Origin of the sequence: Pseudomonas sp. BW16M2 (assembly GCF_014268865.1) — a bacterium.
Lineage (GTDB): Bacteria > Pseudomonadota > Gammaproteobacteria > Pseudomonadales > Pseudomonadaceae > Aquipseudomonas > Aquipseudomonas peradeniyensis.
Genome location: NZ_JABWRI010000015.1, coordinates 56604 through 111420 on the forward strand (window position 1 = coordinate 56604; position 54817 = coordinate 111420).

Annotated in this window: 55 protein-coding genes, 5 tRNA genes and 2 pseudogenes (2 of these 62 only partly in view); 25 read left to right on the top strand and 37 right to left on the bottom strand. The window is 62.1% G+C overall.

The annotated features are described in order from the left end of the window. The 3 genes from HU735_RS15300 to HU735_RS15310 form a co-directional block, all read left to right on the top strand. Window positions 1-143, top strand: partial view of a MarR family transcriptional regulator gene (locus tag HU735_RS15300; protein ID WP_186714186.1) — the final stretch only. It extends 637 nt beyond the left edge of the window; 143 of the gene's 780 nt are visible here — the last part of the coding sequence; the start codon falls outside the window, past its left edge; it ends in the stop codon at window positions 141-143. Continuing rightward, on the top strand, window positions 144-845 hold the full coding sequence (locus HU735_RS15305) for a hypothetical protein (RefSeq protein ID WP_186714187.1): 702 nt from the start codon (window positions 144-146) through the stop codon (window positions 843-845). It begins immediately after the preceding gene. A gap of 258 nt (window positions 846-1103) precedes the next feature. Next, window positions 1104-1700, top strand: coding sequence for a hypothetical protein (locus tag HU735_RS15310; RefSeq protein WP_186714188.1), 597 nt, complete (start codon window positions 1104-1106; stop codon window positions 1698-1700). 128 nt (window positions 1701-1828) lie between these two features. Here the strand turns inward: HU735_RS15310 and HU735_RS15315 are convergent, their stop codons facing one another. From HU735_RS15315 to HU735_RS15330, 4 genes are all read right to left on the bottom strand, one after another. After that, the gene (locus HU735_RS15315) at window positions 1829-2842 is read right to left on the bottom strand and encodes an alpha/beta hydrolase (protein ID WP_186714189.1); all 1014 of its coding nucleotides are present in this window, start codon (window positions 2840-2842) and stop codon (window positions 1829-1831) included. Window positions 2843-2874: 32 nt separating this feature from the next. Then, the gene (locus tag HU735_RS15320) at window positions 2875-3294 is read right to left on the bottom strand and encodes an organic hydroperoxide resistance protein (protein ID WP_186714190.1); all 420 of its coding nucleotides are present in this window, start codon (window positions 3292-3294) and stop codon (window positions 2875-2877) included. Between the two features lie 159 nt (window positions 3295-3453). After that, complete coding sequence (locus HU735_RS15325) at window positions 3454-3837, bottom strand: AraC family transcriptional regulator (protein ID WP_186714191.1); 384 nt, start codon at window positions 3835-3837, stop codon at window positions 3454-3456. A 163-nt stretch (window positions 3838-4000) separates the two neighbouring features. Further along, on the bottom strand, window positions 4001-4684 hold the full coding sequence (locus HU735_RS15330; protein WP_186714192.1) for a hydrolase: 684 nt from the start codon (window positions 4682-4684) through the stop codon (window positions 4001-4003). Between the two features lie 259 nt (window positions 4685-4943). Between HU735_RS15330 and HU735_RS15335 the strand changes: the two genes are divergently transcribed. Next, entirely contained in the window at window positions 4944-5405 is a 462-nt protein-coding gene (locus tag HU735_RS15335; protein WP_062575164.1) for a Rid family hydrolase, read from the top strand. A 19-nt stretch (window positions 5406-5424) separates the two neighbouring features. Here HU735_RS15335 and HU735_RS15340 read toward each other — a convergent pair whose 3' ends face one another. The 3 genes from HU735_RS15340 to HU735_RS15350 all read right to left on the bottom strand — a co-directional run bounded on the left by HU735_RS15340 (window position 5425) and on the right by HU735_RS15350 (window position 8390). Next, window positions 5425-6393 (bottom strand): LysR substrate-binding domain-containing protein, encoded by a 969-nt coding sequence (locus HU735_RS15340; RefSeq protein ID WP_186714193.1) that lies wholly within the window; start codon window positions 6391-6393, stop codon window positions 5425-5427. Window positions 6394-6553: 160 nt separating this feature from the next. Continuing rightward, window positions 6554-6784 (bottom strand): hypothetical protein, encoded by a 231-nt coding sequence (locus tag HU735_RS15345; protein WP_186714194.1) that lies wholly within the window; start codon window positions 6782-6784, stop codon window positions 6554-6556. A 904-nt stretch (window positions 6785-7688) separates the two neighbouring features. Next, window positions 7689-8390: a hypothetical protein gene (locus tag HU735_RS15350; protein WP_186714195.1), complete on the bottom strand. Its 702-nt coding sequence runs from the start codon at window positions 8388-8390 to the stop codon at window positions 7689-7691. 442 nt (window positions 8391-8832) lie between these two features. Here HU735_RS15350 and HU735_RS15355 point away from each other — a divergent pair, with 442 nt between their 5' ends. From HU735_RS15355 to HU735_RS15365, 3 genes are all read left to right on the top strand, one after another. After that, a complete protein-coding gene (locus HU735_RS15355; protein ID WP_238349829.1) occupies window positions 8833-9399 on the top strand; it encodes a hypothetical protein in 567 nt (188 codons plus the stop codon). 198 nt (window positions 9400-9597) lie between these two features. Next, window positions 9598-12822: a hypothetical protein gene (locus HU735_RS15360; protein ID WP_186714197.1), complete on the top strand. Its 3225-nt coding sequence runs from the start codon at window positions 9598-9600 to the stop codon at window positions 12820-12822. Window positions 12823-13020: 198 nt separating this feature from the next. Further along, entirely contained in the window at window positions 13021-14364 is a 1344-nt protein-coding gene (locus HU735_RS15365) for a hypothetical protein (RefSeq protein ID WP_186714198.1), read from the top strand. Between the two features lie 388 nt (window positions 14365-14752). On the opposite strand, the gene HU735_RS15370 is transcribed toward HU735_RS15365, so the two are convergent. The 3 genes from HU735_RS15370 to HU735_RS15380 all read right to left on the bottom strand — a co-directional run bounded on the left by HU735_RS15370 (window position 14753) and on the right by HU735_RS15380 (window position 15576). Continuing rightward, entirely contained in the window at window positions 14753-14902 is a 150-nt protein-coding gene (locus HU735_RS15370) for a hypothetical protein (RefSeq protein ID WP_186714199.1), read from the bottom strand. Between the two features lie 129 nt (window positions 14903-15031). Beyond that, window positions 15032-15107 (bottom strand) — tRNA-Thr (locus tag HU735_RS15375). A 58-nt stretch (window positions 15108-15165) separates the two neighbouring features. Further along, window positions 15166-15576, bottom strand: a complete 411-nt coding sequence (locus HU735_RS15380; RefSeq protein WP_062575174.1) for a pilin — start codon at window positions 15574-15576, stop codon at window positions 15166-15168. Between the two features lie 227 nt (window positions 15577-15803). Here HU735_RS15380 and HU735_RS15385 point away from each other — a divergent pair, with 227 nt between their 5' ends. The 4 genes from HU735_RS15385 to yacG are packed head-to-tail and all read left to right on the top strand — an operon-like array spanning window position 15804 to window position 18701. Continuing rightward, window positions 15804-17012: a type II secretion system F family protein gene (locus HU735_RS15385; protein ID WP_186714200.1), complete on the top strand. Its 1209-nt coding sequence runs from the start codon at window positions 15804-15806 to the stop codon at window positions 17010-17012. Window positions 17013-17014: 2 nt separating this feature from the next. Beyond that, complete coding sequence (locus HU735_RS15390) at window positions 17015-17881, top strand: A24 family peptidase (protein ID WP_186714201.1); 867 nt, start codon at window positions 17015-17017, stop codon at window positions 17879-17881. Then, window positions 17881-18504, top strand: coding sequence for a dephospho-CoA kinase (gene coaE, locus HU735_RS15395; RefSeq protein ID WP_011535704.1), 624 nt, complete (start codon window positions 17881-17883; stop codon window positions 18502-18504). Before HU735_RS15390 ends, coaE begins: the two co-directional genes overlap by 1 nt. Continuing rightward, the gene (gene yacG, locus HU735_RS15400; protein WP_011535705.1) at window positions 18501-18701 is read left to right on the top strand and encodes a DNA gyrase inhibitor YacG; all 201 of its coding nucleotides are present in this window, start codon (window positions 18501-18503) and stop codon (window positions 18699-18701) included. The genes coaE and yacG overlap by 4 nt, the downstream gene beginning before the upstream one ends. Before the next feature lie 109 nt (window positions 18702-18810). On the opposite strand, the gene HU735_RS15405 is transcribed toward yacG, so the two are convergent. Beyond that, window positions 18811-19518, bottom strand: coding sequence for an energy-coupling factor ABC transporter permease (locus HU735_RS15405; protein WP_186714202.1), 708 nt, complete (start codon window positions 19516-19518; stop codon window positions 18811-18813). Between the two features lie 86 nt (window positions 19519-19604). Between HU735_RS15405 and HU735_RS15410 the strand changes: the two genes are divergently transcribed. The 4 genes from HU735_RS15410 to HU735_RS15425 all read left to right on the top strand — a co-directional run bounded on the left by HU735_RS15410 (window position 19605) and on the right by HU735_RS15425 (window position 22407). Then, the gene (locus HU735_RS15410; protein ID WP_186714203.1) at window positions 19605-20036 is read left to right on the top strand and encodes a hypothetical protein; all 432 of its coding nucleotides are present in this window, start codon (window positions 19605-19607) and stop codon (window positions 20034-20036) included. A gap of 55 nt (window positions 20037-20091) precedes the next feature. After that, window positions 20092-20721 (top strand): DUF1780 domain-containing protein, encoded by a 630-nt coding sequence (locus HU735_RS15415; protein ID WP_110739751.1) that lies wholly within the window; start codon window positions 20092-20094, stop codon window positions 20719-20721. Window positions 20722-20853: 132 nt separating this feature from the next. Further along, the gene (locus HU735_RS15420) at window positions 20854-21027 is read left to right on the top strand and encodes a DUF3094 family protein (RefSeq protein ID WP_050703672.1); all 174 of its coding nucleotides are present in this window, start codon (window positions 20854-20856) and stop codon (window positions 21025-21027) included. A gap of 84 nt (window positions 21028-21111) precedes the next feature. Then, entirely contained in the window at window positions 21112-22407 is a 1296-nt protein-coding gene (locus HU735_RS15425; RefSeq protein WP_186714204.1) for an NAD(P)/FAD-dependent oxidoreductase, read from the top strand. Window positions 22408-22525: 118 nt separating this feature from the next. On the opposite strand, the gene HU735_RS15430 is transcribed toward HU735_RS15425, so the two are convergent. The 7 genes from HU735_RS15430 to rluD all read right to left on the bottom strand — a co-directional run bounded on the left by HU735_RS15430 (window position 22526) and on the right by rluD (window position 28290). Beyond that, window positions 22526-23062: a dihydrofolate reductase family protein gene (locus HU735_RS15430; RefSeq protein ID WP_186714205.1), complete on the bottom strand. Its 537-nt coding sequence runs from the start codon at window positions 23060-23062 to the stop codon at window positions 22526-22528. A gap of 101 nt (window positions 23063-23163) precedes the next feature. Beyond that, window positions 23164-23239, bottom strand: a tRNA-Lys gene (locus HU735_RS15435). Window positions 23240-23245: 6 nt separating this feature from the next. After that, window positions 23246-23322, bottom strand: a tRNA-Pro gene (locus HU735_RS15440). A 4-nt stretch (window positions 23323-23326) separates the two neighbouring features. After that, a tRNA-Asn gene (locus HU735_RS15445) sits at window positions 23327-23402 on the bottom strand. Between the two features lie 459 nt (window positions 23403-23861). Then, on the bottom strand, window positions 23862-26426 hold the full coding sequence (gene clpB, locus HU735_RS15450; protein ID WP_186714206.1) for an ATP-dependent chaperone ClpB: 2565 nt from the start codon (window positions 26424-26426) through the stop codon (window positions 23862-23864). 164 nt (window positions 26427-26590) lie between these two features. Beyond that, complete coding sequence (pgeF, locus tag HU735_RS15455; RefSeq protein WP_186714207.1) at window positions 26591-27331, bottom strand: peptidoglycan editing factor PgeF; 741 nt, start codon at window positions 27329-27331, stop codon at window positions 26591-26593. Beyond that, window positions 27328-28290: a 23S rRNA pseudouridine(1911/1915/1917) synthase RluD gene (gene rluD / locus HU735_RS15460; RefSeq protein WP_028689894.1), complete on the bottom strand. Its 963-nt coding sequence runs from the start codon at window positions 28288-28290 to the stop codon at window positions 27328-27330. The genes pgeF and rluD overlap by 4 nt, the downstream gene beginning before the upstream one ends. Before the next feature lie 149 nt (window positions 28291-28439). Here rluD and HU735_RS15465 point away from each other — a divergent pair, with 149 nt between their 5' ends. Further along, window positions 28440-29459, top strand: a complete 1020-nt coding sequence (locus tag HU735_RS15465; RefSeq protein WP_050703667.1) for an outer membrane protein assembly factor BamD — start codon at window positions 28440-28442, stop codon at window positions 29457-29459. Window positions 29460-29553: 94 nt separating this feature from the next. After that, window positions 29554-29784, top strand: coding sequence for a PP0621 family protein (locus HU735_RS15470; RefSeq protein WP_028689896.1), 231 nt, complete (start codon window positions 29554-29556; stop codon window positions 29782-29784). A 149-nt stretch (window positions 29785-29933) separates the two neighbouring features. On the opposite strand, the gene thiO is transcribed toward HU735_RS15470, so the two are convergent. The 5 genes and pseudogenes from thiO to HU735_RS15495 all read right to left on the bottom strand — a co-directional run. Continuing rightward, complete coding sequence (thiO, locus tag HU735_RS15475; RefSeq protein ID WP_186714208.1) at window positions 29934-31031, bottom strand: glycine oxidase ThiO; 1098 nt, start codon at window positions 31029-31031, stop codon at window positions 29934-29936. A 53-nt stretch (window positions 31032-31084) separates the two neighbouring features. Further along, window positions 31085-31477 (bottom strand): type IV pilin protein, encoded by a 393-nt coding sequence (locus HU735_RS15480; RefSeq protein ID WP_186714209.1) that lies wholly within the window; start codon window positions 31475-31477, stop codon window positions 31085-31087. 1 nt (window position 31478) lies between these two features. Continuing rightward, the gene (locus HU735_RS15485; RefSeq protein WP_186714210.1) at window positions 31479-31949 is read right to left on the bottom strand and encodes a hypothetical protein; all 471 of its coding nucleotides are present in this window, start codon (window positions 31947-31949) and stop codon (window positions 31479-31481) included. Continuing rightward, on the bottom strand, window positions 31946-32593 hold the full coding sequence (locus tag HU735_RS15490) for a pilus assembly protein PilW (RefSeq protein ID WP_186714211.1): 648 nt from the start codon (window positions 32591-32593) through the stop codon (window positions 31946-31948). The genes HU735_RS15485 and HU735_RS15490 overlap by 4 nt, the downstream gene beginning before the upstream one ends. Window positions 32594-32811: 218 nt before the next feature. Next, window positions 32812-32949 (bottom strand): annotated as a pseudogene (locus HU735_RS15495) (pilus assembly protein PilV); the annotation flags it as partial. A 137-nt stretch (window positions 32950-33086) separates the two neighbouring features. Here HU735_RS15495 and HU735_RS15500 point away from each other — a divergent pair. Beyond that, window positions 33087-33536 carry a GspH/FimT family protein gene (locus tag HU735_RS15500; protein ID WP_186714212.1) on the top strand — a complete coding sequence of 150 codons (450 nt, stop codon included), beginning with the start codon at window positions 33087-33089 and terminating at the stop codon, window positions 33534-33536. Window position 33537: 1 nt separating this feature from the next. Here the strand turns inward: HU735_RS15500 and ispH are convergent, their stop codons facing one another. From ispH to murJ, 6 genes are all read right to left on the bottom strand, one after another. Continuing rightward, window positions 33538-34482: a 4-hydroxy-3-methylbut-2-enyl diphosphate reductase gene (ispH, locus tag HU735_RS15505; RefSeq protein WP_028689902.1), complete on the bottom strand. Its 945-nt coding sequence runs from the start codon at window positions 34480-34482 to the stop codon at window positions 33538-33540. A gap of 14 nt (window positions 34483-34496) precedes the next feature. Next, the gene (locus tag HU735_RS15510; RefSeq protein WP_023629753.1) at window positions 34497-34934 is read right to left on the bottom strand and encodes a peptidylprolyl isomerase; all 438 of its coding nucleotides are present in this window, start codon (window positions 34932-34934) and stop codon (window positions 34497-34499) included. Next, the gene (lspA, locus tag HU735_RS15515) at window positions 34927-35442 is read right to left on the bottom strand and encodes a signal peptidase II (protein ID WP_186662657.1); all 516 of its coding nucleotides are present in this window, start codon (window positions 35440-35442) and stop codon (window positions 34927-34929) included. Before lspA ends, HU735_RS15510 begins: the two co-directional genes overlap by 8 nt. Further along, window positions 35435-38266 carry an isoleucine--tRNA ligase gene (gene ileS / locus HU735_RS15520; RefSeq protein ID WP_186714213.1) on the bottom strand — a complete coding sequence of 944 codons (2832 nt, stop codon included), beginning with the start codon at window positions 38264-38266 and terminating at the stop codon, window positions 35435-35437. The genes lspA and ileS overlap by 8 nt, the downstream gene beginning before the upstream one ends. After that, on the bottom strand, window positions 38263-39213 hold the full coding sequence (gene ribF, locus HU735_RS15525; RefSeq protein WP_186714214.1) for a bifunctional riboflavin kinase/FAD synthetase: 951 nt from the start codon (window positions 39211-39213) through the stop codon (window positions 38263-38265). The genes ileS and ribF overlap by 4 nt, the downstream gene beginning before the upstream one ends. Window positions 39214-39331: 118 nt before the next feature. Then, complete coding sequence (gene murJ / locus HU735_RS15530; protein ID WP_186714215.1) at window positions 39332-40870, bottom strand: murein biosynthesis integral membrane protein MurJ; 1539 nt, start codon at window positions 40868-40870, stop codon at window positions 39332-39334. A gap of 250 nt (window positions 40871-41120) precedes the next feature. On the opposite strand from murJ, the gene rpsT reads away from it, so the two are divergent. After that, window positions 41121-41399: a 30S ribosomal protein S20 gene (rpsT, locus tag HU735_RS15535; RefSeq protein WP_023533220.1), complete on the top strand. Its 279-nt coding sequence runs from the start codon at window positions 41121-41123 to the stop codon at window positions 41397-41399. A gap of 158 nt (window positions 41400-41557) precedes the next feature. Here rpsT and HU735_RS15540 read toward each other — a convergent pair whose 3' ends face one another. Next, window positions 41558-42718, bottom strand: a complete 1161-nt coding sequence (locus tag HU735_RS15540; RefSeq protein ID WP_186714216.1) for an MFS transporter — start codon at window positions 42716-42718, stop codon at window positions 41558-41560. 125 nt (window positions 42719-42843) lie between these two features. Next, complete coding sequence (locus HU735_RS15545) at window positions 42844-42987, bottom strand: hypothetical protein (RefSeq protein ID WP_186714217.1); 144 nt, start codon at window positions 42985-42987, stop codon at window positions 42844-42846. Between the two features lie 335 nt (window positions 42988-43322). On the opposite strand from HU735_RS15545, the pseudogene HU735_RS27120 reads away from it, so the two are divergent. Next, window positions 43323-43547, top strand: a pseudogene (locus HU735_RS27120) (RHS repeat-associated core domain-containing protein); the annotation flags it as partial. A 548-nt stretch (window positions 43548-44095) separates the two neighbouring features. Here the strand turns inward: HU735_RS27120 and HU735_RS15555 are convergent. Beyond that, window positions 44096-45310 (bottom strand): MFS transporter, encoded by a 1215-nt coding sequence (locus HU735_RS15555; RefSeq protein ID WP_186714219.1) that lies wholly within the window; start codon window positions 45308-45310, stop codon window positions 44096-44098. A gap of 200 nt (window positions 45311-45510) precedes the next feature. On the opposite strand from HU735_RS15555, the gene HU735_RS15560 reads away from it, so the two are divergent. After that, window positions 45511-46434, top strand: coding sequence for a FecR domain-containing protein (locus HU735_RS15560; RefSeq protein ID WP_186714230.1), 924 nt, complete (start codon window positions 45511-45513; stop codon window positions 46432-46434). Between the two features lie 96 nt (window positions 46435-46530). Next, a tRNA-Met gene (locus tag HU735_RS15565) sits at window positions 46531-46607 on the top strand. A gap of 54 nt (window positions 46608-46661) precedes the next feature. On the opposite strand, the gene HU735_RS15570 is transcribed toward HU735_RS15565, so the two are convergent. Next, entirely contained in the window at window positions 46662-47276 is a 615-nt protein-coding gene (locus HU735_RS15570) for a LysE family translocator (protein WP_186714220.1), read from the bottom strand. 218 nt (window positions 47277-47494) lie between these two features. Here HU735_RS15570 and HU735_RS15575 point away from each other — a divergent pair, with 218 nt between their 5' ends. Continuing rightward, entirely contained in the window at window positions 47495-48400 is a 906-nt protein-coding gene (locus HU735_RS15575; protein ID WP_186714221.1) for a LysR substrate-binding domain-containing protein, read from the top strand. On the opposite strand, the gene HU735_RS15580 is transcribed toward HU735_RS15575, so the two are convergent. Next, complete coding sequence (locus HU735_RS15580; protein ID WP_186714222.1) at window positions 48340-48924, bottom strand: D-Ala-D-Ala carboxypeptidase family metallohydrolase; 585 nt, start codon at window positions 48922-48924, stop codon at window positions 48340-48342. The genes HU735_RS15575 and HU735_RS15580 overlap by 61 nt on opposite strands. A 66-nt stretch (window positions 48925-48990) precedes the next feature. Here HU735_RS15580 and HU735_RS15585 point away from each other — a divergent pair, with 66 nt between their 5' ends. Further along, complete coding sequence (locus HU735_RS15585) at window positions 48991-50160, top strand: hypothetical protein (RefSeq protein WP_186714223.1); 1170 nt, start codon at window positions 48991-48993, stop codon at window positions 50158-50160. Between the two features lie 70 nt (window positions 50161-50230). On the opposite strand, the gene HU735_RS15590 is transcribed toward HU735_RS15585, so the two are convergent. Next, window positions 50231-50938: an SDR family oxidoreductase gene (locus HU735_RS15590; RefSeq protein ID WP_050703650.1), complete on the bottom strand. Its 708-nt coding sequence runs from the start codon at window positions 50936-50938 to the stop codon at window positions 50231-50233. A 75-nt stretch (window positions 50939-51013) separates the two neighbouring features. Between HU735_RS15590 and HU735_RS15595 the strand changes: the two genes are divergently transcribed. Beyond that, window positions 51014-51970: an arsenic resistance protein gene (locus HU735_RS15595; RefSeq protein ID WP_186714224.1), complete on the top strand. Its 957-nt coding sequence runs from the start codon at window positions 51014-51016 to the stop codon at window positions 51968-51970. Here the strand turns inward: HU735_RS15595 and HU735_RS15600 are convergent. Both HU735_RS15600 and HU735_RS15605 read right to left on the bottom strand, forming a co-directional pair. Beyond that, entirely contained in the window at window positions 51967-52482 is a 516-nt protein-coding gene (locus HU735_RS15600) for a histidine phosphatase family protein (RefSeq protein ID WP_186714225.1), read from the bottom strand. The genes HU735_RS15595 and HU735_RS15600 overlap by 4 nt on opposite strands. Window positions 52483-52539: 57 nt before the next feature. Continuing rightward, a protein-coding gene (locus HU735_RS15605; RefSeq protein ID WP_186714226.1) for an MlaD family protein crosses the window boundary here: on the bottom strand, window positions 52540-54817 show its 3' portion. Its footprint extends 23 nt past the window's final position; only the last 2278 of its 2301 coding nucleotides appear in the window; the start codon falls outside the window, past its right edge; it ends in the stop codon at window positions 52540-52542.

Genomic DNA, 54817 nt, shown 5'->3' on the forward strand with positions numbered 1-54817 from the left:
TCTACAAGACGGTCCCCCATGCGGTGAAGCAGGACCGTACGCTGTACCACTATCTGGCCCTGGTTGACGCAATACGTGTAGGCGGTCCTCGCGAAACAAGTGTCGCGGTAGGCATTCTCAAAGCCGGATTGGGGCTGAAGTAAATGCCCTTCAGCGCTGACCACAACTACGAGCTCCTTGAGTTGGTCGCTCACGGGCTTGGTGAAGACTTGCTGGATGAGGTCGCATTCGTGGGCGGCTGCACAACAGCCATGTTGGTTACCGATCCGGTAATCATTGATGACATACGTTACACAGAGGACGTCGACCTGGTTATCGAGTTGGCCGGTATCGTTCAATGGACCCGCCTCACGGAACGGCTCGCCGCAAAAAACATAAAAATAACCGGCGAGGATGACGTCAATTGCCGGTTTCGTTTCAACGACGTGATCGTAGATATCATGCCCACAGCCGCAGAAGTCCTGGGCTACACCAACAGATGGTTTGTCGAAGGTTTGGCTCATTCCGCTACACAACCACTTCCAAGTGGCTTGGAGATAAAAATATTCAGGGCCCCGTACTTCCTGGCTACCAAACTGGAAGCGTTCAAAGGCCGAGGGGGAAACGACCCTTATCACAAGGATGTAGAAGACATCCTGATCGTGATCGATGGGCGCCCCGAACTGATGCAGGAACTCAAGGCGGCCGAAGACGAGCTCAGGCAGTACGTTGCCGCCGGGATCACCGAACTGTTGAGACTCGACGGGATTGACTATGCGGTTCAGAGCAGCAACTCCGTAAGGTCCACCCCAGGCCGGGAAAGCCTGATCTTTCAACGCTTGCATGAACTGGCCGCCTTGAAATGAGGTGCACGACGAGGTCGCTCAAGGGAGCGTCGCCTGACAGGCACATGCCGCTATCTGTCGGGGGTGATATCGAACGGCTACCTGAGCGTCGCGTATGAATAGTATTGCTGTAGGCTTGTCACGGCAGGGGCTGGGATCGAATGGCTTACGCCACCACACTGCAATCGTGTGATCGCCCGCTGATTCATCTACGTCTCAAAAGAATGTATAAAGCGTCAGCGCCCTGCGACCCGACGTCCGCACAAGGAACCCCTCTCCATGCTTCGGCTCACCATGCCGGCCCTTCTCCTGGCTGTAGCCGGCTGCGCCACCAAGCCCCCGGCCAACCCCGACAACCTCTGCGAGATCTTCCGCGAGAAACCGAAATGGCACGAGGCGGCGCTGAAGATGCAGGCGCGCTGGGGTGCGCCGGTGCAGGTGCCGATGGCGATGATGTACCAGGAGTCCTCGTTCAAGCACGATGCCCTGCCGCCGCGCTACTACTTCCTCGGCTTCATCCCCTGGGGCCGGGTCAGCACCGCCTACGGCTACGCCCAGGCCAAGGACGAGACCTGGGCCGACTACAAGCGCGATGCCGGCGGCTGGGGCGCCGCCCGCGACGACTTCGCCGACGCGATCGACTTCATGGGCTGGTACATGCAGAAGAGCCAGCAGGTCAACGGTGTGTCCAAGTGGGACGCCTATGGCCAGTACCTGAACTACCACGAAGGCTGGGGCGGCTACCGCAACCGCAGCTACGACGCCAAGCCGTGGCTGAAGAACGTTTCGCAGAAGGTCCAGGCCCGGGCTTCGGTGTTCGGGGCGCAGTATCGGAGTTGCGAGCAGGAACTCGCGCGGGGTGGGTGGTTCTGGTAGACCCGCCTGGCGGCGCGTTGCCCGCCGCTACCGCTAAACCAGACACGAAAAAGCCCGCTGTCTGGCGGGTTTTTCGTGTCCGGCGGTGATTGCCCGTTCATGGCATCCACCTGCGGGCTTGGGTGGGGTCACTTCAAATGCACTTTCAATGCTTCGCCAGCCTGCAGCATTGCCGCGCGTACCGCCGGCACCTGGCTGACCACGTTCAGCAAGCCATAGTCATGGATCATGCCGTTGTAGCGCACCGCCGTGACCGGCACGCCCGCTTGATCCAGCTTGCGAGCATAGGCTTCCCCTTCATCACGCAGCACATCGGCACTGGCGGTCTGCACCAGCGCTGGCGGCAGGCCTTGCAACTGCTCGGTGGTCGCGCGCAGCGGCGAGGCGTAGATCTCGGCACGTTGCTTGGGGTCGGTGGTGTAGTTGTCCCAGAACCACTTCATCATGTTCCGGGTAAGGAAGTGCCCCTCGGCGTACTGGTTGTACGACGCTGTCTCGAAGTTGGCGTCGGTCACCGGCCACAGCAGCACCTGGTACTTGATGGCCGGGGTGCCTTTGTCCTTGGCCATCAGGCTGACCACCGCGGCCATGTTGCCGCCGACGCTGTTGCCCGCGACCGCCAGGCGCTTGCCGTCGACATTGATTGCCTTGCCGTGCTCGGCCACCCATCGGGTTGCCGCGTAGGCCTGGTTGATCGCCGTCGGGTAGTGCGCTTCAGGGGACGGGGTGTAGTTGACGAACACCGCCACCGCCCCGGACCCAACGACCAGGTCGCGCACCAGGCGCTCATGGGTCGGGAAGTCGCCGAGCACCCAGCCGCCGCCGTGGAAGTACATGAACACCGGCAAGGTCCCCTTCACACCCGCCGGGCGCACGATGGTCAAGCGGATGGCCTGGCCATCGACGGTGATGGTCTTCTCGCTGACATCCGCCTTGGGCAGCGTCAGTTTCACCCCGGCCTGAGCGCCGCTCAGCACCGCGCGGGCATCCTTCGGCGAAAGCTGCTCGATGGGTTTGCCACCGCTCGCGTTCAAGGCATCGAGGAATGCCTGGGTGTTGTGTTCAACGCCAGCGTCGGCGAATGCGTTACCGATAGACAAGGCAAGCAGCGAGCCCGCGAGTGTTCTGGTCAAAACGTTCAATTCATTTCCCCTGATTCTGTTGAGGCGGCAAGTCAGACGGTGACGTGCAGACGGACATCGACGTTGCCACGGGTGGCGTTGGAGTACGGGCACACCTGGTGGGCCGCTTCCACCAACGCTTGTGCGTCGGCGTGCTCCAGGCCTGGCAGGTTGATGTGCAGGTCGATATCCAGGCCAAAACCGCCTGGGATCTGGCCAATGCCAACCTGTGCAGTGATCGAGGCGTCGGCTGGAATGCTGCGTTTGCGCTGGCCGGCGACGAACTTCAGCGCACCGATGAAGCAGGCCGAGTAACCCGCGGCGAACAGTTGCTCGGGGTTGGTGGCATCACCACCGGCACCGCCCAATTCCTTCGGCGTGGCCAGTTTCACATCGAGGTGCTTGTCGCTGGAGATGGCTCGGCCATCGCGACCACCGGTTGCGGTGGCGACTGCGGTGTAGAGAACGTTCATGGCTTTCCTCACTTTTAATGTATTCGGGGGCATGCTGTTGGCGACTTCACTGTTTGTACGCCAACAGTTCGCAATCAGTTGTTGCGCAATAATTTAGTGCGCATTGTTTTTGAAAATAATCTGCCGCTGTAACAAACTGGTTTTCAAGGGAGTTACACCTCAGGCAATGGCTTGTTGCTGCCAAGCCTTTGGTGTCATGCCTTCAGCCTTCACGAAAGTGCGGCAGAAGTGAGATTGATCGCAGAAGCCGCATGCCAGTGCGATCTCTACGAGCAACATCGTGGAAGTCTTCAATAGCTCCCTGCTCTTCATCACCCGCTGTTCACGCAACCATTGTTGCGGCGACATCCGGGTACTTTCCTTGAACATGCGTGAGAAGTGACTGCGCGACAAAGCGCACGCTTGGGCGATTTCAGTCACTGACAGGCAGGTATCCAGCCTGTCCAGCATCAGCTGTTTGGCCGTTCTCAACTGCCAGGATTTGAGCTGCCCTGTCGAAGCCAGTGTCAGCGTCGCCAGCACGGTAGAGTTGTCCTTGTTCATACACACCCATCAATCCAGGTAGCAGGATGCGAGCACCTGACGCGAACAGCGCTGGGCGCTGGAAACCCCAGAGGTTCCAGGCCAGGCTCGTTGATTCGGATCAGCCCACTGCGCACCCTTCGCACGTCAGTGAACAGCCCCCAGGGCAGGGGCTGGCAATGGCTCAGACAGCAGCGACAGGCGCCAAGGTGGGGCCATGCTGAACGCGCTCAGGCGCCTTGTGCACCATGGTGTAGGCGTAGTCGACGCCCATGCCATAGGCACCGGAATGCTCCTTCACCAGCGCCATAACGGCGTCATAGGTGTCGCGGTTCTTCCAGTCCCGCTGCCATTCCAGCAGCACCTGCTGCCAGGTCACCGGTACCACGCCGGCCTGGATCATGCGCTGCATGGCGTAATCGTGGGCTTCCTTGGTGGTGCCGCCGGAGGCGTCGGCGACCATGTAGATCTCATAGCCGGCATCGTTCATTGCCGACAGGGCGAAGGTGGCGTTGCAGACCTCGGTCCACAGGCCGGAGACGATGATCTTGTTGCGGCCATTGCGCTTGAGGGCGTCGCGCACCTTCTGGTCATCCCAGGAGTTCATCGAGGTACGCTCCAGCAGCGGGGCGTCGGGGAACACCGCGAGCAGCTCGGGGTAGGTGTGGCCCGAGAAGCTTTGCGTCTCGACCGTGGTGAAGGTGGTGGGGATATTGAAAATCTTCGCGGCCTTGGCCAGGCCAACGGTGTTGTTCTTCAGTGTTTGCCGGTCGATGCTCTGAACGCCGAAGGCCATCTGTGGCTGCTGATCGATGAAGATCAGTTGGCTGTTGAACGGGGTCAGGACTTCAGTCTTAGGATTGCTCATTGTTGTTTCCTTTCAATTTGATGAAGTTCGATCGCACCCGTTTCGGGGCCCACACGTTGCGGGCATCACCGTAGCCACGAGTGCTCGCCTCAGCGTCGTTGCTTGAGGACGAGCAAAAGATAACGAAACAATGCGCCTCTCGGTGGCGCACTTTTGCGCCTCTACCGGCTCATTTTTGCGCCATTGAATACGCAGCCGCGCTGCTAGCATTCGCCGTTCCATTCGGATCAAGCCGGTCCGTCATGTGCAGGAGAATGCAATGGCAGCTTCACAACCGTTCAACAAGCAGACCGCCTACTGGGGCGTTTCCTGGGAGGAGGCGTATGGCTATCCGCAGGCACGGCGGGTAGGCAACGAGATCTACGTATCAGGCCAGTTCAACCATGACGAGGCCGGTAATCTGCTGGCCCCGGCGCCGCTGAATGCCGACGGCAAGCCCAGCGATTTCTCGTCGATGGGCGAACAGATGCAGGTCGCCTACGACAACATCTCAAAGCTGCTCGCCTTGTATGGCGCGACGCTGCAAGACGTTGTCGAGGAAACGCTTTATGTACTGGACATGGACGCCGCGTTCGCGGTGGTCGGCAAAGTGCGCAAGGCGGCCTATGGCACTGAGCGGCCTCAGTGCGCGAGCAATATCATTGGGGTGTCGAGGCTTGCCCAGCGCCCGCAGTTGATCGAGATCGCCTGCAAGGCCGTGATTGGCGCCCGGGAAATCTAAGCTGCACTCCCGGTTGCGATCAGTTGACCGGGAGTACCGACTGCCCCTCGACCAACGGCTTTTGACTGGCCACGGCAGCGGCGCAGAAGGTCATGAATGCTTTGACGCGCCACGACTTGCGAATGTCCTGGTGCGTCAGCAGCCACAACTCGTCCTGAAGCTCTGGCACCACTGGGCCTGCGCGTACCAACCCCGGGGTGATGTCGCCCAGCATGCAGGGCAGGAATCCATACCCCAGGCCCGCCGCGATGGCGACGCTTGCGGCTGCAACAGAGTCGGTGCGGTAGGCAATGCGCTCAGCGGCGACCCGGCTTTCGACATAGCTTGTCGCCCTCAAACCGCAGAGCGCCGCCGAGTAGGACACCCATGCCTGCCCCTCTGCGAACAGGGGCTCGGCAGTCACCTGCTTGGCGCTGCAGTACGGTGCCCAGGCAATGTTCGCCAGTTTACGGCCCACCAGGCTCTCCGCAGGTTTTCTCGTCGCGCGGATGGCGATATCCGATTCATCCCGGGCGAGGCTGAGGGTTTCATTACCCACCAGCACCTCGAGGCTGATCCCCTCGTTCAGGGCCTTGAAGTCCGCGATGATCGGGGTGAAGAAGTACAGCAGCAGCGAGTCGCTGGTGGTAATACGAAGTTTCCCCAGCGGGCCTTGGCCTGAACGTGAAACACGCCGCGTGACGCTGACGATATCCAGCTCCACGCGCTCGGCGAGTGCTCGCAATTCGGCGCCCTCGGCGGTGAGCAGATAGCCTGATTTGCGGTGGTCGAACAACGCGATGCCGAGCGTTCGCTCGACCTGGGCAACCCGGCGCGAAACGGTGGAGACATTGATGCCAAGCTTCTTGGCCGTCGCCGCACGGTTGCCGCAATCACTGAGCGTCTTGATGATGCGCAAGTCGTCCCACGAGAGCTGATTGACAGCCTCGGCGACGTCCCACTTCGGCCCATCAGCGGCAGCTGGCGCTTTTCCAGTTGGCGATTTCACACAGTTCGTTCCAGATGCGAAGGCGCTGATGATACGAGAAGGGGGTGGGTGAAGCAGCCATATTGTTCTGGCGATGGTTGAGAACCGGGCGGTGCAAGTGGCGCCCGATCAGGGCACGCCACGCAGTAGGGCCGCAAGGCGGCCCCGATGATGCGTGGCATCAGTCTCTAGAAATACCTTCTTCTTTCATCGCCTCCAGCTTGCCGAACTGCTCGCTGGCCAACCGGCTGATGATCCGGATCGCCTGGTGGATGCCCGCTGTGTTGCGGAAGCTCAGTTGCGGGTTGTGCTCGCACTCCAGCACCTCGTCGTGCTGAACCAGTGCCTCGCCGAGCAGTTCGAGGGTCCAGACGTAGCTTTGGAGGGTAGATAGGCGTTCGTGGTCAGGCATGGGGCACCTCCCGGTTGGCGCGGGTGGCGAGGGACTGGCTGTCGATCGGGTAGAAGGTTGGGGATGGGGTGGCCGCAGCGGTTGGGCGGCGGAGAGCGGATGCGAGGATCCTGTACAGACGTGTGATGGTCATGCATGAGACTCCAAGTTAGGTTGGAACCACCACGCACTGTCGCCAAACAATGGGTGGCAGCTGTACGCAGGTTGGCGAACCGGGAACTTGGAACCCGGCAGACCCGAAGGTCTCCCGCGCACAGCCGCCATGGCACGAGGCTGCGGACGCAAAAAAACGCCTGCAATCGTGTGGGGCGCTGCTGCGCCAAGTTTATCCGGGTCGCCAAACCCGGTCGCGGAATTTGCCGCGACTGGAGGGGAATTTATTCCTTGGGGGCTTCTAGTGCAAGGTTCTTGGGGCTAGGAAATGGCGATGGAAAACGTAGGAAATGGCTTGCACGGAGGGACTGGGTGGCAACAGTACGTGGGTTGGCCGACCGGGACGAAAGGGACCGGCACACCTGAGGTGTCCCACATACTGTCACCATGATGGAAACGTGCCCGATATAGATAGCCCTACGTGTGGAGAGGGTGGCAGCTGTACGCAGATTGGCGAACCGAGGAAAAGATAACCCGGCAGACCAGATGGTCTCCAGCGTACAGCAGCCATGTCACAGCAGACGTGTGCAGGTTAGCTTAATCTGATCATTGATGAGGCCTGTTGAGATAGCTAGAAACAAAGCGCCCGCACTGCAAGGACTGCGGTGACTTCCTAGGTGCTAGTACGAAGACAGGAATCGAATGATACGTAATTGAGCCAATAAATACGGGATTTCAGCCTAAAACACCCAAACCTGTATCCCTAAAATCGATTTCACATACCCGGTGCTGGAAGGTCTCGACAGCCGGCTTAGAGTGCTCCAGTGCTCAATGACGCATTGAGCGCTTGTCCTATACCGACTATCAGCCTCGACTGCCTGGAATATTCAGCATCTAGCGTTGGCATAGCCCACCGCGCCTCGAAGCGCTCGCCCCCGTACTCAAAAGCGGCGAATTTCAGCCCGGACGGCTTGTGCTCCTCAGTGAGATCCAAGGTGTAAGGAGTGGTGACGATACTCCTGTGCTTTGAGTGATTATTCAGAGCGGATAGGTACTGATAATCTTCATGACCGGTGAGGACAGCCAGCAGTTGACGAACGTGTTCTATCGATACTTTCTTGAGAACGTTCTTCATATCGATTCTGTGCGGTTCAAGCCTCGTTGAGGCATCGAGGTTTAAACCAAGCCCGAAGTAGACCGAATGCGAAAGGATGTCAGCCATCGCGTGCATACTTTGAACGCATGCAGTGACGTGAGCTGCAGCGCGAAATCGGGCCTGACTAAAAGCCACACTCGCGTCATCAGCCCCCAAAATCAGTGCCATTATCTTACCTGGCTCAGCATGAGCGACTGTCGCCTCACTCAACAAGCGCTTAGCTTCCAAATAGTGATACTTGGCAAATGCCCCCCGCTGGACGACTGAGTCTAGGGAGGGAGCCAGTGCTTCTTTTTGGTCACGACCAAACCTCAGCTCAACCAGCTCCCTCAGGTCATTCAATTTCCAAGTATCCATCTTTGGTCGCATACCCTTCACGTGATTGCTGATTCTGGTCAGACCCACACATAGGTGGTGCTGCGCCCGCCACGCTTCGACAGTCGAAGGTCCTCATCAGCTTACCAGAGGCAGGCACTGCGAACATTGCACCTATCTGAGCACTTATGACAGCATCACCCGAGTAGCATCAAGGGGTTCCCCGGCAGCGCCATTGGACGATCGGGCTCGCATAGGCGCGGGCGAAGGCTTGCCAGTGGCCAAGGGTGAGATGAGGTGGTAGCCAAGTAACCGTTAGACAAGGATAGTTTTGGCGATGACGTACATTAATTTGCCTTGTGATCAGCAAACTTCAATTAGCGATGTCGACGAGACGGTGCTTCGAACAGCAGTACGCAAGTGTCTAGATGAAGCACGACCAGAGCCAATTCACGGCCTTGGTCTCAGTAATTGTGGACCCTACGTGGCTAGCAAGCTCCATGCGTTCCAACAAGCGATCGCTGAGTACGGCAATGCCAACCCCCCTACCAAGCGCGAACGTACTTTACAGGGGGCGCTGCGCGCTGGCAGTGACCTCGTTCATGCAGTACAGCAAATGAAGGGCTGGCTCGATGCTGAGCGACAAGATGGGGAGCTGTTCTTCATTGATGATCAGATCAGCCCGCCTTTTCATCTGAGCAAGCGGCTATCGGTGCAAGTGTCGTTCCGCTGGCGAGCGTCGCCGTCTGCGGACTGGAAGCACGGATACCTCACCTTCGTCTACGATTTCTCCCCTCAGCCCAGCTACACCCTGCCGCAGCCCAAGCGCAAACCCAGCGCAGTGCAGACTGCTAGGAATCTTGAAGACAGCCTGTACCGTGAATGGGAGCGCTTGAAGGCTCAGGCGCTGTTTTCAATGAGAGAGTTCTTCCAAGGTGGCGGCGATGGGGATGCTGTGCCAGAGGTCTTCGCGGTGAGGCCTAGTCCCTACGGTGGAGGCCTGAATAATTTCAGCTGTAATTTCTGGCAGCCCGAGAGGTTGGCACCCTAAATTTTGGCAAGCCATTATCTTCGGTCCGGTGCTAGCGCCGGTGGCTGGTATAAACGAACGTCCGCTCACCACGTCTGCGCGAACGTTCCCAAGCATCGCGACCCACACACCACACGATGACGTCGAGCCCTGCGTTGACCTAGGGCCAGAGCGTTGATCGTAGCTGGGCGATACCGTTGATCATTTCAGGAGTGGATGATGGAAAAGGAACAGTCGGCTACCAATATCTCTGATCCTAAGCCGCAAGATTTCCTGCGAGCGAGACGTCCAGAGCAATTCTCGGACTCTGTGAAGCTACAAGAATCGACCATCGACCGCTCCATGCTGGAGTATCACTTCGGGACCCTGAATAATCGAAGCCAAGAGCTTGAATTCGAGATATTCGTACGGAAGCTTTGTGAGCGAGAAATATGTCCCAACTTGGTTGCCCAGACCGGGCCAACAGCAGGTGGCGACGGTAAAACTGACACTGAGACGTATCCTGTCTCCAACCAGATCGCTTTTTTCTGGGGCTTAAACGAGGCTCCAGAATCCGAGCGATGGGCATTCGGTGTCAGCACCCAGAAAGACTGGAAGACAAAATGCACGAAGGATGTCGAGAGTATCATGTCCACCGGGCGTGGTTACGCCAGAATCTTCTGTGTCTCCAGCCAGTTCATCAAGAATAGCCTGAGGGCGCAGCTTCAGGACGACCTTTCGAAAAAGCACGGCGTCAAGGTCACGATAATAGATCGCACCTGGCTGCTTGATAAAACGTTACAACCCAAGAATCAGCACCTTGCCATCGATCATTTAGGCCTTTCAGGCAGCATTGAGAGCAAAATTCAGATCGGTCCATTCGACGCTGACAAGCAGATCCAGCTAGCAGAGATCGAACGCCAGATCGAACAGATTGAAGATCCAGGCCATTTGACGCTTTCCCAGGTCGATCTCTATACCAAACGGGCCATCATCTACAAGGAGCTAGAACGGGATGCTGCTGCCGTGGAGCATCAGTTCAATGTCGCTGTTCGGACAGCGAAAAGATTCGGTACCCCGAGGCAGTATTTCGACGCCCTTTATCAGCTGACATGGGCTGCGTACTGGTGGCTGGAAAATGCCGAGCTCTTCGAGGAAACCTTTGAGAAAGCACTTGCTGTGGCTCAAGAGACCGACAACGTTGAGGTCTGGGAAAAAGTCGTAACGTTGTTCAATCTGGTTGTCACCACTCATAGAGACGGCAAGTGCACCCTAGATGTGGTCTCCATAGAAGCCGCCATTCGAGAGCAGTTGAACTCGATAGCCGACAACGCGGATATGATCAGCAGCGCATTGCAAGCCAAGACTTCATTGGCGCTCTTGGATCTGTTGGCTGCTGAAAATGAGGAGCAGGTCAATAACACCTTCAGATCTTTGAGCGCCATCGCTGATAGTGCACATAAGCTGATTGGTTACCCTATGGCTCGTCTCGTTAACTTGTTGGAAGCTCTCGATGTGGCCTTCGGAGATCTCAAGGTCTACGAGGATCTCATGGATAAGCTCATTGATTATTCCGGCGCGCGAGAGAATAGCCGGATTAAGGCAGATAAGTACCTGAGGCGAGGAGCGCTGAGCAGCGATAAAAAGGACTATTACAGGGCGATCAAATGCTTCGGGCTATCCCTGTATGGGCTATATAGCAGTGAAAGCAAGACGGAAGTCTTCGCTGCCCTTTATATGTTGTCTCATGCATACGACAAGCAGGGCCTGCTATGGGCTGCGCGAGGAGCAGCGCTGATGGCAGCTTATGTGGTCACCGCTGACGCACTGAAGGAACAGCGAACAAGCGCTAAGCAAGCCGCTATTTACCAACGACTCATGTGGATTGAAGGCCAACTAGGTCGCATGGGTCAGTCTTTGACTTGGTATCACTTAGCTCAACTGAGCGCTCAAACTCTGGATGAAAAACCGTGGAAAGACAATCAGAAAGTAAATTATGAGGTTCTGATTGGCAAGCTATTCCTTAATTCCAATTTTTCAGACATTGAAAGAATAGCTTGGTTGCCGGACAAACTGAATCAGTTGGATTTATGGCTAAGTGCAGATGCGTTATTGGTTTGCTTAGGTCATGAAGATAAAGCAGGACCTGAAGGAGAGCCAATTGACTTTAACTTTATGAACATGTGGCGCAGTATTGATATGGGAGCACCGGTGGCCCCGCTCGACCTCTATCTGGATCGGTGGACGACCATAAGTTCCTACATCCTGGGTTGCAGGGTGTCTGTGTCCTTCCCGGTAAAATCTCCATGCATTGAGTTAGCGCAGCAATTGCTGGCCGTACTGGAAAGCTTTTGCGCACCGATGCTGGCAGATCATGCAGCGGCTACAGTGCCCGCTGTGAATATTGACATCTTATTGGAAGATGAGGATGACTTCATACTGCAGCACAGCTTCGACACCGCTGCGCAGATAACCTCTGCAGAGGTCCTCTGCTCGCCGTTCAGCATTGCCAATTTGACCGATGAACAACGAGATACTATCAGGCAATTTTATAGTGAATTCTGCCTTCGCTTTGTGTCCATCATTTGCCCTCAAATTGGCTGGCCGAAACTCGAGGAAATGCTTCGAGACGACAAAGCCCTGGAACGCGCAGTTGTCTTCAACTGCAATATAAGTTTGGACAGCTATTTCTTTGGGCGTGATATACCAGGCATCGGGTCTCATCAGGACCCTACCTGCGAATTTCACAAACCAACTCGGCGCTCAACTTGGTTTGAACACCATAAAATAGAGCCTATGGATTGGCGCCCTATATCTGATGTCCCGGAGAAGCGCCCAAAACATCCGTTTAATTTTTCGGTAATGAAACACAGAGAGCTTAAAGTGGTTTCTCTTATTCAGGCGAGCCTGTGGGATCAAGCCGGCTGGAAGGGCTTAGGCTTTCAAACATGCGAAGGCGAAACTCCTCTACTTATATTTAATTTTGAAAACGCAGCTATTGGAAACAAAATATTTGAGAATATTGCAAAAACCATTGGAAACAAGGACCCCAATAACTCTTTACGCATCGCATTGATACGAGGCATCAACAGGCAGAATCCTGCGCACTATCGCGTAGCAGTCACGAGCAATATTGATCGATCTGAGGACGAGACTTCTAAAGTCCAAACCGCTCTCTCTAGAATTCATACCATGACACCAAGTTCCTCTGTAAACATTGACAGATTCTTGAAAGACTATGAGGTGCATAAGAAGTGCTATGTTGCCACGGTGAACCCCGAAGGTAAGCTAGTCAGTCACGTAATAACTTCCGGGGTTGTTATCATGCATGCTTGGGAAATAGATGAAAACGATCAGGAGATTTCGGCCATTAAGCCAGACGACGATATCCTTATTCCGGCAGGCGTGGAAAATCCTCCAATAAGTCGAGCGCTTAAGAAAATTCGTTCATTTGAAGCCAGATAGGGTTTGCCACCTGTGCCAGGCGTCCCATCAATGACGCCTGAAGTTTGGTGCCTTTGCGATAAACGACGAATTCGGCTGAAATTAGGTTGGTCTGAGTCTTGACCCCAAAGGAGACTGACTTATTTTTCAGTAGAATATTCAAAAATAGACTCGTCCCATTTCCGTCAACTCTTTAAATAATAAATCAGGTCATACGCAATGAAATTTCTCGACGACATACTGCAGTCAATATCTGGAAATACAAAAACAAAGATCGAAGATCCGTTTATCGGCGCATTCTTAGGCTCATGGATAATATGCAACTGGGATAATTTAGCACTACTGATATGGGGTGAAGGAACCCCCGCGCAACGCATCACTACCATTAGCAAATACTATCATGACTTAAAGATATTTGAATTCAATTCGCTCATAGCAGCTCCTCTCACTATGACAGCATTATTCATCTTTGCCTTTCCATGGGTATCTCTCGGCCTAAAATTTTTGCAACAATTTGCAAATGAGCGCCTACACGGACAAGCAGTGTCAATCGAAATTAGTAAAATACAGCAACAAGAAGCACTAAACAAGCAACGACTGTTAGCTGATCCAGAAAAGGAATTTTTAGGACAAAATGTTAAACTAGACATTGAACGAAGAAAAGAGCTAATTGAACAACTTAAACTCAGAACATTGCGATTCAAAGAAAAAACCGAAACAGCGAAGGCCACATCAGAAACTGCTGCCGCAGCAGCCGCAGAAGCGAGAAGTCGTGCGAATCAAGCTGAGTTAGAAGAGGAGAAAAAGAAGGCGAATGCTGATCTTGAGAAGCAAAGATTTGGCGTAGTGAGCGCTCAACTAAAATCAGCACAGGCATCAAATCGATTCCCATCCGCTTATAGCCTGATGCTGAAAATCGAAGAAAGTCTTAAAGACGACGACATTCAGTTGTCTCTAGCTGGACTAGGGGAAATCGTAGCAATGGTATTTGGCTACGAAAATTTCCATTCATTGATACACGACGAGAACTTCAACAACAAAACCTTATCTCTGGTTTCCTATATATACTACGACCGAGAAGAATTTGCGTCAGCACTCGAAACGATTGTGCAAAACGAAACCTCTGAAAACGAGAATCTCGACTCTGACACTCTGTTTTATCACGTAACTTCGACCATTGAGAGCCTTGAGTATAAACTACTACCCCACGATCAAGTCGAAGAAGTTTGCAGAGAAATTTGCGAGAGCATGAAATATGAATTACTCAACAGCGATGAGTTATCAGGCCCTATTGCTGAGTCGGATACCATTTATGATGAAGTTGAAATCAGCGACCTAGATGACATAACATTTGCCAATGGATTAAGCGTCACCTTCTCTGGTTCGGCTAGTGGCAGTCACCGAAAGGAATATGATGTCCCTGGGCGTGATATAGAATTCAGCGTAGAAATCAAAAGCGCTGTAATCGTCGGCACGAAAGGCTTGGAAAAATTTGAGCGTGGTGATTTGTCAGCAAATTTGATTGACTACTACGAGCCTGAAAGCGAAGCAGATGAAACCTAGACAATCCGCATTTTCTTAATGGAGCCGGAGAGAGTACCCAATGAGACCGTACTCCGGTTTGATCTCGTAGCTGCTCGTTAGCCCAGGGGAAGTTCTGAATACACTCAGAAATTAATTCAAATCCGGCCCTGTCATGATTAGTGCAGACTCTAGTTCCGTTTCAAAAAAGGCGTCACAGATATTTCTATAGAAAAGCCAGTGATAAATGGAGTCCAATGTATTTTCTGTCGAGCCAGCTGTAGAAGTATAGAATCGAATGGTTTCAGCCAAAACTCCATTGTGTAATCAGCACACCCAAAAACATGGACTACCCTTGGTTTCTTTCCAAAGAAAATCCCGACTTTTAGCCGGGCTTCGTGTAACGTAATTTTTATCACACGCTCTTTTCTTAGGCTACAACCATGATCTCGTTCTGTCGCTTAGAAGCCTCGACCAGGACGGCTGTGTAAACGCGCTTCTTCTCGTCAACTTTCGCATTGCGAATGAACTCAGCGAAGGGGCTTTTGACCTTCTCAGAACGCGACTTGAACGGATTCATGAATACCTCCTCCCCAAGCATAGCAACCAGCCACTCGCAGGCGAAACGCCTTGCCCGACCTAAAAAGCAAAAAACCGCCCGAAGGCGGTTCATCAGCCCGATAGGGTAACTAAACACTATCGACATTTCTGGTGCCGGAGACAGGAATCGAACCTGCGACCTTCGCGTTACGAGTGCGCTGCTCTACCGACTGAGCTACACCGGCGTGTTGCGCAACGTACCATTGCCGTGCTCGTTACGCAAACCCCTGTTTCACCTCACTTTCACGGCGCCTTGCAGCCATTCGGCGCGAGGTCTTCCTCCACCGTGGTCACGCAGCTCCACCCCGCCTGGGTGCGGGCCAGGGTCACGGTCTTGCCCAGCACATTGGCCGGTGCGTCGGCCAGGGTGCAGGCGATGCTGGCGGTGCCGTCGGCCGCCGTGCCGCTGGCGGTGATCGCACAATGGGCGGTGGCGGGCTGGCCGCCGAGGCTGGCGACGTCGGGCACGTCCTTGCCTTCGTTCAGGCGGATGTCCATCGGCGTTTTCAGCGCGGAGATTTCCAGCAGCGCCGCCGCGGCTTTGGCCCGGGCCTGGTGGTTGGTGTACATGGGGATGGCGATGGTCGCCAGGATGCCGATGATCGCGACGACGATCATCAGTTCGATCAGGGTAATACCTCGTTGCCCTTTCATGAACGGTCTTCCTTCGTAGTACATGGAGGCGCGGTCGGCGCATTTCATCTTGGGTTGCGCCCCGGCCGGCAGGCGCGCAGTAGGCCTGAACCGACACCTTTTGTCACCCCTGCACGGCAGGGCGTCATCTTCGCTGAACTACTCTAGTGAGCGTCATGGAAACGCGCCCGCCCTCGGGCCCGGCAAGCTGTTACGGGGCTTGTCGCCGCACTGCAAAGGACCTTCGCATGCCACCGTCTACCCGCCTCTACGCCTGGGAGGGCATCGATGCCTCCGGCACTCGTCAACACGGCCAGCAACCGGGGCGCAGCCCGGCATTCGTGCAGGCCTGGCTGCAACGCCAGGGCATCCGGGCCACGCGGGTGAGGTTGGCGGGTGGGTTGCAGTGGCGTTGGCCGCAGCGGGCGGGCAAGGCGGATGCGCCGGGGTTCAGCCGGCAGCTGGCGACCTTGCTGACGGCGGGGGTGCCGTTGTTGCAGGCGTTCGAGGTGATGGCGCGCAGCACGGTGGACGGCGGCATGGCGGCGTTGCTGGCGCGGTTGAAGCAGGATGTGGCAGCAGGGCTTGGGCTGGCGGAGGCGTTGCAGCGGCATCCGGCGTGGTTCGATGCGCTGTACTGCAACCTGGTGCGGGTGGGCGAGCAGTCGGGCACGCTGGACCGGCAGCTGGAGCAGATGGCGGGGATGCTGGAGAAGCGCCAGGCGCTGCGGCAGAAGGTGCGCAAGGCGATGCTGTATCCGGCGCTGTTGCTGCTGACTGGGCTCGGGGTGGCGGCGTTGTTGCTGCTGGAGGTGGTGCCGCGGTTCCAGGGGTTGTTCGCCAGTTTCGACAAGGCGCTGCCGGCGTTCACCCAGTGGGTGATCGATTTATCCACAGGGCTGGGCAATCACGTGGGGTGGTTGGTGCTGTTGATAACTGTATTGGGGGTTGGCGGGCGGGAGGTGTATCGGCGGCATCTGCCGGCGCGGCTGTGGATGGTGCGCTGGGGGCTGCGGGTGCCGGTGGTTGGCACCTTGCTCGGGCAGGCGGCGTTGGCGCGGTTTGCGCGCAGCCTGGCGACTTCTTATACAGCGGGCGTGGCGTTGCTGGATGCGCTGGCAACGGTGGCGCCGGTCAGTGGCAACTGCCTGCATGAGCGGGCGATCCTGGCGTTGCGCCAGGGCGTGGCCAATGGGGCAAGCCTGCAACAGGCGATGGAGGCGGACGGGCTGTTCCCGCCACTGCTGCGCCAGCTGGTGGCGGTCGGCGAGGCCAGCGGCACCCTCGACACCATGCTGGACAAGGCCGCGCTACATTACGAAGAGCAGGTGAGCCAGGCGCTGGAGCAGTTGACCACGCTGCTGGAGCCGGCCATCGTGCTGATCCTCGGGCTGCTGGTGGGGGGCCTTGTCGTGGCGATGTACTTGCCGATCTTCCAGTTGGGTAGCCTGATCTGAACATGAATGCCTGGGCCGTCGTCGTCGATCATCCGCCGTTCTTCTACACCCTGGCCGCGGTGCTGGGTCTGCTGGTGGGCAGTTTTCTCAATGTGCTGGCGTACCGGCTGCCGCTGATGCTCGAGCGCCAGTGGCAGCGGGAGGCGCAGGAGGTGCTGGGGCTGCCGCCGGCCGAGCACGAGCGCTTCGACCTGTGCTTGCCGGCGTCGCGTTGTCCGCATTGCCAGCGCCCGATCCGGGCGTGGGAAAACATTCCAGTGTTGAGTTACCTGGCCTTGCGCGGGCGTTGCTCGGGGTGCAAGGCGCGGATCAGTGTGCGTTATCCACTGGTGGAACTGGCCACCGCCCTGCTGTCGCTGCTGGTGGCCTGGCATTTCGGGCCGGGCGTGGAGGCGCTGGCGGTGATGCTGTTGACCTGGGGCCTGATCGGCTTGAGCCTGATCGATGCCGAGCACCAGTTACTGCCGGATGTGCTGGTGCTGCCGCTGTTGTGGCTGGGGCTGGTGGTCAACGCCTTCGGGCTGCTGGTGCCGCTGGCCGACGCGGTGTGGGGCGCGGTGGCGGGTTACCTGAGCCTGTGGACTGTGTACTGGGTGTTCAAGCTGGTGACCGGCAAGGAGGGCATGGGCTTTGGCGACTTCAAGCTGCTGGCCATGCTCGGGGCCTGGGGCGGTTGGCAGATTTTGCCGCTGACCTTGATGCTGGCCTCGCTGGTTGGGGCGCTGATCGGGCTGACGCTGGTGCGTCTGAAGCGCACGCAGATGGGCGCTGCACTGCCTTTCGGGCCTTATCTGGCCATTGCGGGGTGGATCGCATTGCTCTGGGGTGATGAAATAGTCGCTTCTTACCTGCAACTGCTTGGAACCTGATGAGCACAGCGCCTTTCACCCCCTGGATTCTCGGCCTGACCGGCGGCATCGGCAGCGGCAAGAGCGCCGCCGCCGAGCGGTTCGTCGAGCTGGGCGTGCACCTGGTCGACGCCGACCAGGCCGCGCGCTGGGTTGTCGAGCCGGGGCGCCCTGCCCTGGCCCGTATCGTCGAGCGCTTCGGCCCCGGCGTGTTGCTGGAGGACGGCCAGCTCGACCGTGGCGCCCTGCGCCAGCAGATCTTCGCCGACCCTGCGCAACGGCAATGGCTGGAGCAACTGCTGCATCCGCTGATCGGCCAGGAGATCTTCAGCTACCTGGCCAAGGCGGAGACGCCCTATGCGGTGTATGTGTCGCCGCTGTTGATCGAGTCGGGGCAGTTCAGCAAGACCCAGCGCATCCTGGTGATCGATGCGCCGACCGAGTTGCAGGTGCAGCGCACCCTGCAACGCGACAACACCAGCCCCGAGCAGGTGCAGGCGATTCTCAAGGCCCAATTGGCCCGGGAAGAACGCCTGCGCCATGCCGATGACGTGGTGGTCAACGATCGTGACCTGCAATCGCTGCACGACGAGATCGACCGCCTGCACCACTTTTACCTGACTTTGCGAGGAGGCCAGCCATGAGCCAGCCGATGACCGTTGATTGCCCGACCTGTGGGGCGCCCGTGGAATGGGGGGAGAAGAGCCCGTTCCGGCCGTTTTGCTCGGACCGCTGCAAGCTGATCGACCTGGGGGCCTGGGCGGCCGAGGAGCATAAGATCGCGGGGGCCGAAGAGTCCGAGGATGAGTTGTATTCGGGGGATCTGGAGCCACGGCATTGAGGCAGACGTTTGTGGATCTCTGATTGGTTCAGCATTGTTGGGGCCGCTCTGCGGCCCTTTCGCGGCACAAGGCCGCTCCTACAGGGGAATGCGATCGCCCCAGATGACATCACCGCTCTTCATCCTTCCACGGCGCCTGCAAATAACGAGTGCGGTTGAACGTCTCCAACCACTCGGGGCAGAACACCACCAGTGCACTGATCACCGTGCCATTGATAAACGCCTCGGGGAACATCATCAGCCAAAGGTAGCCAACAAAGTCGCTCAGCCACTCGGGCATGGCGAACCGCTCGTCCATCCACAGCAACCCCAGCCCGGCCGCCAGGCACACCATCACGGTCAGCGCGGCAGGGAAGAACCCGCAACAGAAGATATACACGAACAGGTTACGCGGCTGGGCACGCTCGACCAGGATCGCGCACACCTCGGTGACCAGCACCGGCAAGCCAACGATCAGCAGGCCATTGACGCCAATCGCGGCAAGGTCCTGGCGGCCCAGCAGCAACAAGCCAAGCTGGGCAAGAAAGCCGCCGAGCACCGCCAGCGGCCAGTCCAGCAACAGGGTGACGGCAGTCATGCCAATGAAGTGATACGACACGCCGGTGTCGAAATCGCGCCGCACCAGCCACAGCACAAACAGGCAAAACACCGTGCCAAACAGCAGGTGCTGGCGGCGGGTATCGGTGAACAACTCCACCCAGCGCGTGCGGCTGGCGGCCCAGACCAGCAGGGGCACGTAACCGAGCCAGCCAAGGGTGAGGCTGGTGCTGGACAAGACCTGTGCGCTGATCACCTGAACAATATCCCTGTCGGCCATGTGGACAAGCCTGAGTCTACACCCATTCTCCCTTTCGTCCGGTTGCTATAGGCTGACACCTCCTTTCGCTGCAGGACGCATCCCCAATGACCGAAGGCATCAACCTGCCCTTGCTGCTGGGCGCGCTGTTCAGCGCCACCGCGGGGGTACTGCACCTGATGGTCATTGCCGTGGGCCCGCGCTGGTACCGTCTGTTCGGCGCGGGCGAACGCATGGCCCGGGCCGCCGAACAAGGGCGCGCCTACCCTGCCCTGGTCACCCTGGTGATCGCATCGGTACTGCTGGTCTGGGCCGCCTACGCGCTGTCGGCGGCCGGTGTGATCGCGCCACTGCCTTTGCTGATGCCGATCATCTGCCTGATTACCCTGGTGTACCTGGCCCGTGGCCTGCTGGGGCCGCTGTTGCTGGCCGGCACCGGGCGCAGCCGGCGTTTTATCGCGGTCAGTTCGGCCATTTGTGTGGGTGGCGGGCTGCTGCACCTGTTCGGGGTCGTGCAGCAGTGGCTGACGCTGGGCTGATTCCCACGCACAAACAGCATCTTACCGTCATCAATTAGCGACTAAGCTTGTCCCCATGGATGACTCAGACTACCTGCGCCTGCTTACCATCCAGGCCGAACAAGCCAATGCGTTCCTGTCCAATGCCCGCAAATGGGAACGCGAGCGTTGGGTCTGCCAGCGCCTGCTGCAGGGGCTGAACATTCCCTACCGCAGCGAGGACTTCACCCCGGCCGGGCAAGAGCCGCCGGACGTGCTGTTCCGCGACGCGGCGTTCGAGGTGTTCTTCGTGCTCGACGAGGGCCGGCGGCTCAACGACGAGTGGCGCGAAGAGCTGCAACGTCGGCGCAGCGCGTTTTCCCTGGCCCAGCTGGTGCGCCGCGAGCAGCGGCCACGGCGGATCAGCGCCCAAGAGCTGCTGGCGCGCCTGGCGCCCACGCTGCGCAAGAAATCGCACAACTACCGCGAACGCGGGCTGGACCTGGGCGAGCTGGACATCATCGCCTTCTCCAGCCTCAAGCGCGAAGTGCTCGACCTCAACAGCCATTTCCCGCCGCCGACCGAGTACCTGCGCCAGGGCTGGCGGTCGCTGTCGCTGGTGGGGCCGACCTTCGCCCGGGTGCTGTTCGCCCACCCGGACGCGCCGGATTTCCTGCGTGGCAACCTGGGACGCAGCATCGTGTTCGACGTAGGCATCAGTCTTTGATCCAGTGCCGGGTGTCTTTGCGATCACGTACACTCGGCGCCAGGGATAGAAAGCATTATCATTCGACCCATGCGTTTGCGTGAACGCTGTGGCGTACACGCAGTCACAAACGTCTATCTGACGAGGCCCACCATGACCAGCCGCCTGAATCCCGAAGATCAGCGTCGCGTCGATGAGTATCTGAGCGCCCCCCAGCATCAAGTCGAGCGCAGGCCCTTCCGGCCGTTGCTGCTCCTGTTGCTGGTGGTGGCCGTGACCATCGGTCTGGGCCTGTTGAGCCGCCTGCTGAGTGGACTGGTGCTATGAGCTGCCTTGCGCTCGCCCGCCCCTCGTGCCGGATGCGGCCGGACCTTGTGTCCACGAATTCCGTAAAACTTGTGAGATATCCTAATGACTCATCGCATCGTGATTGTCGGCGGCGGCGCCGGCGGCCTGGAACTGGCGACCCGCCTGGGTAAAAGCCTGGGCAAGCGCAAACAGGCCGAGATCACCCTGGTTGATGCCAACCTGACGCACATCTGGAAGCCACTGCTGCACGAAGTGGCGGCCGGCTCGCTGAACTCTTCGGAAGACGAACTGAACTACGTGGCCCAGGCCAAGTGGAACCACTTCAACTTCCAGATGGGCCGCATGAGCGGCCTGGACCGCGAAAGCAAGCAGATCCAGCTGGCCGCGACCCTCGACGACGAGGGCCGCGAGCTGCTGCCTGCGCGCACCATCGGCTACGACACCCTGGTGATCGCCGTGGGCAGCAACACCAACGACTTCGGCACCTTGGGCGCGGCGCAGCACTGCCTGTTCCTCGACAGCCGCAAGCAGGCCGAGCGCTTCCACCAGCAACTGCTCAACCACTACCTGCGTGCCCACGCGGGTGACGTGGCCAGCGAGAAGATCAGCGTGGCCATCGTCGGTGCCGGCGCCACGGGTGTCGAGCTGGCGGCCGAGCTGCACAACGCCGCCCACGAGCTGGCGGCCTATGGCCTGGACAAGATCCAGCCGAAGGACATGCACATCACCCTCATCGAGGCCGGCCCACGGGTGCTGCCGGCGCTGCCGGAGCGCATCAGCGTGCCGGTGCACAAGACCCTGGAAAAACTCGGCGTGACGGTGATGACCAACGCGGCGGTCAGCGAAGTGACCGAGGATGGCCTGAAGACGGCGGCCGGCGAAGTGATCCAGGCCAGCCTGAAGGTGTGGGCGGCGGGCATTCGCGCGCCGGGCTTCCTCAAGGACATCGACGGCCTGGAAACCAACCGCATCAACCAGCTGGTGGTGCGCCCGACCCTGCAGACCACCCGCGACGACAATATCTTCGCCTTCGGCGACTGCGCCGCCTGCCCGCAGCCGGGCAGCGACCGCAACGTGCCGCCACGGGCCCAGGCCGCGCACCAGCAGGCTTCGCTGCTGGCCAAGAGCCTGAAGGCGCGCCTGGAGAACAAGGCGCTGCCGACCTACGAGTACAAGGACTACGGCTCGCTGGTTTCGCTGTCGCGGTTCTCGGCGGTGGGCAACCTGATGGGTAACCTGATGGGCAGCGTGAAGCTGGAGGGCTGGCTGGCGCGGATGTTCTATGTGTCGCTGTACCGGATGCACCAGATGGCGCTGTATGGGTTCTTCCGCACGGCGATGATGATGCTGGGTAGCAAGATTGGGCGCGGGACTGAGCCGCGTCTGAAGCTGCACTGATAACAGGCCCTGCTCTCCCCGGTGGGAGCGGGCTTGCCCCGCGATAGCGACAGCCGCCATAACCTGGTGACCTGAACCGACGCCATCGCGGGTCAAGCCCGCTCCCACGCTGGCGACTTCACCTGACCACGCGATACGTGCTCTGCACAAACCCACTCTCGTAACTGGTCGTCTTCATGTGCTGCAACAGCACATCCTTCGCCAACCCGCCAAACAACGGAATCCCCTGCCCCAGCAGCACGGGAATGCGGGTGATGGTCATCTCGTCCACCAGCCCCTCGCGCAGGAACCCCTGAATCAGTTTGCCGCCATCCAGGTACAGGCTCTTCGCGCCCGTCGCCTGCAGGTGCTCGAGCAATGCCGGAATCGGCCCCGGGTGCAGTTCGACCTGCGCCGGCGCGCCCTTGGGCAAGGCCTCGAGGCTGGCGCTGACCACCACGACCCGCGTATCGGCATATGGCCACTCGCCAAAGGTCATGACCTTGTCGAACGTCCCGCGCCCCATCACCAGCGTATCGACGCCCGCCATGAACCCGGCGTAGCCATGGTCGTCGGTGGATTGGGTGGCGCCCATCAGCCAATCGAGGCCGCCGTCTTCACGGGCGATGTAGCCATCCAGGCTGGTGGCGATGAAAACACGGGCTTTGAGGGACATGCGTGGCGCTCCTGCGGGCAAAGGCCACAGGGTAGCAAGGGCGGGAATATAAATCGCGGACAAAAGAAAAAGGGCATCTCAGTCGAGATGCCCTTTTTACATGGTGGGTCGTGTAGGATTCGAACCTACGACCAATTGGTTAAAAGCCAACTGCTCTACCAACTGAGCTAACGACCCGGAAAATGGTCGGGGTGAGGGGATTCGAACTCCTGACATCCTGCTCCCAAAGCAGGCGCGCTACCGGACTGCGCTACACCCCGAGATTGGCTCCGCGACCTGGACTCGAACCAGGGACCCAATGATTAACAGTCATTTGCTCTACCGACTGAGCTATCGCGGAACTGAACTTCGGTACATCTTTACTGCTTCGAAGTCTGTGTTAGCTTCGAATTCTTTAGCTGCTTCGCTTTCGCGTTGTCGCTGCTGAGGCCGGCTATTCTACATTCTTCGTTTTGCTTGTCAACCACTTTTTTTCGTTCAACTTACTGATTTGTAAGTTGTTTTGCGATCTCCGATGTTGCTGGTGATTCGCTCAGTGCCTGACAGCGGGGCGAATATTAGGGGCACTCTGGATTTTGTGCAAGCACTTTTTTCAAAATTTTCAGCAAGTTAGGTAGGAAGCCGGAAAATCAGGGGTTTGCGGCGCCTGCACTGGCCTTATCGCGGGGCAAGCCCGCTTCCACGCATAGGGTACCTGGTGGCACCGATCAGCGTGGGAGCGGGCTTGCCCCGCGATGGCGTCGGGAAAGCCAACATAAAAAAGCCCCGCTTTCGCGGGGCTCTTCAATGACCGACGTGATCAGGCGAAGACGATTTCCTCGCCCTGCACCTTCGCAGTGATCGCCGCACCCGGCAGGAACTCGCCGGCCAGGATCAACTGCGCCAGCGGGTTCTCGATCCAGCGCTGGATCGCACGCTTGAGCGGCCGTGCGCCATACACCGGGTCGTAACCGACGGCGATCAGCTTGTCCAACGCCTCCGGGCTCAGGCTCAGGCTCAACTCGCGCTCGGCCAGGCGACCGCGCAGGCGGCCGAGCTGGATCTCGGTGATGCCAGCGATCTGCTCGCGGCCCAGGGGCTCGAACACCACCACTTCGTCGATGCGGTTGATGAACTCCGGACGGAAGTGCGAACCCACCGCGTCCATCACCGCCGCGCGCTGCGCCTCGCGATCACCGGCCAGTTCCTGGATCTGCGCCGAGCCCAGGTTGGAGGTCATCACGATCACCGTGTTGCGGAAGTCCACGGTACGGCCATGGCTGTCGGTCAGGCGGCCGTCTTCCAGCACCTGCAGCAGCACGTTGAACACATCCGGGTGGGCCTTCTCCACCTCGTCGAGCAGCACCACCGAGTACGGCTTGCGGCGCACGGCCTCGGTCAGGTAGCCGCCCTCTTCATAGCCCACATAGCCTGGCGGGGCGCCGATCAGGCGAGCCACGGAGTGTTTCTCCATGAACTCGGACATGTCGATGCGCACCATGGCCTCTTCGGTGTCGAACAGGAACTCGGCCAGCGCCTTGCACAGCTCGGTCTTGCCCACGCCGGTGGGCCCAAGGAACAGGAACGAGCCGCTGGGGCGGTTCGGGTCGGATAGGCCTGCACGGGAACGGCGCACGGCGTTGGCCACGGCGGTCACCGCCTCGTCCTGGCCGATCACCCGTTCATGCAGCAGGCTTTCCATCTTCAGAAGCTTCTCGCGCTCGCCTTCGAGCATCTTGGCCACCGGGATGCCGGTCCACTTGGACACCACTTCGGCGATTTCTTCCTCGGTCACCTTGTTGCGCAACAGTTGGTTGTCGGTCTTGCCGTGCTGGTCGACCATCTGCAGGCTGCGCTCCAGGTCCGGGATGACCCCGTACTGCAGCTCGGCCATGCGGCTGAGGTCGCCCTTGCGGCGAGCAGCTTCCAGCTCCTGGCGGGCCTGCTCGATCTTCTGCTGAATCTGCGCCGAACCCTGCACCTCGGCTTTTTCCGAGGCCCAGATCTCTTCGAGGTCGGCGTACTCGCGCTCCAGGCGGTCGATTTCCTCGGTCAGCTTCTCCAGACGTTTCTTCGCCGCTTCGTCCTCTTCTTTCTTCAGTGCCTGGGATTCCACCTTCAGCTGGATCAGGCGACGGTCGAGGCGGTCGAGCACTTCCGGCTTGGAGTCGATCTCCATGCGGATGCGGCTGGCGGCTTCGTCGATCAGGTCGATGGCCTTGTCCGGCAGCTGGCGGTCGGTGATGTAGCGGTGGCTGAGCTTGGCCGCGGCAATGATCGCGCCGTCGGTGATGGCCACCTTGTGGTGCACTTCATAGCGTTCTTTCAGGCCGCGCAGGATGGCGATGGTGTCTTCCTCGCTCGGCTCTTCGACCAGTACCTTCTGGAAACGACGCTCGAGGGCGGCGTCCTTCTCGATGAACTGGCGGTATTCGTTGAGCGTGGTGGCGCCGACGCAATGCAGCTCGCCACGGGCCAGGGCCGGCTTGAGCATGTTGCCGGCGTCCATGGCGCCCTCGCCCTTGCCGGCGCCGACCATGGTGTGCAGTTCGTCGATGAACAGGATGATCTGGCCTTCCTGCTTGCTCAGTTCGTTGAGCAAGCCTTTGAGGCGCTCTTCGAACTCGCCGCGGTACTTGGCGCCGGCGATCAGCGCGCCCATGTCCAGGGCCAGCAGGCGCTTGCCTTTCAGGCCGTCGGGCACCTCGCCGTTGATGATGCGCTGGGCCAGGCCCTCGGCGATGGCGGTCTTGCCCACGCCGGGCTCGCCGATCAGCACCGGGTTGTTCTTGGTCCGGCGTTGCAGTACCTGGATGGTGCGGCGGATCTCGTCGTCACGGCCGATCACCGGGTCGAGCTTGCCTTCCTCGGCGCGCTTGGTCAGGTCGACGGTGTACTTGTCCAGGGCCTGGCGCGATTCCTCGGCATTGGCGTCGTTCACCGCCGCGCCGCCGCGCAGGTTGTTGATGGCGTTCTCCAGGGCCTTCTTGCTGACGCCCTGGCCGAGTAGCAGCTTGCCGACCTTGCTGTTCTCGTCCATGGCGGCGAGCAGCACCAGCTCGCTGGAGATGAACTGGTCGCCCTTCTGCTGGGCCAGGCGGTCGGCCTGGTTGAGCAGGCGCGCCAGGTCCTGGGACATGTTCACATCGCCGGTCGGATTCTGGATTTTCGGCAGCTGGTCGAGCTCCTTGGTCAACGCCTTGCGCAGGCTGTTGATGTCGAAGCCGACCTGCATCAGCAGCGGCTTGATCGAGCCACCCTGCTGGTCGATCAGTGCCTGCAGCAGGTGCAGGGGCTCGATGGCCGGGTGGTCCATGCCCACGGCCAGGGATTGGGAGTCGGATAACGCGAGTTGCAGCTTGCTGGTCAGTCGGTCTATTCGCATGGGGGATACCTTCCTTTAAAGGGCAGGCGGAGCGATGGACAGCACCTGTAATGAAGAACCTGCCTGAGATGACCAATAGATAAGGGTGATTCTGGAAGATTCAAGCGTAGCGGGGTTGACAGAGGTCAGCACCAGTGACGTGTGGCAACGTGGGCCGGGTAAGGTCAGCGCGGCTGCAACCAGACCAACGAAGCAAAGCGCCCACCCTGCGGGGTACGGCGATAGGAGAAGAAGCGTGGATCACTGACCGTGCAGAAGCCACCACCATAAACGGCGGTAACGCCACGCGCCGCCAGGCGGATCCGCGCCAGCTGATAGATATCGGCCATCAGCTTGCCCGGGCGCTCACCCTCGACAAACGCGTCAGCCGCCTCGGGATGCACGGCGGTGAAGGCATCGCGCACTTCCATGCCCACCTCGAACGCCTGCGGCCCAATCGCAGGCCCCAGCCACACCAGCACGTCTTCAGACGCCAGCGCCAGGCGGTCGAGGGTGGCCTCCAGCACGCCACCGGCCAGCCCGCGCCAGCCGGCATGGGCGGCTGCCACTCGGGTACCGGCGCGGTCGCAGAACAGCGCTGGCAGGCAATCGGCGGTCATCACGGTGCAGGCGATGCCCGGCTGGTCGGTCCAGCTGGCATCGGCTTCGGCAACCACTGCGGGATTGGCGTCGGCCACCACCAGCCCATGCACCTGCTTGAGCCAGGCCGGCTGGATAGCGAATTCGTCGCTCAGGCGACGACGGTTCTCGGCAACCGCCTGCGGGGCATCGCCCACATGGTCGCCAAGATTGAAGGATTCGTAGGGCGGCAGGCTGACGCCGCCCTCGCGGGTGGTGACACAGGCGCGAACCGAGGCCGGGGCCGGCCAGTCGGGGAGGATCAGCGACTGCGTCAGGCCACTCATCCGATGAAGCTCTCGCGGTCTTGGTCGAGCAGCGACAGCAGCCACTGGAAGTCGTCCGGCAACTCCGACTTCCATTCCATGCGCTCACCCGTGGTCGGGTGGTCCAGCGCCAGGAAGCGTGCGTGCAGGGCCTGACGCGGGAAGTGCTTGACCGCCTCGACCATGGCCACGCTGGCAGCCGGAGGGATGCGGAAGCGTGCACCGTAGGTCTGGTCGCCGACCAGCGGATAGCCGACATGCGCCATGTGCACACGGATCTGGTGGGTGCGCCCGGTTTCCAGCTTGACCCGCACATGGGTGTGCGAACGGAAGCGCTTGAGCACGCGGTAGTGGCTGACGGCCGGTTTGCCGCCCTCGGTCACCGCCATGCGCTGGCGCTCGCCGCCGTGACGGCCGATCGGCGCGTCGATCTTGCCGCCGGCGATCACCACGCCGACCACGATGCACTCGTAGATACGGCTGACCGAACGCTTTTGCAGCTGGTCGACCAGGTTGGTCTGCGCCTGCAGGGTCTTGGCCACCACCATCAGACCAGTGGTGTCCTTGTCCAGGCGGTGCACGATGCCGGCGCGCGGCACGTTGACGATGTCCGGGACATGGTGCAGCAGGGCGTTGAGCAAGGTGCCGTCGGGGTGACCGGCCGCCGGGTGGACCACCAGCCCGGCGGGCTTGTTGATCACCAGGATCTGGTCGTCCTCGTAGACGATGTCCAGCTCGATGTCCTGAGCCACCCATTCGCCCTGGGCCTCCTGCTCGGCTTCGAGGGCCAGGATGGAGCCGGTGTGGACGGTGTCGCGCGGTCGCAGCACCGCGCCATCGACGGTCAGGCGGCCATCCTTGATCCACGAGGACAGGCGCGAACGCGAGTACTCGGCGAACAATTGGGCGGCGACCTGGTCGAGGCGTTGGCCGCCCAGTTCGGACGGGACCTCTGCGCTAAGTTGAATGATCTCGGACATGCTCGAATCGACGGGCGTTCAGCCTTTGGTTTCGGCTGCGCGCTTGTGGTTAAATACGGCTTCTTTTGCCCCGGGGTTTGGCCGGGGGCGCTCATCATAACAGGACGGCACCGCCCAAGACAGCGGCCGTCAAAGGGACGCAAGCCGCCATGCAAGTGAAACACCTGCTGCTGATCGCCATCCTCGGGCTCACCGCTGCCTGTTCCTCGAACAAGGAAGTCATTGACGAGAACCTCAGCGAGGCCGAGCTGTACCAGCAGGCGCAGGCCGACCTGGACAACTCCAGCTACACCAGCGCCGTGAACAAGCTCAAGGCCCTGGAATCGCGCTACCCGTTCGGCCGCTACGCCGACCAGGCCCAGCTCGAGCTGATCTACGCCAACTATAAAAACTCCGAGCCCGAGGCCGCCAAGTCCGCCGCCGAGCGCTTCATCCGCCTGCACCCGCAGCACCCGAACGTCGACTACGCCTACTACCTCAAGGGCCTGACCTCGTTCGACCAGGACCGTGGCCTGCTGGCGCGCTTCCTGCCGCTGGACATGACCAAGCGTGACCCAGGCGCCGCCCGCGACTCGTACAACGAGTTCGCCCAGCTGACCAGCCGCTTCCCCAACAGCCGCTACGCCCCGGACGCCAAGCAGCGCATGATCTACCTGCGCAACCTGCTGGCCTCCTACGAAATCCACGTGGCCAACTACTACCTGAGCCGCGAGGCCTATGTGGCCGCCGCCAACCGTGGCCGCTACGTGGTGGAGAACTTCCAGGAAACCCCGTCGGTGGGCGATGGCCTGGCGGTGATGGTCGAGTCGTACCAGCGCATGCACCTGGACGAGCTGGCGGCCACCAGCCTCGAGACCCTCAAGCTCAACTACCCGAACCACCCGAGCCTGGTCGATGGCCAGTTCGTCGCCAAAGTGGATGAAAACGGCAACCGCTCGTGGCTGTCCAAGGCCACCCTGGGCCTGATCGACACCCAGGCGCCACTGCCACCGGGCGAGACCCGCGCCAACCAGGACGTGGTCAAGCAGTTCCAGGACGCCCGTTCCGAGATTCCGCAAGAGCTGCTGCCGAAGGACGAGAACGGCGACCCGATCCTGCCGGAAGGTCCGAAGGAAGCCGAGAAGGACCGTTCCTGGTTCAGCTACATGACCTTCGGTCTGTTCGACTGATACCACGCACGCAAAGAAAGGGAGGCCCGAGGCCTCCCTTTTTTCATGCCTGCGTCCTAGACTGTCGGCTTCTTTTCTCGACAAGCTGGACACCATGGTTCGCCTACTCTTCTGGATCGCCCTGATCGCCGCCGCGTTCTGGCTGTGGCGCAAGTTCAAGACCAGTCAGCAATCACCTGCCGAGCCGCGCCTGCAGGATCCGCTGAAGATGGTGCGCTGCGCCCATTGCGGCGTGCACCTGCCCAATGACCGGGCGTTGTCGCGGGGCCAGGAGTGGTACTGCAGCCAGCAGCATCTGGAGCAAGGGCCTGGCCAGCAACGCTGACAGCCTACGCGCCCTCTGTAGGAGCGGCCTTGTGCCGCGAAAGGGCTGCGCAGCAGCCCCCAGGATTCAGCGTTGACGCGATGATCGCCGGGGCCGCTTTGCGGCCCTTTCGCGGCACAAGGCCGCTCCTACAGGGTGGGACCGCAAACTCAGCCCAGACGCCCCCCAGGCGCATACGGCGCCGGATCGATAATCGGCTCGCGCCCCAGCAGCAAATCACCAAACAGCTGGCACGACGCCGGCGCCAACACCAGCCCGTTGCGGTAATGCCCGCAGTTCAGCCATAACCCTTCATACCCCGGCACCGCGCCGATATACGGTATGCCTTCGGGCGAGCCAGGACGCAGGCCAGCCCAGTGCCCCACTACCTCGGCCTCCGCCAGCGCCGGCAGCAATTCCACCGCCGAGGCCTTCAGGCTCTCCAACGCATCCCCGGTCGGGGTCTTGTCGTAGCCGGCATGCTCCAGCGTGCTGCCCACCAGGATATGCCCGTCGCGGCGCGGGATCGCGTAGCGCCCCTTGGCCAGGACCATGCTCGGCAAGAAGTCCTCGGCGCACTTGAACAGGATCATCTGACCCTTCACCGGCTCCACCGGCAGCGTCAGCCCGAGGGTCTGCAGCAGGTCACCGCTCCAGGCTCCGGCGCTGAGCACCACATCGTCAGCGGCGATCACACCGTCCTCGGTCTGCACACCGGTAACGCGACCACCTTCATGGACGAACCCGCTGATCTGGCAATGCTCGCGCAGGGTCACGTTCGGCAGCGCCTGCAACGCGGCCTTCAGCGACTTCACCAGGCGCGGGTTGCGCACGTTGGCCACGCCCGCCATGTAGATGGCATGGCGGTAACCCGGGCCAAGCACCGGCACGGCGCCGTAGGCCGCCGAGATATCCACCGCACTGAGCGGGCGTTGCTCGCGTGCGGCCCAGGCCAGGGCCTCGGTTTCGTCTTCCAGATCCAGCCAGTACAACCCGGTGGTGTGCACCTCGGGGTCGACCCCGGTGCTGGCGAACAGGCGCTCGCCCAGCTGTGGATAAAAATCCTGCGACCAGTGCGCCAGGGCGGTCACCGCCGGGCTGTAGCGCCAAGGGTACAGCGGCGAAACGATCCCGCCACCGGCCCAGGACGACTCCCGACCCACCTCGCCCTGGTCGCACACCACCACCCGGTCGACATCCGCCGCCAGGTTGAACGCGGTCAGCAGGCCGATGACACCGCCGCCGACAATCACTACTTGCTTGCTCATGGTTCGATCCAACACCTGAAGTAATTCCACGGCGCCTGGGCACCTCATGATCTTCAGCTTCCCCAGCACACCTCGTCGCCCGCGCCCGTGTGATCGCGCACGCCCGCCTGGTCGAGCAGGAAGTCGCCGCAGCGGTCATCCGCCATGAAGGCATCGGGCACACGGCTGGCGCGCAGGCTGAACCGGTCAGTGTCGCGCCAGGCCTGCAGGCGGTAGTAGCGTGTGCCCGCGGGCAACACGGTGGTCAGCTGCTCGTTGTCGGCATAACCGCCCACGCGTGCGCGGTGCTGCTCCAGGCGCAATGCCGCGTCCTGCAGCAGGCCGAGCGCTTCGCTTCGTGCGGCGCGGCGCAACTGGTCGCTGTAGCTGGGGTAGGCAATGGCTGCCAGCATGCCGATCAGCGCCACGACAATCAATAATTCGATCAGACCAAGGCCGCGCTGCATCTCAGCCCTCCCCCAAGCGCTGACGCCAGCTGATATGCTTCACCGCGCCGTCATCATCGATGGCATAGACCGCCTCCAGCAGTTGCCGCCCGCGGGCTTGAAGGCCCACCGCCGTCACCCGGACCAGCGTCAGCCTGTCCCCGACGGGCTGACCCGCGACACGCAGGCTGTCTCCCAGGGTTTGCAGGTAAACGAAGCCACTGCGGGTCGCCAGCCAGGGTGGAGAAGGCTGCGGATCAGGTGGACTGGGTGGCGGACAGGCCTGGCATCGGGCAGGGATGCTGCCTGCGAGCAGTTCTGCGCCCTCGATCAAGGCAGCCTCAGCCTGCTCGAAGGCTCGCGCGCCGGCCAGCTGATCGCCTGCTTGGCGCTGCTGCAAAAGCGCCTCGCGCATGGCCAGGGTTGCCAGCAGGCCGAACAGCAGGCTCAGGACCAACGCCAGCAACAGCACAACGCCACGCTGCCCCGTCACGACCCGGCTCCCGGGTTGCGCAGGGCCACGCTCAGTGAATGGCGCTGCTCGAGGCCATGCTGCCGGTCATACAAGGTCAGGCGAATATCCAGCCGCTCACCCGCACCCGCCTCGACACGGCTGACCTCCAGCGCGCGCACCTGGTCGATGAGGCTGGCATGCTGCGCATTGCTGGTGAGCATCAGACTGCCATTGCGCACCCGATAGGTCACCCGGCGCACCGGCAGCGCCAGCAACTCGCCGTCCCCGACGTGCTGCCCGGGCTGCACCCGCGCCCAACTGCGGCAGTCGCTGAGCACGGTCCAGTCCGGGGTGCCGAGCAACCCGGGCAACTCGGCGCCGACCAGGGTCAGACTGTCGCCGGTGACCTCTATGGGCGACGCGAAGGCCTGGGCCGCGCCAGGATCGGCAAAGTCCTCGGCTTCAAGGCGCAGACACCCGAACATCCCCGCCTGGCGGATATCCTCGGCCATTCGCTGCAAGGCCAGGCGGGCGTCATCCTGCAGGCGCGCCGCCGCGCCCTGGAGTTGCAAGGCCTGATACGCCGAGACGAATACCTGGCCGGCGGCCACCAGCAGCATCAGGCCCAGTGCCAGGGCCAGCAGCGCCTCGACAAGGCCGAAACCCACCTGCCGACGGCTCATGGCAGCACCCTGCCCTGCACGCTCAGCGACTGCCGCCCCTCTCCCATGCCCCGCCAATCGACGTCCAGCACCAGCACGCCCGCGGCCAGGTTCATGCGCCCTTGCGCCGCACCACCGAGCTCTTGGGTCAGGCGCGACTGCCAGGCCGCTTCCTCGCCCGCCTCAAGCGCCCCGGCGGCCCTCACGCGCTCCAACATGCCCTGAGCCAGTTGCAACACCTGCGTTTCCCGCCGAGCGCCCTCGACGGCCTGCAGCCCTCGCACCTGCAAGGCCGCCGATGCGAACAGCCCCAGCGTCAGCACCGTGACGGCCAGCAGCACCTCCAGCAGTGTCATGCCCCCTTCCCTCGCCCCCATAGTCCCCTCCTGGGATCTTTCCTAGGCCGCAACCCGAACCGGCCGACTGGCGCCCTTGCCGGGCGTCCTGGAAGCTACAGAGAAGCACTTCCAGGGAGGAATGCAGCGTGGGGCAACAAGGCGTAACACTGATACAAATGATGTTCGCACTGGGCGTGCTGAGCCTTCTGACACACCAGGGCATATCGGCCTACGGCAAGTTCAGCGATGAGCTTTACGTCGGTGCCGTGGCCAGGGAGCTGGCACAGGCCCTGCGCGGCGCCCGTAATCAGGCGGCGCTAAGGCACCAGGCCGTGCTGGTCAGGCCGCTGGAGGAGGATTGGGGCAAGGGCTGGCGGGTCGTGCTGGAACAGGATGGCGAGCTGTTGCAGACGCATCGACTGCACAGGCCGCTGAGGATTGCCACGACCTCGGACCGGGTCGTGAGGTTCAGCGCCCGGGGGGCGCCGCTGGGGGTGGGTTTTGTCGGTACCACGCTGGACATCTGCCCACGCACCACCCTCGACAGCCGTCATCAGGTGGTGCTCAGCCCCAGTGGCCGGGTCAGCCTGCGCAGCGACGAGGGCCGCCGCTGTGCACCGGACTGACTCAGATCGAGCGGACCCGCAGCTCCTTGGGCATGGAGAAGGTGATGTTCTCCTCGCGCCCGTCGAGCTCTTCGGCGCCGGTCGCGCCCCAGGCCTTGAGCTGGTCGATCACGCCACGCACCAGCACCTCGGGCGCCGAGGCCCCGGCGGTGATGCCGATGCGCTCGGCCCCGTCGAACCAGCTGCGTTGCAGGTCCTCGGCGCCGTCGATCAGGTAGGCCGGTGTGCTCATGCGCTCGGCCAGCTCGCGCAGGCGGTTGGAGTTGGAGCTGTTGGGGCTGCCGACCACCAATACCACGTCGCACTCGTCGGCCAGTTGCTTGACGGCATCCTGGCGGTTCTGGGTGGCATAGCAGATGTCGTCCTTGCGCGGGCCGCCGATGTTCGGGAAGCGTTCGCGCAGGGCGTCGATCACCCGGCTGGTGTCATCCATCGACAGGGTGGTCTGGGTGACGAAGGCCAGGTGGTCAGGGTTGCGCACCTGCAGCCTGGCGACATCGTCCTCGTCCTCGACGAGGTAGATGGCACCGCCATTGCTGGCGTCGTACTGGCCCATGGTGCCTTCGACTTCCGGGTGCCCCTCGTGGCCGATGAGGATGGTCTCACGGCCGTCGCGGCTGTACTTGGCCACCTCGATATGCACCTTGGTCACCAGCGGGCAGGTGGCGTCGAACACCTTCAGGCCACGGCCGGCGGCTTCCTGGCGCACGGCCTGGGAAACGCCGTGGGCACTGAAGATGACGATGACGTCGTCCGGCACCTGGTCCAGCTCTTCGACGAAGATCGCGCCACGGTTGCGCAGGTCCTCGACCACGAACTTGTTGTGCACCACTTCATGGCGCACGTAGATCGGCGGGCCGAAGACTTCCAGGGCGCGGTTGACGATCTCGATCGCCCGGTCGACCCCCGCGCAGAAGCCGCGCGGGTTGGCGAGTTTGATTTGCATGCTCGGCTCCAGGCTCACACGGCCTTCACGTCGAGGATCTGCACCTCGAAGTTCAGGGTCTTGCCAGCCAGTGGATGGTTGAAATCGATGGTCACCTGGTTGTCGTCGAACGCCTTGACCACGCCCGGAAGCTCGGTGTTGGCGGCGTCGTTGAAGATCACCAGCAGCCCTTCGGACAGCTCCATGCCTTCGAACTGCGAGCGCGGCATCACCTGCACGTTCTGCGGGTTGTGTTGGCCGAAGGCGTTCTCCGGGGCGATGCTCAGCTTGCGCTGGTCACCGGCCTTGAAGCCGAACAGGGCGTTCTCGAAGCCCGGCAGCAGGTTGCCGTCGCCGACCTTGAACGTGGCCGGGGCCTTGTCGAAGGTGCTGTCGACGGTGTCGCCGTTTTCCAGGTGCAGCGCGAAGTGCAGGGTGACTTCGGTGTTCTGGCCGATGCGGGTCTCAGTCATGGACGGCTTCCTCGGACTTCTTGCTCTTGAACATGTCCAGCGCCAGCATCACCGCGCCCACGGTGATCGCGCTGTCGGCCAGGTTGAAGGCCGGGAAGTAGTAGCGGTTCTGCCAGTGCACCAGGATGAAATCGACCACATGGCCCAGCACGACGCGGTCGTACAGGTTGCCCAGCGCGCCGCCCAGCACCAGGGCCAGGGCCACCGCCAGCCAGGTCTCGTTGCGCCCCAGGCGCTTGAGCCAGACCACCAGCACTGCGCTGACCACCACGGCGATCAGCGCGAACAGCCAGCGCTGCCAGCCGGAGCTGTCGGCCAGGAAGCTGAACGCCGCGCCGGTGTTGTAGGCCAGGGTCCAGCTGAAGTAGTCGGGGATGACCACGATCTGCTGGTACATGGTCAGCGCGCTGTCGAAGTACAGCTTGGTGGCCTGGTCGAGGACCAGGACCACCAGGCTCAGCCAGAGCCAGGCAAGGCGCCCGAAGCGCCCTGCAGGAGCATTAGGCATAGTGGCGCACCTCGCCCGAACCGCTCAGGTTGTCGACGCAACGGGCGCAGATCTCCGGATGCTCCGGGTGGCTGCCCACATCGGCGCGGAAGTGCCAGCAGCGGCCGCACTTGGCATGGCCGGACTTGACCACTTTCAGCTTGAGGCCTTCGACTTCGGTTGTCACGGCATCGGCCGGCGCCTGGACGAACGGCACCACGCTGGCGGCCGAGGTGATCAGCACGAAGCGCAGTTCGTCGCCGAGCTTGTTCAGGTCGGCGGTCAGGCCCTCTTCGGCGAACAGGGTAACTTCGGCCTGCAGGTTGCCGCCGATGACCTTGGCGGTACGCTGGTTTTCCAGCTCCTTGTTGACCGCGGCTTTAACAGCCATCACGCGGTCCCAGTAGGCACGGTCCAGCTCGGCGTCGGCCGGCAGTTCGGCCAGGCCCTGGTACCAGGTGTTGAGCATCACCGACTCGTTGCGCTCGCCCGGCAGGTACTGCCAGATCTCGTCAGCGGTGAACGCCAGGATCGGCGCGATCCAGCGCACCAGCGCCTCGCTGATGTGGTACAGCGCGGTCTGGCACGAGCGGCGGGCGACACTGTTGGCGCCGGTGGTGTACTGGCGGTCCTTGATGATGTCGAGGTAGAAGCCACCCAGCTCCTGCACGCAGAAGTTGTGGATCTTCGAGTAGACGTTCCAGAAACGGTACTCGCTGTAGTGCTCTTCCAGCTCGCGCTGCAGCAACAGGGTGCGGTCGACCGCCCAACGGTCCAGGGCCAACATGTCTTCGGCCGGCAGCAGGTCGCGGGCCGGGTCGAAGCCGGACAGGTTGGAGAGCAGGAAGCGCGCGGTGTTGCGGATACGCCGGTAGGCATCGGCGCTGCGCTGCAGGATCTGTTCGGAAACCGCCATCTCGCCGGAGTAGTCGGTGGCCGAGACCCACAGGCGCAGGATGTCGGCGCCCAGGGTGTCGTTGACCTTTTGCGGCTCGATGGTGTTGCCCAGCGACTTGGACATCTTGCGGCCGTTCTCGTCCACGGTGAAGCCGTGGGTCAGCAGCTCGCGGTACGGCGCGTGGCCGTCGATGGCGCAACCGGTCAGCAAGGAGGAGTGGAACCAGCCGCGGTGCTGGTCGGAGCCTTCCAGGTACAGGTCGGCGCGCGGGCCGGTGGCGTGGCCGATGTCGTGGGAGCCACGCAGCACGTGCCAGTGGGTGGTGCCGGAGTCGAACCACACGTCGAGGGTGTCGGTGATCTTGTCGTACTGGCCGGCCTCGTCACCGAGCAGCTCGGCGGCGTCCAGCTTGAACCAGGCCTCGATGCCTTCCTGCTCGACGCGCTTGGCGACTTCTTCCATCAGCTCGACGGTACGCGGGTGCAGCTCGCCGGTCTGCTTGTCGAGGAAGAACGGGATCGGCACGCCCCAGTTGCGCTGACGCGAGATGCACCAGTCCGGGCGGTTGGCGATCATCGAGTGCAGGCGCGCCTGGCCCCAGGCCGGAACGAACTTGGTCTCTTCGATGGCCTTGAGCGCGCGCTCGCGCAGCGGCTCGCCAGTGCTCGGCTGCTTGTCCATGCCGACGAACCACTGCGCGGTGGCGCGGTAGATCAGCGGGGTCTTGTGGCGCCAGCAGTGCATGTAGCTGTGGCTGATGGTCTCGGTGTGCATCAGCGCACCGACTTCGCTGAGCTTTTCAACGATGGCCGGGTTGGCCTTCCAGATGAACTGGCCGCCGAAGAACGGCAGCGACTCGACGTACACGCCGTTGCTCTGCACCGGGGTGAGGATGTCGTCGTTGACCATGCCATAGCGCTTGCAGGTGACGAAGTCGTCTTCACCGTAGGCTGGCGAGGAGTGCACCACGCCGGTACCGGCGCCCAGCTCGACGTAGTCGGCCAGGTAGATCGGCGACAGGCGGTCGTAGAACGGGTGGCGGAAGTTGATCAGTTCCAGGGCCGAGCCCGGGGCGGTGGCGATGATCGAGCCTTCCAGGTTGTAGCGCTTGAGGCACGACTCGACCAGCTCTTCAGCCAGCACCAGCAGGCGCTCGCCGGTATCGACCAGGGCGTACTTGAAGTCCGGGTGGATGTTCAGCGCCTGGTTGGCCGGGATGGTCCACGGGGTGGTGGTCCAGATCACGATGGCGGCGGGCTTGGTCAGCGCGCCCAGGCCGAAGGCGGCGGCCAGCTTGTCGGCATCGGCCACCGGGAAGGCGACGTCGATGGTCTGGGATTTCTTGTCGGCGTACTCGACTTCGGCTTCAGCCAGGGCCGAGCCGCAATCGAAGCACCAGTTCACAGGCTTGAGGCCCTTGAACACGAAGCCTTGCTTGACCATCTCGGCCAGGGCGCGGATTTCACCGGCCTCGTTGGCGAAGTTCATGGTCTTGTACGGGTTGTCCCAGTCGCCCAGCACGCCCAGGCGGATGAACTCGGTCTTCTGCCCTTCGATCTGCTCGGCGGCGTACTCACGGCACAGTTCGCGGGTGCGGTCGGCGGTCAGGTGCTTGCCGTGGGTGACCTCGACCTTGTGTTCGATCGGCAGGCCGTGGCAGTCCCAGCCCGGCACGTACGGGGCGTCGAAGCCGGACAGGGTCTTGGAGCGGACGATCATGTCCTTGAGAATCTTGTTCAGCGCATGACCGATGTGGATCTTGCCGTTGGCATAGGGCGGGCCGTCGTGCAGGACGAACTTCGGACGATCCTTGCCAATCTCGCGCAACTTACCGTACAGGCCAATACTGTCCCAGCGCTGCAGGATCTGCGGTTCGCGCTGAGGCAGGCCGGCCTTCATGGGGAAGGCGGTGTCCGGAAGGTTAAGCGTGGCTTTGTAGTCGGTCATTTCAGGCTCTTCGTTAGCGGTTGAGCGTGCCAGTGGGCACGTGCGGCGGCGATGTCCGCGTCGATCGCCGACTTCAGCGCCTCCAGGGAGGCGAAACGCTGCTCTTCACGCAGCTTGTGGTGGAATTCCACCGTCAGGCGCCGGCCATACAGGTCGCCGGCGTAGTCCAGGAGATGAATCTCCAGGTGAGGACGCCCGTCACCGGCAACGGTGGGGCGCACTCCGATATTGCCGACACCCGGCCAGGCCTTGCCGTCGATCTCGATGCTGGCCAGGTAGACCCCGGACAGCGGCACGCGACGACGCTTGAGCTGGATGTTGGCGGTGGGGGTGCCGAGCTGGCGGGCCAGCTTCTGGCCATGCAGCACGCGCCCGGTGATACGGTATGGACGCCCCAGCAGGTGCTCGGCCAGCTCGAAGTTGCCTTCGGCCAGGGCCTTGCGCACTTCGGTGCTGCTGACCCGCAGGCCGTCCTGGATCACGGTATTGGCCGCCTCGACGCTGAAGCCGTGGCGTTTGCCGGCTTCGGTGAGGAAGACGAAGTCGCCGGCGCGGTCGCAGCCGAAGCGGAAGTCGTCGCCCACTTCGAGGTGGCGCACGCCCAGGCCGTCGACCAGCACCGCCTTGACGAACTGCTCGGCGCTGAGCTGGCTCAGGCGCTGGTTGAACGACAGGCACAGCACCCGGTCGATGCCCTCGCCGGCCAGCAGCTCGACCTTGTCGCGCAGACGGGCCAGGCGCGCCGGGGCGCTCTGCGGGGCGAAGTACTCGCGCGGCTGCGGCTCGAAGATCACCACGCAGGTGGGCAGGCCCAGTTCCTGACCGCGTTCGCGCAGGCGTGCGAGGATCGCCTGGTGGCCGCGGTGGACCCCGTCGAAGTTGCCAATGGTGGCGACACAGCCCCGGTGCTCGGGGCGCAGGTTGTGAAGACCTCGAACCAGCTGCATAACGCGCTTCTTGCTCATAAAGTGGCCGATTATAACCACACCCGGGCGCTGGTGACAGGCAGCAGCGCCCCCATGGGGCGTGGAATGCGAAAAACCGACGCCTGACCCCTCTCGCGCCTCAATGCAACGCCTTGCGGGCGAAATGCCGAGGGCGGAAACCACACAGGAACAGGCAGCCGAAGTAGGCCACCACACCCGCCGCGATCAGGCCGCCGAGGCGCAGAAAACGCGCGAGCATGTTGCCCTGTTCCCAGGCCGGCAGGTAGTGCATGCCCAGCAGCAGCACACCCGACATCAGGGTCACGGCCAGCACCAGCTTGAGCAGGAACGCCATCCAGCCCGGCTGCGGTTGGAACAGCTGCTGGCTGCGCAGCTTCCAGTACAGCAGGCCGGCGTTCAGGCACGCGCCCAGGCTGATGGCCAGGGCCAGCCCGGCATGGGCCAGCGGGCCGATCAGCACCAGGTTGAGCAATTGGGTGCAGACCAGGGTGAAGACCGCGATCTTCACCGGCGTGCGGATATTCTGCTGCGCATAGAAGCCAGGTGCCAGTACCTTGACCAGGATGATCGCCAGCAGGCCCACCGAATAGGCAATCAGGGCGCGCTGGGTCATGGCCGCGTCGAAGGCGGTGAACTTGCCGTACTGGAACAGCGCCACGGTCAGCGGCTCGGCGAGGATGGCCAGGGCCAGGGTGCAGGGCAGCACCAGCAGGAAGCACAGGCGCAGGCCCCAGTCGAGGATCCGCGAATACTCCTCGCGGTCCTTGTTGGCATAGGTCTTGGCCAGGGTCGGCAGCAGGATGGTGCCCAGGGCCACGCCGAGCACGCCGGAGGGCAGCTCCATCAGGCGGTCGGCGTAGTACATCCACGACACCGAGCCTGCCACCAGGAACGAGGCGAAGATGGTGTTGATGATCAGCGAGATCTGGCTCACCGACACCCCGAGGATGGCCGGCAGCATCTGCTTGAGCACGCGCCACACGCCGGTGTCGCGCAGGCTCAGGCGAGGCAGCACGAGCATGCCGATCTTTTTCAGCGCAGGCAGCTGGTACAGCAGTTGCGCCAGGCCACCGGCCAGCACACCCCAGCCCAGGGCCATGATTGGCGGGTCGAAGTACGGCGTCAGCAGCACGGCGAAAGCGATCATCGCCACATTGAGCAGCGTGGGGGTGAACGCCGGCACGCTGAAGCGGTTCCAGGTGTTGAGGATCGCGCCGGCCAACGACGACAGCGAGATCAGCAATATATAAGGAAACGTCACCCGCAGCAGCGAGGTGGTCAGCTCGTATTTCTCCGCACTGTCGACGAAGCCCGGCGCGGTGGCCCAGACCACCCACGGCGCGGCGAGGATGCCGATCACCGTGACCAGGGCCAGGACCAGGGTCAACAGGCCGCTCACATAGGCGATGAAGGTACGGGTGGCCTCCTCGCCCTGCTGGGTCTTGTACTCGGCCAGGATCGGCACGAAGGCCTGGGAGAAGGCCCCCTCGGCGAAGATCCGCCGCAGCAGGTTGGGCAGTTTGAAGGCGATGAAGAAGGCGTCGGTGGCGATGCCGGCACCGAACACCCGCGCCAGGATGGTATCGCGCACGAAGCCGAGCACCCGGGAAATCATGGTGATGGAGCTGACCGCGGCCAAGGATTTGAGCAGGTTCATCGAAAAGTTTCACGCCAGAGACAGAGGGCGCTGCCAGACAGCGTCCGAATGTGCGATACTCCCGCGCCTTCGCAGGGGAGCCAAAAATTCCCGAGTTTACAGGTCGTGCGACAGAAAGGAATATTTCCCTCCTGTTGGCTCACCACTCGGCGGAACCCTGCAGGTGGCCTTGACATCCGTTCGACTCATCGGCATGATTCGCGGCCTATTTTGTTTGCTATTTACCTAAAGTCTTTCGAGGAGCTCGACGGTGGCCAACTCACCTTCCGCCAAGAAACGTGCAAAACAGGCTGAGAAGCGTCGCAGCCACAACGCCAGCCTGCGTTCCATGGTCCGCACCTACATCAAGAATGTAGTCAAAGCCATCGACGCAAAAGACGCCGAAAAAGCGCAAGCCGCTTACGTTCTGGCTGTACCTGTAATCGACCGTATGGCCGACAAGGGTATCATCCACAAGAACAAAGCTGCTCGCCACAAAGGCCGTCTGAATGGCCACATCAAGGCGCTGAAAGAAGCTGCAGCTGCCTAAGCGACGTTCTTGTCGAAAAAACCGACCCTAGGGTCGGTTTTTTTATGCCTGCAATAACGTGTGGATTGCCTATATAAAGAAGGCCCATGGCGTGGCACCTGTTTCGCGGGCAAAGCCCACCGGCACCACGCCTGCCAACCAGCGGACCGCCCTGCCGCTCAGTCCACCGCTGCCTGCAGCCTGCCTGCCCGACGGTACGCCTGCCGGGCGAAACACACGAACAACCCTGCCATCAGCGCCAGCGCCATGGGCAGGCCATGGGGCGCCACATCCATTGCCGCGCCGCTGACCAGCGGACCGACCAGGCTGCCGACACCCCACAGCAGGCCGACACTGGCGTTGGCGGTCACCAGGTCCTGGCCCCTGAAGCGCTGCCCGATCAACACCAGCGCCAGGGTATAGATGCCCCCGGCCACCGCCCCGAGCACCACCAGCAGCGGCCACAGCAGCCAGGTCATCTGCAGCAGCCAGGGCAAGGCAATACCGATGCTCATCGCCACCAGCCCGCATACCAGGTGCAGCCCGGTGCGCTCGACCCGATCGGCCAGCCAGCCCAGCGGCAGCTGGAAGATCATGTCGCCGGCGAATACCACCGTGACCATCAGCGCCGCCACACCCACGGCAAAACCGTGGCTGCTGGCGTACACCGGCAGCAATGACAGCACCACCGCGTCGAAGAACGAGAAGAACAGCACCGCCACGCACAAGGCCGGGGCGACACGGAAGAAGCCGGCCAGGCCGAAGCTCTTCTCACCTTCGTCGCCATGCTCGACATGGTCGTTGGGCACGGTGAACAGGATGCACAGCAGCGCCAGGCCGTAGCAGACGGTGACCACGCCGGTCAGCCATGGGCTGTCGGCGCCGAGCAGCGCCAGCAGTGCCGGGCCGAGCACCTGAAAGCCGGTGAAGCTGGTGGCGTACAGGGCCATGATCTTGCCGCGGTTGTGCTCCGGGCACAGCTCGTTGACCCACGATTCGCCGAGGATGATCGCGATGCCCATGCCGATGCCGAGCCCCAGGCGCAGCAGCGCCAGCCACAGCATCGAGTCGAAGGCCCATTCCAGCAGGGCGATGCTCAGGGTGCACAAGCTGAAGCTGAGCAGGTAGATGACGCGCCGGGTCAGGTGTCGGCAGCAGGCGTCGACCATGAAGGCCGAAAGCATCATGCCCGCCGCCGGGATCGCCGAGATGATGCCGATCTCCAGTGTCCCCGCCCCCGCCTCGTGCAGGCGCAACGACACCAGTGGCAGGCTCGCCCCGAGGCTGAAACCGACCACCGACACGGCGAACAACAGGCCCACCAGCAAACGCATGTTCATGTACCACTCCTTGCAAGCCGGCGCGCAGGGGCTCTGGCCCTGGCCGACTGGAAAATCCGCTGAAAGATGTTCGAACGCAGGCGCCCGCGATCACGCCGCAAAGGCGCGGGATGCAGGGGCGCGGATCAGTTCAGGGCAAGGTGTGGCGAGAAGGTGAAGGCGAACAGCACGCTGCGTCGACGCTTGAGCACCGTGTCGCTCGGCCACGCGCGGCGCGCTGTCGGGGCGACAGGCTGGCGAGCGGAGCGGAAGACATCGGTACGGCGCATTGCATTGACTACGCAGGGATTGAGGAAGCGGCACTCTAGGCCAGGACAACCTTGGCCGTCAATTGGCTGACTGAGCTTGATTTTGGCCTGAGTGACGCTCACCGCATTCAAGGCTGCCAGGAACCAGTGGTCTAGAGTCGCAAGCATGTACTAGCAATTCTGCCAGTTGTCGAGGCAGCCCCATCCCCTTAAAAATTGGCCACAGTTCATGCCTCTCCATAGAGCGCCCCATGGAAAATCCACTCGCAAGCAAAGCGCTACTGGCCACGGACATGCAGGGCTCGGTACTGCTACGACACGCCAGGGGAAATCACAATGCAATCCCGTATTGCGCATACGGCTACACCCCGTTGAATCCTCAACAGCTACTATTGGGATTCAACTCAATACGGATTGAGCCTGCCGGAATCTATCTGCTTGGCAATGGATACCGTGCATTTCACCCCATCTTAATGAGGTTTGGTTCGCCGGACACCGCCAGCCCATTCAACGCAGGTGGAATCAATGCGTACGCTTACTGCCAATCAGACCCAGTCAATCGGACAGATCCCGATGGTCACATGATACGCCGTATCCGAACCCTTCTCGGAGGTCGCGATCCATCGCCGGTACCGATAGCCAACACGGCGGCCCCCACACTCTCTTCTCCAGATGAAAACATACAGAGTGATTTCAACAGCGCACAACCAGCAGGCTTGCCACATTACTTTGAAGGATTCAAATCTCCTCCCCCCTAAAGTGCCGCCCCTGAGCCTGACCCCAAAAGTTTGCCTACATCAACCTTTGACTCTCCTACTTATTCCCCCACGCCGAAGCCGGGTGAAGTAGTTCTTGAATTCAGGAGCGACAAGATTGTAGAGGTCGAATCGCTGGTAGCTACTCGCAACACAAGGCAAACACTTTCCAACCAACGTTCGACTTCAGGGTTTGCCCGACTACGTGCTACCAATTCGCAGATGACACAGATACGAAACAACAGACCACTGCAAAACGATAACGGAATACTCGCAGCAGTGAATGGAAGTTGAACACTCAGCAGTATACAAACAGCGCTCAGAAAACCCGATAGCAAGAGCCGCGCACCATAGCGCGGCTCTCCTCAACTCTCTTAGTGCTTCCCAGTAGCCGGCAAAAACACCGCCAACAACCCAAACAACGGCAGGAACGAGCAAACCCCATACACATACTCGATCCCACGCAGATCAGCCACATACCCCAGCAGCGCAGCACCGATGCCGCCGAAGCCGAACATCAGGCCGAAGAAGATCCCGGCGATCATCCCGACATTGCCCGGCACCAGTTCCTGGGCATACACCACGATGGCCGAGAACGCCGACGCCAGGACAAAGCCGATCACCACGCTGAGCACGGTGGTCCAGAACAGGTCGGCATACGGCAGCGCCAGGGTGAATGGCGCCACCCCGAGGATCGAGAACCAGATCACCGCCTTGCGCCCGATGCGGTCACCGATCGGCCCGCCAAAGAAGGTGCCCGCGGCCACCGCGCCGAGGAACAGGAACAGGTGCAACTGCGAACTGGCCACCGACAGCTGGAACTTCTCGATCAGGTAGAAGGTGAAGTAGCTGGTGAAGCTGGACATATAGAAGTACTTGGAGAACACCAGCAAGCCCAGCACCACCAGCGCCAGGATCACCCGCTGGCGCGAGATGCCGTGGGTGGCCTGCACCGCCTTGCGCGCCGTGGCCTGGTTGAGGTGCTCCTTGTACCAGCGGCGCAGCATCAGGGTCACGGCGAAGAAGAACAACCCGGCCACGCCGAACCAGGCGACATGGGTCTGGCCGAAGGGAATCACGATCGCCGCCGCCAGCAGCGGGCCGAGGGCGGAGCCGGCGTTGCCGCCGACCTGGAAGCTCGACTGCGCCAGGCCGAAACGCCCACCGGAAGCCAGGCGGGCGATGCGCGAGGTCTCGGGGTGGAAGGTTGACGAGCCGATGCCCACCAGCGCCGAGGCCAGCAGGATCATCGGGAAGCTGCCGACGAAAGCCAGCATCACGATACCCACCAGGGTGCATACCGTGCCCAGCGGCAGCAGGTTCGGCGTGGGCCGCTTGTCGGTGAAGAAGCCCACCCACGGCTGCAGCAGCGAGGCGGTGATCTGGAAGGTCAGGGTGATCAGGCCGATCTGGGCGAAGCTCAGGTTGTAGTTGGCCTTGAGCATCGGGTAGATCGCCGGCAGCACCGACTGGATCAGGTCGTTGATCAGGTGCGCCAGAGCGCAGAAACCGATGATGCGCATCACCAGCGGCGTCGCCTGGTTTGCCGGGCTGGTGACACTGGAAGTGGTGGTACTGCTGATGGCCATGGGCTGGATGTCCGTCCGCGGGTTGGGATCCGATTATCGTGAAACAAATAGATACGAAGCTACCTTTTTATTTTGCCGAGCCTTCCATCCGACACGTACTTGTAAATAATTCTCAATATAATTAGCATCCTTCTCCTCTTCCCTGTAAACGCTGGGCAAAACCGCCCTCCTCCTGCGAGCAGACCGATCCCATGAGCCCGATGCCCGCCTTGCAGCCCACGCCCGACCCCGAGCAGGAAGCCTTGGACTGGTTCTCGCGCCTGCGCCAACCCGGCTGCGACGAGGCCCTGCGCCAGGCATTCGCCAGCTGGTGCCAGGACCCGCTCAACGCAAGGGCCTATGCCCAGCTCGAAGCCTACTGGCAGCAATTGCAGGTGCCGGCGGCACGCCCGCGACCACGCATCGCCAAGGTCCGCCGCAGTCGCGCAGGGCTGTGCCTGGGGCTGCTATTCCTGCTGCTGGTGGGCGCCCTGGCCTGGCTCTACTGGCCGTCGATGCAGCGCCTGGGCAGCGAACTGCACACCGACAGCGGCGAGCGCCGCAGCGTGCGCCTGGCCGATGGCTCGACACTGCACCTGGACAGCGCCAGCGCGATGAATGTCGACCTGCGTGGCCGCACCCGCCAGCTGCACCTGGTGCAGGGGCAGGTATACCTGGAGGTGATGCTCGATGGCCGGGCCATGGAGGTGCAGGTCGACGACACCCGCATCCAGGTGTTCGGCACCCGCCTGCAGATCGCCCGCCATGCCGACTACGACGAACTGGTGGTGTTCGGCGGCAAGGCTGCGGTGTTGCAGGGCGGCGACCAACGCCTAGTCAATGCCGGCGAACGGGTGACGTTCAGCGAAAGCCGCATCAATCCGGTCGAGAAGATCGATGCCAAATTGGCCGATGCCTGGCGCAACGGCCAATTGAAGGCCAGGAACCTGCCGTTGAGCGAGGTACTGGAGCGCCTGGCCGATTACCGTGGCCAGCGCGTCTGGCTGCTGAACGAGCAAGCGGCCTACCAGCGCGTCAGCGGCGATTTCGACCTCGACCACCCGGCGCAGAGCCTCGAGCGCCTGGCCGCCGACCAGCAACTGCGCCTGCACAACCTGCTCGGCCACTGGCTGATCGTGCGCTGAAGCGCCCTTCCCGGCTAAGTTTTTGAAAGGTTGGCAATTTTTTTTAAAAACGTTGTTGACAGGATCGCGATTCGAGCTAATAATGCGCGCCAAGTTGGCTACATAGCTCAGTTGGTTAGAGCATAGCATTCATAATGCTGGGGTCCGGGGTTCAAGTCCCTGTGTAGCCACCACCTTTTAAAAGGGCTTATCGAAAGATAAGCCCTTTTTCTTTGCCTGCGAAAAAGCTACTTCACGCCTGCCACCACCACGGCCAGCCCCAGGCCGATCAACGCCACGCCGATAACCCGATCGACCACCACCTGCCGCTCGATCATCGCCCGACGCAGCAGGTGATTGGAGAAAAACACCGCCACCAGGCTGAACCACACCCAGTGGGCGAACGACATGAACGCACCATAGGCGAAGTCCAGCGCCAGCGGGCTGCCGGGCTGCACCACCTGGGTGTAGGCACTGACCACGAAGAGCATGGTCTTGGGGTTCAGCGCGTTGGTCAGAAAGCCCGTGCGCAAGGTGCTCGCCACATTTATCTCGCTGTGCGCCAGGCCGTCGAGGCTTATACGCGTGGTATTGGTCAGCGACTTGTAGCCCAGGTACACCAGGTAGCCCGCCCCCACCACCTTCATGGCCAGGAACAGGGTCGGGCTCTGGCTGATGATCACGGCGATGCCGAGCACGGTGTACAGCACATGCACCTGCACGCCCAGGGCGATGCCTACCGCTGCCGCGAGACCGGCCTTGCGGCCCTGTGCATAACTGCTGCGGGTGACCATGGCGAAGTCGGCGCCGGGGCTGATGACGGCCAGGAGGGTGAAGAGGGCGACGGCGATGAGTTCGTTCACAAACAGGTATCCTCGATGAAAATTCACGGAAGATGGGATTATCCTGTTGCCTTGAACGGGTAAAAATCGATTTATAGTGAGGCTAATCTGCTAGTTTTACTCACCTATTTGCATTGAATCGACCGGCCTATCGCGGGGCAAGCCCGCTCCCACGCGTGCTTCACGCTGCACTTGTGGGAGCGGGCTTGCCCCGCGACAGGGCCGGAACAGGCCAGCCCATGAAACTGCCTCCCCTCACCGCCTTTCGCTACTTCGACATCGCCGCCCGCACCGAAAGCTTCGTGCGCGCTGCCGAGCACCTGCACGTCACCCACGGCGCCGTCAGCCGCCAGGTGCGCCTGCTCGAGGAAAGCCTAGGCGTGGAACTGTTCGAACGGCGCAACCGGGCGATCTTCCTCACCCGCGCCGGACGCGACCTGCAGGCCACCACCCAGGCGATCTTCGAGCAACTGGAGGGCGCCGTGCAGCGTCTGCACCAGCAAGCTCACGACAACGTGCTGGTGGTGTCCTGCGAGCCAACCATCGCCATGCGCTGGCTGATTCCGCGCCTGCCGCGCTTCCATGCCCGGCACCCTGACCTGCAACTGCACCTGGTGGCGGCCGGCGGCCCGGTGGACTTCGCCCGCGGCGGCATCGACCTGGCCCTGCGCCGCGATGACTTCCACTGGGACCGCCAGCTGCACAGCCTGCAGATCTGCGATGAGTGGATCGGCCCGGTCGCCACGCCGGATCTCAAAAGCCAGCGCCTGCTACACAGCGCCACCCGCCCCGACGCCTGGGCCACCTGGCTGCGCCTGAGTGGCCAGGACTTGCGGCAAACGGCGCGCAGCGACTTCGAACACTTCTACCTGTCGATCCAGGCCGCCAGCGCGGGCATGGGAATGGCCATCGCCTCGGCGCTGATGGTCCGTGACGAACTGGACAACGGTCAGCTACAGGCGCCGTACGGCTTCCTGCGCGATGGCTCCGGCTACCACCTGCTCAGCCCGCAGCCGCTGGATGACGGCAGCAAGCGCCAGTGTTTCGCGCAGTGGGTCGGCGACGAGTGCCGGGCCTGCCTGGCTCACCTGGGCTTGCTGCAGAACGACGAACCGGCACTGCCATCACCGCCCCAGGTGCGATAGCCGGCCGTGTCGAGATGGATACGCCCGGAAGGGTAACGGCCCAGCCCCATGTTCCAGGCCTGGCCGTGCTGCTGCCAGAAGCGGCACAGCGGGCTCGGGTCGGCCCAACGCGGCAGCAGCAGGTCGACGGCGAAGGCGCGCATGTGCGCGCTGCTTGGCGCGCCGCCAGCACAGGCATTTAGTCGAGGATCGCGGTAGGCCGACACCACTTCGAACTGACGCAGGATGCCCTGGCGGTCCAGGGTCTGGATCAAGGCCAGCGTCGAGCGTACCGCCGGCCAATGGCTCGCCGGCGGCACCGCGAAGGGCGAGGCGTTGCACAGTCGCCAATCCGAGGCCGAGCGCAACAGCTGATGGATCGGCACCACGCCATACAGCCGGGCGTCCACCAGCATTTCACGAAACCTGCGGTTCTCGTGATCCCCGGCCCACCGGGCGAACATCCACACATCGCGTTCATCGGCCTGGACCGCACCGAGCCCGATCAACGCGCTAGCCAATAGCCATGTCCTGGCGCTTTTCATTCCCCCTCCTCTTCGTCCACCATGGGCGCGCCCGCCGTCCTGGCGGCCACTGACAAGGAGTTAAGCATGCACAAGATTGCTGTATCGGGCCTGGCCGCCCTCGCCTTCAGCGGCCTGGCCATGGCCGACGCGCAGATCGACCTGGGCGATGCCCAACGGGTCACCCGGTTGTTCGCCTACCCCAACAACTGCAACGTGATCTGCTACCGCGACTGGACACTCGAACAGACCGTCGAGCACTACCTCACCCAGAGCGTGCAGCGCGATGGCTACGCCAACGCCAAGGTCTCGGTGAACCGCGACAACGACAAGCTGCACGCCAGCATCACCGGCGTGCCGGCCAGCTACAGCGAACCCCTGCGCAAGCTGCTCGACAGCGGCGACCTGGCCTACCAGGGCGCCACCCGCCTCAACCAGAAAGGCGGCTGGGACTACAGCTGGTACCTGTTCCTGCCCCTGGGGATGGCCCTGGAGAACCGTCGCAGCATTGAGCTGCTGCATTTCCCGCCGGACTACTCGCTGACCCGCTATCAAGACTACCTGAAGTCCAACACCACCGACCGCTGGGCCGAGCTTCTGACCTTCAACGGCGTCGAGGCCACCCAGACCCCGGCCTACCAGACCATCGTCGACATCGCCCCGATCGCCGCGCCGGCCAGCGCGGGCAAGGATCTGGAAGGGGTCTACAGCTACTTCAACGACTACCAGGTGCGAATGGTCAAGGAAGTGGCCCTCACCCACGACGGCAAGACCGCCTTGCCGATGGTCGCCTTCGGCGCGCCGGTGCGCGCGTGGATCCAGCAGCAGTACGGACCGAAGGTCAACGTGCTGGGGCTGGTCAGCATCGCGCCGGAGCCGGACAGCGCCAAGGTGCCCGTGCTCGGCGCCAACCACCCGAGCGCGATCTGGTACGCGGCCGATCCGAAAAGCTACGACGGCGACCAGGACAAGGCCGACGCCGCGGGCCTGAAGATGATGGGCCAGGACCTCTCCGCCGCCTGCTGGCAGGCCGGCATGGGTCGCAACCCGCAGGCCGACGCCACGCTCACCCTGCAGGCCTGCACCAGCAAGTGGCAGGTGACCCAGAAGAAGCAGACCTGCGAGCTGTTCTACCGCACCATCCGCGACATGACGCCGGAACAGGCGGCGGCCAAGTGCAATACCGGGACGGTGACGCGCAGTCTTCGCGATCTGCGCAAACCCTTGGAGACGAACGAGACCGACCAGGCGCTTTGAGCCGCCCAGTCGATCGCTCCAGGTAGCCTGGACCAAAGGGGCGACTGCGCCCCTTTGGCGTCACACGCGGTTAGAAGCGCTCATCACGCAAGGCCGGCAAGGTGATGTCACGCACGTAGCTGGACGACGACAGGCTCAGCATCATCCGACACACCTGCACCACATCGTGCACGGGGATCAGCGTCCCCTCCCCGCGCCGCTCGGCCTGGGCCAGCGGCACATCCAGGCCGTCCTCGGTATTCAGGTAGCCCAGGTTCAGGCAACTGACGCCCAGGCCCTGGTCGCGGAAGCCTTCGCGCAGCGCCTCGGCAATGCCGCGCAGGCCGAACTTGCTGGCGCCGAAGGTCACCTCTGGGCGCCCGCTCCCTGGCAGGCCGGAGGTCGAACCGGTAAGAATGATCCGTGGCCGGTCGCTTTGCAGCAGCACCGGCAGCAGCCGCTTGATCAACAACAGCGGCGCGGTGATGTTGGTGTCGACCATGCGCTCGATCTGCGCCTCGTCGTCGTCGAGGAAGCTGTAGCCCTCGTCGAAGGCCCGCGCCTCCCAGATCCCGACGTTGTAGACCAGCACATCCAGCCCGTCCCCGGCCACCGCCTCGTGGATAATCGCGGCGGCCTGGCGCGGCTGGCCGAGGTCGGCCTCGATCCAGCGTACCGCGCCCGGCAACGCCGCCGGCCGGGTGCGCGACACCCCGACCAGCGTATCGCCCACGCCACCCAGGCCCTGCACCAACGCCCGTCCCAATCCCTTGCTCGCACCGACCACCAGAATTCGCATCGAATCACTCCCTATGGACTGCGCCAGATAGTACCCTGCCCCACCCAGTAATTCAGTCGGAAATACCAGGACACCGTGGACAGAGATCAACTCGAACGCAACCAGATTCCCCTCTACTTCGTCGCCGTAGTGCTGGCCGCCGCGCTCGGCCTGCTGGCACCGGGCGCCGCCGATCCGCTGGCGACGCTGGTGACTCCGGCCATCGCCGTACTCATGTACGCGATGTTCCTGCAGATCCCCTTCCTCGACCTGCGCGCAAGCCTGGGCAACCGGCGCTTCATGGGCGCGCTGCTGCTGGCCAACTTCGTGCTGGTGCCGCTGTTGGTGTGGGTCGGTACCCGTAGCCTGGTCGAACACCCCGCCGTGCTGGTCGGCGCCTTGCTGGTGCTGCTGACACCGTGCATCGACTACGTGGTGGTGTTCACCCATATCGGTAAAGGCGATTCGCGCCTGACCCTTGCCGCCACGCCGGTGCTGCTGCTGGTGCAACTGGCGCTGCTGCCCTTGTACCTGGCGCTGATGCTCGAAGGCGCCGGTAGCGTGGAAATCTCGCTGGCACCCTTTGTCGAGGCGTTCGTGCTATTGATCGTATTGCCGCTGCTGCTGGCCATCGCCAGCAGCGCCGGGGCGCGGCGCTCGGCCCTGGTCGCGAAATGGAACAACGCCTGGGCCTGGCTGCCGGTGCCGGCCATGGCGCTGGTACTGGTGGTGGTGATCGCTTCGCAGATCGGCGTGGTGGCCAGCCGTCTCGACGACCTGCTACCGGTGCTGCCGGTGTATGTCGGTTTCGCCCTGCTGGCACCGCTGCTCGGATTGCTCGCGGCGCGGCTGTTGCGGTTATCCACAGGCGAGGCCCGGGCGGTGACTTTCAGTGCCGCCACGCGCAACTCGCTAGTAGTGCTGCCGTTGGCGCTGGCGTTGCCAGAGTCGATCCGGGCGCTGGCGGCGGCGGCGGTGATTACCCAGACCTTGGTGGAGCTGGTCAGCGAGTTGATCTACATCCGCGCCGTACCGGCGTTGATTCGCCGTTAGGCCAGTTGCAAGCGCCACTGGCCGCAATGGCTGAAGCGCACCTCGGCCAGGGGTGGCACATCGATCCGGTGGAAGGACGCCAGGGGCGCAGCCAACGCATGCAGCATCGCGGCGCGGATGACAAAGGGGTGGGTGATGGCGAGCCACTGGCCAGGCACCAGCGCGCTGTCCATCCAGCTGGCGACGCGCTCGCACAAGGCGGCGATCGACTCACCGCCGTGCGGCGTGGCATACGGGTCGGACAGCCAGGCCTGGAGGGCGTCTTCGTCCAACTGCTTGAGAAGCAGCCCCTTCCACTCGCCCAGGTCGCAGTCGCGCAGCCCCTCATCGACAGTCGCGCTCAGGCCCTCGGCCGTCTGGCGGGCACGCAACTCCGGCGCGCTGAGGCAACGGGCGGTTGTCGATAGCGGCGCCGAAGGATCACGCAGCGGCTCGTCATCAAGCGCGAAGCGGCCTACCCGCTGCGCCTCGGTGCGGGCGTGGCAGACCAGGGTGAGGTGAATGGGTTTCATGGCTGGCGCACGCCCTCCCGCAAAGCAGGGCCACCCAGGCGGGCGGCCCGGCATGCATCACTTGCCGATCTGGATCTTCGGCGCCCACTCCAGCCAGGCATCCTCGGGCTTGTCGAACAAGGCGAAGGTCTGCTGCGGTCGCGCCGGGTTGCCCATCTGCTCGCCGTCCGGCGTGGCGAAGGCGATGCCGCCCTCGATCAGGGTCTCCACCGACTCGGTGCGCACCGTGGCGCCCTTGAACAGGCCCCAGTCGAAGCCGAAGCCGCTGCTGTTCCAGAAGCGGCTGCCGCCGCGCACCAACCCGGCGTAACGCGGCTCGATCAGGATGTGGATAAGTACCCGGTCGGCGGTCTGGCCCAGCTCGAAGCCGGTGACCCTGCCCACCGTGACCTCGCGGTAGGTCACCGGCACGCCCGGCTTGATCGAGCCACGGCGCGCCGCGCTCAGGGTCAACGGCAGGCCGACCTCTTCGCCTTTCACTTCCGGCGCATCGCTCAGGGCGATGAAGTCACGCTGCGGCCCCTTGTCCTTGAGCGCCGGCAGCACCTCCAGGTACTGGCCGCCGATCAGCGTGTCGAGGTTCTGGGTACGCACCAGGCCCAAGGCCGGCTTGACCACCCAGAACTGGGTGCCGGCACGGGCGATGCGCTCGGCCGCCTGGGTGATCCGTGCACGCAGCACCACGGCCTGCAGGTCGGCGGTCAGGTCGACACTCTCGACACTGCCCACATCCAGCCCACGGAAGCGGATCGGCGTGCCCGGTTTCAGGCCCTCGGCGCGCTCCACGCGAATGGTGACCAAGGTACCGGCACGGTTGGCCGCATCCTGGCTTTCATGCAGTCGGAAGCGCGGAATACGGCGCTTTAGCGGCACATCCGGTTTCGGCGTATCGAAGGCGATGCCACCGGCCATAAGCGTCTGCAACGACTCGCTCTTGACCTGGATCCCCGAGAGGCCGCCGGTCAGGGTGATGCCACTGGCATTCCAGAAGCGCGAGGAGCCGTTGACCAGGTTCTCGTATTCCTTCTCGATGTGCACCCCGATCAGGATGCGCTTGCTGTTGCGGGCGAACTGGTAGCTCTGCACGCTACCCACGCGCACCTGGCGATACATCACCGGGCTGCCCACTTCCAGCGAGCCCAGGGTATCGGCGAACAGCACCATGTGTCGGCCCGGCGCCTTCAGGTCCAGCGGCGGCGCCTTGGGTCGCGCCTCGAACTCGCGCAGCGGCTTGGCACCTGGCTCACCCGGGCGCACGGCGATGTAGTTGCCCTTCACCAAAGCCTCGAGACCGGTGATGCCGGCAAGCGAGATGGACGGCTTGACCACCCAGAACTGGGTGCCTTCGACCAGGTAGTCTTCGGCCAGCGGATCGAGGGTCAGCTCGGCCATGGCAGTGGAGAGGTCGCCTTCGACTTTCAGTTCCTTCAGCGTTCCCACCTGGATACCTTTGTACAGCACCGGCGTGCGGCCCTTCTGCAGCCCCTCGAAGTCACTGAGCTTGACCTTGACCCGGATGCCGGCCTGGGCGGCATCGAAGTCTTCGTACAGGCGGAACGGCAGGCTCGGATCGGTGGGCGGGCTGTCCTTGCGGTTTTCCGGTGTGGCGAAGGCGATACCGCCGGCGACGATACTCGACAGCGACTCGGTACGCACCTTCACGCCGGATAGGTCGGCGTCGATGCTGACCCCGCTGGCGTTCCAGAACCGCGTGTGCTTGCGTACCAGGCTGGCGTAGGCCGGGGCGATGAACACCTTGATCTCCACCGTGCCCTGGTCTTCGGACAGGCGATAGCTCTTCACCCGGCCCACTTGGATCTGCTTGTAGAACACCGGGCTGTCACGATTGAGCGAGCCCAGGCGCTCGGCCTTGAGGGTGAGGTGCAGGCCCGGCTCGGAATCGGACAACGGCGGCGCCTCCTTGAGCGCAGTGAAACGCTTGGTCTGCTCGCCCTCCCCCGGATCGACAGCGATGTAGTTGCCTGAAACCAGTGTTTCCAGCCCCGAAATACCGGCCAGGCTGACACTTGGCTTCACCAGCCAGAATCGCGTGCCCTTGGTCAGGTGAGGTCCTGCCTCCTTGCGCATCTCGATGGTGGCGACGACACCGCGGTTTTCCCCCTTGTCATCCAGCACCAGGGCGACGACCTTGCCCACCGACATGCCCTTGTAGATGACCTCGGTCTTGTTGGCGACGATGCCCTCGCCACTCTCGAAGCGCACCTGGATCTCGATACCGGCATCGCTGTAGGCCTTCCAGGCCAGCCAGCCACCAATCGCCAAGGCAATCAGCGGCAGGATCCAGATGGCCGACCAGTTCGAAGCGGGGCGGGTT

What these genes read in the sequence shown, in the direction of transcription:
- ispH (WP_028689902.1), bottom strand. Translation starts at nt 34,482, where the DNA reads ATGCAAATCAAACTCGCCAACCCGCGCGGCTTCTGCGCGGGGGTCGAC.
- HU735_RS15370 (WP_186714199.1), bottom strand. Translation starts at nt 14,902, where the DNA reads ATGAATCCGTTCAAGTCGCGTTCTGAGAAGGTCAAAAGCCCCTTCGCT.
- HU735_RS15480 (WP_186714209.1), bottom strand. Translation starts at nt 31,477, where the DNA reads ATGCAGCGCGGCCTTGGTCTGATCGAATTATTGATTGTCGTGGCGCTG.
- HU735_RS15545 (WP_186714217.1), bottom strand. Translation starts at nt 42,987, where the DNA reads ATGCGCCGTACCGATGTCTTCCGCTCCGCTCGCCAGCCTGTCGCCCCG.
- HU735_RS15490 (WP_186714211.1), bottom strand. Translation starts at nt 32,593, where the DNA reads ATGAGCCGTCGGCAGGTGGGTTTCGGCCTTGTCGAGGCGCTGCTGGCC.
- HU735_RS15345 (WP_186714194.1), bottom strand. Translation starts at nt 6,784, where the DNA reads ATGCCTGACCACGAACGCCTATCTACCCTCCAAAGCTACGTCTGGACC.
- clpB (WP_186714206.1), bottom strand. Translation starts at nt 26,426, where the DNA reads ATGCGAATAGACCGACTGACCAGCAAGCTGCAACTCGCGTTATCCGAC.
- ribF (WP_186714214.1), bottom strand. Translation starts at nt 39,213, where the DNA reads ATGCAGCTGGTTCGAGGTCTTCACAACCTGCGCCCCGAGCACCGGGGC.
- thiO (WP_186714208.1), bottom strand. Translation starts at nt 31,031, where the DNA reads ATGAGCAAGCAAGTAGTGATTGTCGGCGGCGGTGTCATCGGCCTGCTG.
- HU735_RS15560 (WP_186714230.1), top strand. Translation starts at nt 45,511, where the DNA reads ATGCCCGCCTTGCAGCCCACGCCCGACCCCGAGCAGGAAGCCTTGGAC.
- pgeF (WP_186714207.1), bottom strand. Translation starts at nt 27,331, where the DNA reads ATGAGTGGCCTGACGCAGTCGCTGATCCTCCCCGACTGGCCGGCCCCG.
- HU735_RS15310 (WP_186714188.1), top strand. Translation starts at nt 1,104, where the DNA reads ATGCTTCGGCTCACCATGCCGGCCCTTCTCCTGGCTGTAGCCGGCTGC.
- HU735_RS15580 (WP_186714222.1), bottom strand. Translation starts at nt 48,924, where the DNA reads ATGAAAAGCGCCAGGACATGGCTATTGGCTAGCGCGTTGATCGGGCTC.
- HU735_RS15465 (WP_050703667.1), top strand. Translation starts at nt 28,440, where the DNA reads ATGCAAGTGAAACACCTGCTGCTGATCGCCATCCTCGGGCTCACCGCT.
- HU735_RS15305 (WP_186714187.1), top strand. Translation starts at nt 144, where the DNA reads ATGCCCTTCAGCGCTGACCACAACTACGAGCTCCTTGAGTTGGTCGCT.
- HU735_RS15555 (WP_186714219.1), bottom strand. Translation starts at nt 45,310, where the DNA reads ATGGCCATCAGCAGTACCACCACTTCCAGTGTCACCAGCCCGGCAAAC.
- HU735_RS15500 (WP_186714212.1), top strand. Translation starts at nt 33,087, where the DNA reads ATGATGTTCGCACTGGGCGTGCTGAGCCTTCTGACACACCAGGGCATA.
- HU735_RS15380 (WP_062575174.1), bottom strand. Translation starts at nt 15,576, where the DNA reads ATGAAAGGGCAACGAGGTATTACCCTGATCGAACTGATGATCGTCGTC.
- murJ (WP_186714215.1), bottom strand. Translation starts at nt 40,870, where the DNA reads ATGAACCTGCTCAAATCCTTGGCCGCGGTCAGCTCCATCACCATGATT.
- HU735_RS15365 (WP_186714198.1), top strand. Translation starts at nt 13,021, where the DNA reads ATGAAATTTCTCGACGACATACTGCAGTCAATATCTGGAAATACAAAA.
- HU735_RS15470 (WP_028689896.1), top strand. Translation starts at nt 29,554, where the DNA reads ATGGTTCGCCTACTCTTCTGGATCGCCCTGATCGCCGCCGCGTTCTGG.
- HU735_RS15385 (WP_186714200.1), top strand. Translation starts at nt 15,804, where the DNA reads ATGCCACCGTCTACCCGCCTCTACGCCTGGGAGGGCATCGATGCCTCC.
- HU735_RS15425 (WP_186714204.1), top strand. Translation starts at nt 21,112, where the DNA reads ATGACTCATCGCATCGTGATTGTCGGCGGCGGCGCCGGCGGCCTGGAA.
- lspA (WP_186662657.1), bottom strand. Translation starts at nt 35,442, where the DNA reads ATGCCTAATGCTCCTGCAGGGCGCTTCGGGCGCCTTGCCTGGCTCTGG.
- ileS (WP_186714213.1), bottom strand. Translation starts at nt 38,266, where the DNA reads ATGACCGACTACAAAGCCACGCTTAACCTTCCGGACACCGCCTTCCCC.
- HU735_RS15510 (WP_023629753.1), bottom strand. Translation starts at nt 34,934, where the DNA reads ATGACTGAGACCCGCATCGGCCAGAACACCGAAGTCACCCTGCACTTC.
- HU735_RS15600 (WP_186714225.1), bottom strand. Translation starts at nt 52,482, where the DNA reads ATGAAACCCATTCACCTCACCCTGGTCTGCCACGCCCGCACCGAGGCG.
- HU735_RS15405 (WP_186714202.1), bottom strand. Translation starts at nt 19,518, where the DNA reads ATGGCCGACAGGGATATTGTTCAGGTGATCAGCGCACAGGTCTTGTCC.
- HU735_RS15325 (WP_186714191.1), bottom strand. Translation starts at nt 3,837, where the DNA reads ATGAACAAGGACAACTCTACCGTGCTGGCGACGCTGACACTGGCTTCG.
- HU735_RS15590 (WP_050703650.1), bottom strand. Translation starts at nt 50,938, where the DNA reads ATGCGAATTCTGGTGGTCGGTGCGAGCAAGGGATTGGGACGGGCGTTG.
- rluD (WP_028689894.1), bottom strand. Translation starts at nt 28,290, where the DNA reads ATGTCCGAGATCATTCAACTTAGCGCAGAGGTCCCGTCCGAACTGGGC.
- HU735_RS15420 (WP_050703672.1), top strand. Translation starts at nt 20,854, where the DNA reads ATGACCAGCCGCCTGAATCCCGAAGATCAGCGTCGCGTCGATGAGTAT.
- HU735_RS15335 (WP_062575164.1), top strand. Translation starts at nt 4,944, where the DNA reads ATGGCAGCTTCACAACCGTTCAACAAGCAGACCGCCTACTGGGGCGTT.
- HU735_RS15320 (WP_186714190.1), bottom strand. Translation starts at nt 3,294, where the DNA reads ATGAACGTTCTCTACACCGCAGTCGCCACCGCAACCGGTGGTCGCGAT.
- HU735_RS15415 (WP_110739751.1), top strand. Translation starts at nt 20,092, where the DNA reads ATGGATGACTCAGACTACCTGCGCCTGCTTACCATCCAGGCCGAACAA.
- HU735_RS15390 (WP_186714201.1), top strand. Translation starts at nt 17,015, where the DNA reads ATGAATGCCTGGGCCGTCGTCGTCGATCATCCGCCGTTCTTCTACACC.
- HU735_RS15350 (WP_186714195.1), bottom strand. Translation starts at nt 8,390, where the DNA reads ATGGATACTTGGAAATTGAATGACCTGAGGGAGCTGGTTGAGCTGAGG.
- coaE (WP_011535704.1), top strand. Translation starts at nt 17,881, where the DNA reads ATGAGCACAGCGCCTTTCACCCCCTGGATTCTCGGCCTGACCGGCGGC.
- HU735_RS15410 (WP_186714203.1), top strand. Translation starts at nt 19,605, where the DNA reads ATGACCGAAGGCATCAACCTGCCCTTGCTGCTGGGCGCGCTGTTCAGC.
- HU735_RS15575 (WP_186714221.1), top strand. Translation starts at nt 47,495, where the DNA reads ATGAAACTGCCTCCCCTCACCGCCTTTCGCTACTTCGACATCGCCGCC.
- HU735_RS15360 (WP_186714197.1), top strand. Translation starts at nt 9,598, where the DNA reads ATGGAAAAGGAACAGTCGGCTACCAATATCTCTGATCCTAAGCCGCAA.
- HU735_RS15540 (WP_186714216.1), bottom strand. Translation starts at nt 42,718, where the DNA reads ATGAACATGCGTTTGCTGGTGGGCCTGTTGTTCGCCGTGTCGGTGGTC.
- HU735_RS15585 (WP_186714223.1), top strand. Translation starts at nt 48,991, where the DNA reads ATGCACAAGATTGCTGTATCGGGCCTGGCCGCCCTCGCCTTCAGCGGC.
- yacG (WP_011535705.1), top strand. Translation starts at nt 18,501, where the DNA reads ATGAGCCAGCCGATGACCGTTGATTGCCCGACCTGTGGGGCGCCCGTG.
- HU735_RS15430 (WP_186714205.1), bottom strand. Translation starts at nt 23,062, where the DNA reads ATGTCCCTCAAAGCCCGTGTTTTCATCGCCACCAGCCTGGATGGCTAC.
- HU735_RS15330 (WP_186714192.1), bottom strand. Translation starts at nt 4,684, where the DNA reads ATGAGCAATCCTAAGACTGAAGTCCTGACCCCGTTCAACAGCCAACTG.